Origin of the sequence: Mucilaginibacter aquatilis, assembly GCF_009755275.1 — a bacterium.
In the GTDB taxonomy this organism is placed as follows: Bacteria; Bacteroidota; Bacteroidia; order Sphingobacteriales; family Sphingobacteriaceae; genus Mucilaginibacter; species Mucilaginibacter aquatilis.
Window position 1 is genome coordinate 115,343 of record NZ_WQLA01000004.1, and the last position, 57,671, is coordinate 173,013.

At 41.3% G+C, this 57,671-nt stretch carries 34 protein-coding genes (2 of these 34 running past the window's edge); 21 read left to right on the forward strand and 13 right to left on the reverse strand.

Features of this window, described 5'->3' with window-relative positions; genetic code table 11:
• The 10 genes from GO816_RS11445 to GO816_RS11490 form a co-directional block, all read right to left on the reverse strand.
• Positions 1-716 carry the 5' portion of a SusC/RagA family TonB-linked outer membrane protein gene (locus GO816_RS11445; RefSeq protein ID WP_198171500.1) on the reverse strand. 2,305 nt of this gene lie to the left of the window's left edge, so only the first 716 of its 3,021 coding nucleotides appear in the window; its start codon is at positions 714-716; its stop codon lies off the left edge, out of view.
• Positions 717-1,232: 516 nt separating this feature from the next.
• Positions 1,233-3,389 (reverse strand): alpha-galactosidase, encoded by a 2,157-nt coding sequence (locus GO816_RS11450; protein ID WP_157542069.1) that lies wholly within the window; start codon positions 3,387-3,389, stop codon positions 1,233-1,235.
• Positions 3,390-3,406: 17 nt separating this feature from the next.
• A complete protein-coding gene (locus GO816_RS11455) occupies positions 3,407-5,752 on the reverse strand; it encodes a glycoside hydrolase family 2 TIM barrel-domain containing protein (RefSeq protein WP_157542070.1) in 2,346 nt (781 codons plus the stop codon).
• An 11-nt stretch (positions 5,753-5,763) separates the two neighbouring features.
• The gene (locus GO816_RS11460) at positions 5,764-7,986 is read right to left on the reverse strand and encodes a glycoside hydrolase family 3 N-terminal domain-containing protein (protein WP_157542071.1); all 2,223 of its coding nucleotides are present in this window, start codon (positions 7,984-7,986) and stop codon (positions 5,764-5,766) included.
• A gap of 11 nt (positions 7,987-7,997) precedes the next feature.
• Positions 7,998-9,785, reverse strand: a complete 1,788-nt coding sequence (locus GO816_RS11465) for a glycoside hydrolase family 2 protein (RefSeq protein ID WP_157542072.1) — start codon at positions 9,783-9,785, stop codon at positions 7,998-8,000.
• Positions 9,786-9,788: 3 nt separating this feature from the next.
• Positions 9,789-12,086 carry a glycoside hydrolase family 3 N-terminal domain-containing protein gene (locus GO816_RS11470; protein ID WP_157542073.1) on the reverse strand — a complete coding sequence of 766 codons (2,298 nt, stop codon included), beginning with the start codon at positions 12,084-12,086 and terminating at the stop codon, positions 9,789-9,791.
• Between the two features lie 9 nt (positions 12,087-12,095).
• Positions 12,096-13,754: a RagB/SusD family nutrient uptake outer membrane protein gene (locus GO816_RS11475; RefSeq protein ID WP_157542074.1), complete on the reverse strand. Its 1,659-nt coding sequence runs from the start codon at positions 13,752-13,754 to the stop codon at positions 12,096-12,098.
• 20 nt (positions 13,755-13,774) lie between these two features.
• The gene (locus tag GO816_RS11480) at positions 13,775-16,825 is read right to left on the reverse strand and encodes a SusC/RagA family TonB-linked outer membrane protein (protein WP_157542075.1); all 3,051 of its coding nucleotides are present in this window, start codon (positions 16,823-16,825) and stop codon (positions 13,775-13,777) included.
• A 32-nt stretch (positions 16,826-16,857) separates the two neighbouring features.
• Positions 16,858-18,531: a RagB/SusD family nutrient uptake outer membrane protein gene (locus tag GO816_RS11485; protein ID WP_157542076.1), complete on the reverse strand. Its 1,674-nt coding sequence runs from the start codon at positions 18,529-18,531 to the stop codon at positions 16,858-16,860.
• Positions 18,532-18,548: 17 nt separating this feature from the next.
• Positions 18,549-21,746 carry a SusC/RagA family TonB-linked outer membrane protein gene (locus tag GO816_RS11490; RefSeq protein WP_157542077.1) on the reverse strand — a complete coding sequence of 1,066 codons (3,198 nt, stop codon included), beginning with the start codon at positions 21,744-21,746 and terminating at the stop codon, positions 18,549-18,551.
• 615 nt (positions 21,747-22,361) lie between these two features.
• On the opposite strand from GO816_RS11490, the gene GO816_RS11495 reads away from it, so the two are divergent.
• Genes GO816_RS11495 through GO816_RS11505 form a run of 3 tightly spaced genes read left to right on the forward strand, consistent with a single transcriptional unit; the run spans position 22,362 to position 25,530 of the window.
• Positions 22,362-23,528: a glycoside hydrolase family 43 protein gene (locus tag GO816_RS11495; protein WP_157542078.1), complete on the forward strand. Its 1,167-nt coding sequence runs from the start codon at positions 22,362-22,364 to the stop codon at positions 23,526-23,528.
• Positions 23,528-24,376: a glycoside hydrolase family 16 protein gene (locus GO816_RS11500; protein WP_157542079.1), complete on the forward strand. Its 849-nt coding sequence runs from the start codon at positions 23,528-23,530 to the stop codon at positions 24,374-24,376. Before GO816_RS11495 ends, GO816_RS11500 begins: the two co-directional genes overlap by 1 nt.
• A 35-nt stretch (positions 24,377-24,411) precedes the next feature.
• Positions 24,412-25,530 carry a glycoside hydrolase family 88/105 protein gene (locus GO816_RS11505; protein ID WP_157542080.1) on the forward strand — a complete coding sequence of 373 codons (1,119 nt, stop codon included), beginning with the start codon at positions 24,412-24,414 and terminating at the stop codon, positions 25,528-25,530.
• Between the two features lie 78 nt (positions 25,531-25,608).
• On the opposite strand, the gene GO816_RS11510 is transcribed toward GO816_RS11505, so the two are convergent.
• Both GO816_RS11510 and GO816_RS11515 read right to left on the reverse strand, forming a co-directional pair.
• Entirely contained in the window at positions 25,609-29,634 is a 4,026-nt protein-coding gene (locus GO816_RS11510) for a hybrid sensor histidine kinase/response regulator (RefSeq protein WP_198171501.1), read from the reverse strand.
• 243 nt (positions 29,635-29,877) lie between these two features.
• Positions 29,878-30,990: an alginate lyase family protein gene (locus tag GO816_RS11515; RefSeq protein WP_157542082.1), complete on the reverse strand. Its 1,113-nt coding sequence runs from the start codon at positions 30,988-30,990 to the stop codon at positions 29,878-29,880.
• Positions 30,991-31,373: 383 nt separating this feature from the next.
• On the opposite strand from GO816_RS11515, the gene GO816_RS11520 reads away from it, so the two are divergent.
• From GO816_RS11520 to GO816_RS11565, 10 genes are all read left to right on the forward strand, one after another.
• Positions 31,374-32,099, forward strand: a complete 726-nt coding sequence (locus GO816_RS11520; RefSeq protein WP_157542083.1) for a hypothetical protein — start codon at positions 31,374-31,376, stop codon at positions 32,097-32,099.
• Positions 32,100-32,607: 508 nt separating this feature from the next.
• The gene (locus GO816_RS11525; protein ID WP_157542084.1) at positions 32,608-33,333 is read left to right on the forward strand and encodes a hypothetical protein; all 726 of its coding nucleotides are present in this window, start codon (positions 32,608-32,610) and stop codon (positions 33,331-33,333) included.
• Positions 33,334-33,456: 123 nt separating this feature from the next.
• On the forward strand, positions 33,457-34,224 hold the full coding sequence (locus GO816_RS11530; RefSeq protein ID WP_198171502.1) for an XAC2610-related protein: 768 nt from the start codon (positions 33,457-33,459) through the stop codon (positions 34,222-34,224).
• A 47-nt stretch (positions 34,225-34,271) separates the two neighbouring features.
• The gene (locus GO816_RS11535) at positions 34,272-35,168 is read left to right on the forward strand and encodes a peptidase associated/transthyretin-like domain-containing protein (protein ID WP_157542086.1); all 897 of its coding nucleotides are present in this window, start codon (positions 34,272-34,274) and stop codon (positions 35,166-35,168) included.
• A gap of 126 nt (positions 35,169-35,294) precedes the next feature.
• Entirely contained in the window at positions 35,295-35,726 is a 432-nt protein-coding gene (locus GO816_RS11540) for a hypothetical protein (RefSeq protein WP_157542087.1), read from the forward strand.
• Positions 35,727-35,957: 231 nt separating this feature from the next.
• Complete coding sequence (locus tag GO816_RS11545; protein ID WP_157542088.1) at positions 35,958-36,656, forward strand: RNA polymerase sigma factor; 699 nt, start codon at positions 35,958-35,960, stop codon at positions 36,654-36,656.
• Positions 36,657-36,707: 51 nt separating this feature from the next.
• Entirely contained in the window at positions 36,708-37,883 is a 1,176-nt protein-coding gene (locus tag GO816_RS11550; protein ID WP_157542089.1) for a FecR family protein, read from the forward strand.
• Between the two features lie 214 nt (positions 37,884-38,097).
• A complete protein-coding gene (locus GO816_RS11555; protein WP_232336559.1) occupies positions 38,098-41,619 on the forward strand; it encodes a SusC/RagA family TonB-linked outer membrane protein in 3,522 nt (1,173 codons plus the stop codon).
• A 16-nt stretch (positions 41,620-41,635) separates the two neighbouring features.
• Positions 41,636-42,994 carry a RagB/SusD family nutrient uptake outer membrane protein gene (locus GO816_RS11560; RefSeq protein ID WP_157542091.1) on the forward strand — a complete coding sequence of 453 codons (1,359 nt, stop codon included), beginning with the start codon at positions 41,636-41,638 and terminating at the stop codon, positions 42,992-42,994.
• Positions 42,995-43,003: 9 nt separating this feature from the next.
• On the forward strand, positions 43,004-45,541 hold the full coding sequence (locus GO816_RS11565) for a zinc-dependent metalloprotease (protein ID WP_198171503.1): 2,538 nt from the start codon (positions 43,004-43,006) through the stop codon (positions 45,539-45,541).
• A 125-nt stretch (positions 45,542-45,666) separates the two neighbouring features.
• Here the strand turns inward: GO816_RS11565 and GO816_RS11570 are convergent, their stop codons facing one another.
• Complete coding sequence (locus tag GO816_RS11570) at positions 45,667-46,032, reverse strand: response regulator (RefSeq protein WP_157542092.1); 366 nt, start codon at positions 46,030-46,032, stop codon at positions 45,667-45,669.
• A gap of 320 nt (positions 46,033-46,352) precedes the next feature.
• Between GO816_RS11570 and GO816_RS11575 the strand changes: the two genes are divergently transcribed.
• The 8 genes from GO816_RS11575 to GO816_RS11610 form a co-directional block, all read left to right on the forward strand.
• A complete protein-coding gene (locus GO816_RS11575; protein WP_157542093.1) occupies positions 46,353-47,456 on the forward strand; it encodes a GAF domain-containing protein in 1,104 nt (367 codons plus the stop codon).
• Between the two features lie 117 nt (positions 47,457-47,573).
• Positions 47,574-48,602 (forward strand): sensor histidine kinase, encoded by a 1,029-nt coding sequence (locus GO816_RS11580; RefSeq protein ID WP_157542094.1) that lies wholly within the window; start codon positions 47,574-47,576, stop codon positions 48,600-48,602.
• Positions 48,583-49,332: a LytR/AlgR family response regulator transcription factor gene (locus GO816_RS11585; RefSeq protein ID WP_157542095.1), complete on the forward strand. Its 750-nt coding sequence runs from the start codon at positions 48,583-48,585 to the stop codon at positions 49,330-49,332. The genes GO816_RS11580 and GO816_RS11585 overlap by 20 nt, the downstream gene beginning before the upstream one ends.
• 159 nt (positions 49,333-49,491) lie before the next feature.
• Positions 49,492-50,823: a TolC family protein gene (locus tag GO816_RS11590; protein ID WP_157542096.1), complete on the forward strand. Its 1,332-nt coding sequence runs from the start codon at positions 49,492-49,494 to the stop codon at positions 50,821-50,823.
• 8 nt (positions 50,824-50,831) lie between these two features.
• A complete protein-coding gene (locus GO816_RS11595; protein WP_157542097.1) occupies positions 50,832-51,890 on the forward strand; it encodes an efflux RND transporter periplasmic adaptor subunit in 1,059 nt (352 codons plus the stop codon).
• Between the two features lie 151 nt (positions 51,891-52,041).
• Complete coding sequence (locus tag GO816_RS11600) at positions 52,042-55,155, forward strand: efflux RND transporter permease subunit (RefSeq protein WP_157542098.1); 3,114 nt, start codon at positions 52,042-52,044, stop codon at positions 55,153-55,155.
• Positions 55,156-55,297: 142 nt separating this feature from the next.
• The gene (locus GO816_RS11605; protein ID WP_157542099.1) at positions 55,298-56,305 is read left to right on the forward strand and encodes a DUF6268 family outer membrane beta-barrel protein; all 1,008 of its coding nucleotides are present in this window, start codon (positions 55,298-55,300) and stop codon (positions 56,303-56,305) included.
• Between the two features lie 124 nt (positions 56,306-56,429).
• Positions 56,430-57,671, forward strand: partial view of an amidohydrolase family protein gene (locus tag GO816_RS11610; RefSeq protein ID WP_157542100.1) — the 5' portion only. It continues 501 nt past the right edge of the window; 1,242 of the gene's 1,743 nt are visible here — the first part of the coding sequence; the start codon lies at positions 56,430-56,432; the stop codon falls past the right edge of the window.

The following is a 57,671-nucleotide window of genomic DNA, read 5'->3' on the forward strand; positions in this document are numbered from 1 at the left end:
TTACCAACCATACCACGTTTAGTTTGAATGAGGATTACCCCGTTTGAGCCGCGAGAGCCATAGATGGCTACTGCTGAGGCGTCTTTTAACACCGTTATGTTTTCTACGTTGTTCGGATCAATATCCACCAATGAGCCGCTGTATGGAATATTGTCTAATACAATTAAGGGTGAATTATTGGCAGAAAGCGAGTTTTCACCGCGTATAAGTAACGACTGATCCTGACCCGGAGCTGCATTTGTAGTGGTAATGTTAAAACCTGCAACCTGACCAACTAACCTATCCATTAGGTTTGGAGTAGATACCAGGCTTAACTGCTCTTTACCTACCACAGCTAAACCGCCGGTAAGGTCTTTCTTTTTGGCCGAGCCATAGCCTACAACAACCATTTGGTCGAGCACTTTATCACCGGCCATAGTTACATTTACTACACCCGACGATCCTACTTTTACCTCCTGGGCATCGAAACCAACATAGGTAAAAACTAATGTGGCACCCGCAGGAGCTTGTAGAGTGTAGTGGCCATCGGCATCTGTTTGGGTACCGTTATTGCTTCCCTTAACAATAACTGATACGCCAATTAACGCTGCTTTGCCCGAATCAGTAACCTTACCTGTAACTTTGATGTTATTTTGTGCAAAGCCATAACCGGCCGCCAGCATTAGCATAATGAGCATAAGCCAGCTTTTAAGTTCTTTGTATAATTCTTTTCTCATTAAGGAGTTTTTTGGGATTTGTGTGATTATTTTGTGTTTGCCTCACAGAAGTGAGGAATTGTAACTATCCGTAATCGGGTGGTTTTTTTAACATTTGGAATACTAAAATTTGAACAATAGAATTGCTTACCGCCTGAAAAGCAGTGAAAAGCACTACCCCGCATTACGGCCGGGTGATTCAATACATAGCAGTGATTAGGGTTTTGCAGCCCTCGGGATCAAGAAGGTTTTTGATTGCAGCAACAATGTTCATGTGACGTTGCCCGCAAATAATCCAGATGAGATGGTTTAAAAAAACCTTCGGAGTGATGACGTAAAAAAATTTCTGTCATAATTTAAAATGGTTGTTTGGTTTACAATTATTAACTGGTGAAGCAAATTTGTTGAGTATAAGCTCACCATAAGCCCCATAAATCAACCATTTAGGGGGTACTTTTTCGCCAAATGGCAAAAAAGTACCTTGTTTTAATGTTTTTAAGTTAGATATAATTCCATGCTAACATTTTGTTATACAAATCATTGAGCAGTAATTTCAACAATTGAACTTGTTAACGCCTTTAAATGCCAACTATTTAAGTCGAGTCCTACTTTCATTAAAAAATCACCGGTGTATACACGGCCGTTATCAGGCAAGATAGGCTTGGCTCCTGTCATTACATTTATTTCTTCCACCTTGTACTTTTTGGCAGTGTCAAGTCCTTGTAGTTTCACACGGTTAACTGTTTCTCGCTCGCGGATGTTGAGATTGTAGTTAAATACAACAGCTTTGGCTTTAGCACTATCAACATACATTAATACAGCGCGGCTTTCTTCATAAGGTGATATAAGGCGATATAAATCTCCGTACCATATTACGTTGCTTAAGCGTTTATAGTTTTTGATAGCCTGCTTGCTAAATGCCAGTTCATCGGGTGTCATTTTTTTGACATCGATGTCATACCCCAACTTGCCCATCATAGCTACATCGGTACGAAATTTGAGTGGCTGCTTTCCCCACGATGTAACATGACTTGCAACCACGTTGGCCGGGTAAAAATTGCTGTAACCCCATTGCATATAAACCCGCTCTAACGGATCGGTGTTATCACTGGCCCAAAACTCGGTAAAGTATTTAAGTGCTTCGTAATCTATACGGCTTCCTCCGCCCGAGCATAACATGATTGGTAAATGTGGGTGCTTAGCACGTAAACGCTCAAAAACCTTGTATAAATTTAGTACATAATCAACGTACAGGTTTGATTGCTTATCTTTTAAATACGGCGACCAGGTATTGGTCATTAAGCGGTTACAATCCCACTTAATAAATCCTAAACCAGGATTTTTACTAATCAGGTCATCCATGGTTTGGTACACAAAATTTGCCACCGTTGGGTTAGCTAAATCAAGCACCATTTGGTTGCGTTGCTCGTTTACAGCGCGGTTTGGTAACCGTAGTACCCAATCAGGGTGCTTTTCGTAGAGTTCACTTTTGGGGTTCACCATTTCGGGCTCAATCCATATTCCAAACTTGGTGCCTTTGGCTTCGGCTTGTTTAATGAGATTGCCAATGCCGTTTGGTAGTTTAGATTTGGTAGGCTGCCAGTCTCCCAAACCAGCTTTATCATTACTACGTGGATATTTGTTACCAAACCAGCCATCGTCAAGCAAAAACAAGTCAACGCCAAGGTTTGCGGCATCATCAAACAAGCCACTAAGCTTTTGCTCGTCAAAGTTGAAAAAGGTGGTTTCCCAATTATTTAATAACACAAGACGAGGTTTGTTACCGTCCATAACATCATAATTACGCGCCCATTTGTGCAAATTACGACTGGCCTGCCCTCTGCCGTTTGCCGAGTAAGTAAAAATAAACACTGGCGTTGTAAAAGTTTTACCCGCTGCCAAACGATAGGCTGATGCATAAGGGTTAATGCCCGATATTACCCGCAACGCGTTATTCTGATCTGTTTCGAAATGAAACTTGAAATTACCTGTCCAGGCAAGAGTTGCAGCAATTACTTCGCCGCTGGTTTCGTCAGACTGCTTACCCAACGATAGCATAAACAACGGACTTTGGTACATAGCCGCACGCGTACCCAACTTGCTGTCAATTTCCTTAATTCCACTGGTTAGCTTTGATTCCTGCATCTTCATCTCGGCAGCCCAATCGCCATGATATTGAGTTAGCCAGTACTCACGGGCATCAAAATTTAACATGGAAGAAGCATAATCATTTAAGGTAATCTCACCCTTCTCTCCGTTGATAATTTCTGTCCAGCTTTTTATGACATCCTCTTTGGCAAATGCTTGGTAGTGCAGCTTAACCGTTAGCGGGTATTTTGGATCTTTAAGCGTTACAATTGTTTCGGTGCAGCCCGCTACTGGTTGTTGAGTATTTTGTTCGGTATACAACAACTCAAGTGATGGGTTTACATCTGTATGTGTTACACGGATGGCCGGTTGAAATGAATCTTCCATTCCACCACATACGTATACTTCCTTGCCTTGTGGAAGCGTTGCGTTATCGGCCGGGTTTAACAGCTTTGCCCCCAAATAATTTTGGTATACCCTGCCGTTTTTGCCGACACTCAAAACCATTGAAACGTGGTCTGTTTCTATTGTTATACGTTTATTATTTTGCGCTTTTGTGACAGCGCAGATAGAAAGCAGTGCTACAATTGATATATACTTCTTCATTAGGTATTTACTTAAATTTATTTGGCTGTAAGACTTAATGATGCATCCTTAAGGCCGGCTGCCGAGGCAGTAAGTTTTACCTTGCCACCCTTACGTGTGCTGCGCAATACTACCAAACATTTGCCATCATTTACCTTCCTGTGGTTAGCTACAAAATGCTCATCGCTCATACGATCGTTATTTGCTACTCCTGCTAACGTAGCTTCGCCCGAAAGTTTGAAATTTATGCTGTTGGTAGCTTCAGGTACAACCAATCCATTTTTATCAACCACGGTTACCATTATATAAGCAAGATCGAGCCCGTTGGCATTAAAATGAGCAGAATCAGTTTCAAGAACAATACGCTCAGCCTTACCGGTGGTTTTGGCTTCGTCGGTTGCAATTTGTTTACCGTTTTTTCGGGCCACGGCTTTTATAGTGCCTGGCTCGTAATTAACTTCCCAGCTTATTTTATGCTTCGGAAAGTCTTTCATGTATTTCACACCTACCGACTTGTTGTTTACAAACAACTCCACCTCGTCACCGGTGGTAAAGGTGTAGAGGGTAAGTTTTTGGCCGGGCTTCCAGTTCCAGCTATCACTCATTTTAATAGTATTCATAAACACATCGTTCCACACACGCGACTCGCTTGCCGACGCATCAAACACAGCTACCTTTACCATTGGCTGCTCGCTATAAAGGCTTTGGATGTAGTATGTGATAGGTTTCCAGAAGTCACACCAGTCAATTAAGCCGTTCCACCCTTTTGACGGCCATTTGAATGATTCGCCAATATAATCTGTACCGCCCCAGTAAAACTGGCCGCAAGCATAACTATGATCATAATTGAAAAAGTTTTCGCCTCCGTTATCAGTGGTCATTTCGCTTTCGATGAATATAAGTTGTGGAAATTTCGGATGATCACGTTTGTAAAATCTTGACATGTAGTTGTCGCTCATTACGTCCATATGAAAAGCCATCGGCGCCGGGCTATCTTCATCACGCGAAGGGTAAAGCCCCGAGGTTACCTTGCGTGATGGGTCAGCCTGATGCGCAAATTCAACCATCTTGTTGAGCTGTAACACAAATGCCGAATCTTTGTATTCCTGCTTAACTGCAACTTCATTGCCCACGCTCCAAATAAACACACTTGGATGATTGCGGTCGCGCTTAATAAACCAGCCTAAATCGGGCTGCCAATGTTGTTTAAAGTCTTCACCTGGTCCGTAGTATTCACTGCTCCACTTATCAAAAGCCTCGTTAAATACCAATAAGCCCATTTCATCGCACATATCAAGCACCGATTTCGTATACGGATTATGTGCCAGCCTTATAGCATTAACACCCATTTTTTTGAGCCCAAGCAGGCGACGTTTATAACCCTTATCAAATGCAGCTGCACCTAGCGGACCTAAATCATGGTGAATATTTACACCGTTTAAAAACACCTTTCTTCCATTAAGTAAAAAGCCCTGCTCTGGTGTGAAATCAATTGTACGGATACCAAAACGACTGGTATACTCATCGCTTTCATTACCGCCAATACTCACGTAGCTTTTCACAATGTAAATATTGGGCTTAAGTATATCCCAAATTTCGGGGTTTTGAATAGTAGTATGCTGCTGAAATCTATATGTCTCGCGCGCACGTAACGGAACTGTACTTAAAATTGATTGCACCTCTTTACCGCCAGGAGAAAGAATAACCGTTTTTAAGGTAGCGGTAATAGCACTATTAGCTGTGTTGCTTACCTCGGTTTGTACCGATACTTTTGCTTTACCATCTCCAATAAAGGGTGTTGTTATGTAGGTACCATTTTCGGCTATGTGCAAAGGGTTTCTTATGTGCAGCCAAACATTACGATAGATGCCCTCACCCGTGTACCAGCGTGAACTTTGCTTGTAAGTGTTATCATACCTTACCGCTATAACGTTGTTTTGGCCTGGTATTACGTATTTAGTAACATCAAGGGTAAAGCCGGTGTAGCCGTTTAAATGTTTAATTAAATGCGTACCGTTAACCCAAACCTCGGCAGCGCGGTATACTCCCTCAAATTCAATGCTGATGATTTTGCCTTTAGCATTTGCAGGCATAAAAAGCAACTTACGGTACCAGCCGATATGCCGCGGACGGAAACCATTTTGCCGGGTACCGCTTACTGTGTCGAAACCACCTGCAATGCTGCCATCATGAGGTAGGTGTACGGTTTGCCACTTTTTATCGTCAAATACTTTTTCTTTTGCTGCAGAGTTGTCGCCTATGTAAAACTTCCAATCGAAATTGATAAGACTATCCTTGTGACTGGTTGTTTGAGCTGAAAGAATATGAACACCAACCGCAAATACAAGCGCCAGCGTAACTATAAATTTTGTATAAAATGTCATATAGGGCTGCACTATTTAAGTTCCATATCTGCTTGAAGCTCGAGTTTATCAGACGAGCCACCAATCATGATTTTAAATTTACCCGGCTCCGAATCCCATTTTAATTGTTGGTTGTAAAAAGCCAGCGTTTCATTACTTATGGTAAAGCTGATTGTTTTGGATTCGCCAGGGCTGAGGGCTACCTTTTGGAAGCCTTTAAGTTTTTTGGTTGGTTGCACAACTGATGCAACAGGGTCATGAACATATAACTGCACTACTTCTTCGCCCGCAGTTGTACCCGTATTAGTCAGGTTAAAAGAAGCGGTGATTACTCCTTTTTTATCCATTGTAGTATTGCTAAGTTTTAGGTCGGCATACTTGTAAGTTGTATAGCTAAGTCCGTAACCAAATGCATAAAGCGGAGAATTTGGAACATCGATGTAGCCAGTTTGATATTGAAATACATTAGCATTATACGGATGACCGGTTTTGTAATCATTATAGGTTAGTGGAATTTGGCCAACCGAACGCGGGAAGGTAACCGGCAGCTTTCCGGATGGATTCATTTTGCCGGTAAGCACATCCGCAATGGCATTGCCAGCCTGGTCACCCAGGAACCATGCATAAACCACTGCTTTTGCTTTATCAGCAATTTGGTTGAATGTAAGTGGCCTGCCTGCCATTAAAACAGCAACTACAGGTTTTCCGGTGGCTTGTACTGCGTTAAAAAGTTCGTTTTGTTTACCAGGCAAGCCTATGTCGGCCCTTGATCTTGATTCGCCGCTCATGTCATAGGCTTCACCTAAAGCCATAATAACCAGATCGGCATCTTTGGCAATTTTTACTGCCTCAGCAATTCCGGTTGTATCATTGGTTTTGATGCTTGCACCTTTTACAAAGTTTATACGAACATTATTACCCAATTTTTGCTGTAAACCTTTCAATAATGTAACTACCCTGTCAGCATCATTTGCCCCGGCCCACGCACCCTGCATATCACGTTTTGAATCGCCCAGAGGGCCTATGAGCGCAATAGTTTTTACGCTTTGCTTAATTGGAAGAACAGCATCCTGATTTTTAAGAAGTACTATTGATTTTTGAGCAACCTTAAGCGTTGCGTTAACATGTTCAGGGTTATTCAGTTCCGCCTTCTCGCGTTCCTCGCTGCAAAACCGGTAAGGATCATCAAACAAACCAAGCTCAAACTTTTTGGCAAGAATGCGTTTCACTGCATCATCAATTATTTTGACGCTTACTTTCTTCGAGCTGACCAAATCTTTTAAATGCTCAAGGTAGCTATAGCTCATCATGTCCATGTCGCAGCCCGAAAGAATCGCTTTCAAAGCAGCCTCCTTTTTATCGGCTACGTAACCCCATTTAATCATCTGATCTATAGACCCCCAGTCGCTAACAACAAACCCACTGTAATTCCATTTTCCTTTGAGTATATCACGTTGGAGATAGTCACTCGCCGCAGCGGGCACGCCATTTAAGGTATTGAATGAGCTCATAAATGTTGCAGCACCGGCATCAACAGCTGCCTTAAATGGCGGCAGATAGGTTTCCCAAAGCTGATGATCGCTCATTTCAACATCATTATAGTCGCGCCCTGATGATACTGCACCATAGGCAGCAAAATGTTTAGCGCAAGCCATAACTGCATCTAACCCACCCAGTTTTTTACCTTGAAAGCCAATGATACGCGCCTTAGCTATTTCGTTACCCAAATAGGTGTCTTCACCTGCGCCTTCCATTATACGCCCCCAGCGCGGGTCACGGGCTATATCAACCATTGGTGCAAACGTCCAGTGTAAGCCCACAGCCGCAGCTTCTTTGGCTGCTATGTGTGCCGAAAGACCAATAAGATCCATATCCCAAGTTGCAGACTCGGCTAACGGAACAGGAAAAATAGTTTTGTAGCCATGTATAACGTCCATACCAAACAGCAATGGAATTTTAAGACGCGATTGCATAGCTACCTCCTGCACCTGCCGGGTATTTTTAACACCTTGAACGTTAAGCATTGAACCTACGCGGCCTAGCTTAATATCATTTAACATATTGGCGTTTTGCTTAACCAAAGGGCCTGTTACTTCCCTGCCCGAGTATTGGTTTAGCTGACCTATTTTTTCGTCAAGCGTCATCAAACGCATAACTGAATCAACCCGCTGATTAACAGATTTTCGTTGTGCAACTGCGCTTAGCTGTATACCGGCAAGCGCAAGGCTCAAAACGCCTATACCTAATTTGTGCATTAATAGTAAATTTATTTGTTTTTCACTTGCAGCGGTTTGGCTTCAAGTTGTTTGTAATAATCATTCATAATATACCAAGCCCTCTTTTTAAAGCCTTTGTCAGAAAGCAAACCTTTACGGTTCCACCCTTCCTGGCATTGTGCGTGCATACGCGCAGGACTTTTAAAATCGGCAAGTATCCACGGGCAAACGCCGCGTAAAAAAGAAATTTTATTGAACATATTAATGTTGTCTTTATAAAGCTGTTCCTGGTATTCTTCAGTCCATAAACCTGCCGTGTCTTTTGACCCGTGGTTGCCGTAGAGTGCTTCCGCACCAAACTCTGATATGATAAGAGGTTTGTTAAAATTACTTTTCCATTCAACGTTACCCGGTTCTGACGGCCATTTGGCATACCATCCCATGTACTTATTTGCTGCTAAAACATCTAAGCTTTCGCTTAAAGGGTCATCAATAAGTATTTGATTTCCATTGTATTTGAAATGGTCAAATGCAGAAGAAATTAACCTTGTTGGATCAGCTTTGCGGGCATCAGATGCCATTTGCTTCAACACGCTGTTACGGTGCGGCGATGGAGCCGTTTCGTTTGATAAACTCCAGATGACAATACCGCATCTATTTTTATCGCGAGCAATCATTTCTGCAAGCATGTGATTTGCCTTTTGCAAAATTTGAGGATTAGTGAATTGAATTCCTTGCCAAACCGGTATTTCTTCCCACATCATCAAGCCCATTTTTTCGGCTAGCCTAACGGTTTCTTCGCTTTGAGGGTAATGTGCCAGGCGAACAAAATTGCAGCCCAGTTCTTTTGCCCAGGTTAGCAACGTGCGTGCGTCAGCTTCTCCATAAGCGCGGCCGGAGCGTTGTGGCATCTCCTCATGAAAACTTATGCCACGTAAAAAGACCGGCTTTTTATTTAGCAAAATATCGGTACCCTGTACTTCAATTGACCGAAAGCCAATTTCATCGGTAAGGGTATCTGCAGCATTGTAAACTTTAACTGTATAAAGCTTTGGGTTTTCTGGCGACCATAGTTTCAAGCTAACACTTGCAGTCAACGCTACTTTTCCGCTAGTATCAGTTGTGTAAGACTTTTTGAAGCCAGCTTCGGGTATCGCAACAATTACCTGTTGCTTTTTATGTTCAGAAGTTTGTACAAAGCCTTGTAATTCTTTGAGTGATCCCTTTTTTAATTGAATAAAAAAATCACTGATGTGATTAGCCGGTTTTTCATCAATCCATACGCCTCGTGTTATGCCGCCGTAATTCCACCAATCAAATTTACGGGCGGGGATAGCATCCTCCTTCCGTTCGTTGTTTACTTTAACCACTAAAACATTATGCCCGGTTTTAATGGCTCTTGCGGCGTTTAAAGTAAAGGATGTAAAACCTCCTTCATGCTCGCCTAACTTAATGCCGTTCAAAAATATCTCCGATCGGTAACTAACTGCACCAAAACGAAGGAAAGTCTGTGCATTGGTTTGGGGTTTAAAGTCAAACTCACGTTTGTACCAAACAGTGCCTTCGTAGTACTTCAACTCCGGCCGTTGAGAGTTCCAATCACCGGGTACATAAAGTGTTTGGCTGTTATCAAAAGAAAACTCTACGAAATCTGTTTTTGTCACGGGTCGTTTTTGCGTTGCTATATCATGAGCGTTTCCGCTACCATACCAGTCAACAATCACATTCCATTTCCCGTTTAAATTGAACGACTTACGTAATGTAGCCTGTGCTAAAACTTCAGAACTATTTACAAGTAATAAAGCAAGCGCAATGGTAAAAAAAATCTTTTTAGTCATTCTTTATTTAGGTTTTATAACCTCAATGGGTGTTTGAGGATGTAAAACAGAATTTACCTTTTGGGTCAATATTGTTTTTGGGATCGTAACTTCCACTGTTTGCTTTATTTGCCTTGATGAACTACCGGCTTTTAAAGTATGTGCACCGGCTTCTGCCACCCATGCATTTTGATTGTTGTCAAAAGAAGCAAAGACATTTACCGGCAGATTGAAAGTCACAACCTGCGACTGGCCCGGCTGCAGTAAATTGGTTTTGCAAAACGCCTTTAACTCCTGTACCGGCTTGTTAATAATTTCACCAGGGGCAGAAAGATATAATTGTACAACTTCCTTACCGGCAACATTACCTGTGTTGGTGACAGTTAAGCTTACCTTCAAATTATCTTTCACTACTGATGATGATACTTTGAGTGGCGAGAAACCAAAAGTTGTGTATGACAATCCATAGCCAAACTCATAAGCGGGCTTAACTTTCCAGGTGTCAAAATAACGGTAACCTACGTAAATGTCTTCCTGATGTATAACATCGGAAGGGTTATCATAAGGCAAACCCGGAAAGTTTGCAGATGAAGCAATATCATTATAGTTATCGGCAAAGGTATCGGGCAGTTTACCCGATGGAGTTACCTTTCCACTCAATAAATCGGCAATTGCATCACCGGCTTCCATGCCCGGTTGCCAGGCTAACAAAATAGCATCAGCCTTTTCGCGCCATCCTTTGGTATCAATAGGTCCGCAAAGGTTAAGAACAACAACCAGTTTTTTATTTTTACGATGAAAGGCCTCGGCAGTACGTTCAATTAACGACAGCTCGGTAGGCTTCAGGTAGTAATCGTAGTCAAGGTCGCGGTCTTTTGTTTCGCCACTATTGCGGCCTATGGTTAGTATAGCTACATCACACTCAGCTGCTTTCTTTTCAATCAACTCGTCTGTTATCAAAAGCTCTTTATTCCAGTTACGGTAATTTGAATTGTATTGCTGATAAGGGTCTGATAACTCTTTATCGAGCGTATAACCTGCATTGTTCAAGCCTTTAGCCAATGATATAGTGTAAGCCTTGTTCACATCACCACTACCCCAACCACCGGCAATAAGTGCATAACTTATGTTACCAAACAAGGCAACTTTAGCTTGTTTATTTTTTATTGGTAGTGATTCTTTTTCATTCTTAAGCAACACCATGCCCTCTGTAGCCGCCTCACGCGAAACCTTGGCATGCGCTTTTAAATCAGGGTTGTTGCTAAACTTATAAGCGCTAAAACTTGGCGAACGCATTATTATATTAAGTACGCTTTCAACGCTTGTGTTCAATGTTTTAACATCAAGTGAATCATGTTTTACTGCAGATATAATACGCTGTATTTGCTTGTTGTTACCCGGCATAATCATATCATTACCGGCTTTGACCTGCTCAACCCAATTTGTGGCCTTTCCGCCCCAATCACTCATTACGTACCCTTTAAAGTTCCACTCATTCCGAAGTATGGTGGTCAATAAATCCTTACGTTCAGAAGTATGGGTGCCGTTCAGCAAATTGTAAGACGACATCACCGTCCACGGCGAAGATTTTTTGATAGCAATCTCAAATCCTTTTAAATAAATTTCTCTTAAAGCACGCTCGGAAATGTGCGCATTTACTCCTGCGCGGTTTGCCTCCTGGTTATTTGCTGCAAAATGTTTGATTGAGGTACCTACACCATTGCTTTGTATTCCGTTGATGATAGCCGCAGCAATTTCACCTGTAAGTACAGGATCCTCAGAGTAGTATTCAAAATTTCGTCCGCCCAAAGGGTTGCGGTGAATGTTTACTCCAGGTGCTAAAATGATATCAGCACCAAACTCTTTCACCTCATTACCAAAAGCTTCACCAATGCGTTTCACCACATCCGGGTTCCAGGTTGATGCCAGCGTATTACCGGCCGGAAAAGCGGTTGCAAAGTATTTGTGATCATCATTTTTGCGCCTTACGTCCATACGTACACCTGCAGGACCATCGGCCAGCACCATTGCAGGAATACCTAATCTTGGTATGGCGTTGGTAACACCTGCTGCACCCGGTATACGAAAGCTTGTGTTCCCCACCATCGATCCATCAGTAAAGGCTGAGGGCGCAGCATCGCGCCCTCCTCCTATTACCATCATAGCTTTTTCTTCAAGTGTCATTGCGGCAATTACCTCTTTCACCGTGCTTTTACCTAACTGCGGAACATTTGTCTGCCCAAGGGCAACCGTTGTATTCAGCAACCAGGCAAATACAAGTGCACTGCCCGCAACAGAAATTTTATTATAAGTCAGAATCATTAAAATATATTAATTGTAGCCGGGATTTTGTTTAAGCTTGTCAGCCTTGTCTATTTCAGTCTGAGGTATTGGGTACAGATAGTTTTTAGCACTGAAAACCCTGTTTTCTATCACAAAAGGCGAATAATTTAAAGTCGTGCCGTTTTTAGTGATACGCATGCCGCGCACAGGTGCATTAAAATAGGTTTCACCCAGTTTCCAGCGGCGAACGTCAAAAAATCGTTGCTCTTCAAAACACAGCTCAACACGGCGCTCGTTACGAATACGATCGCGCATGGCTGATTGGCTTAAACCTGCCGGTAACGAAGGCATATTGGCGCGGTTACGAATTGCGTTAACCGCTTCATAAACAGCGCTTGTTGGGCCTGATACCTCATTCAAAGCCTCAGCATAGTTAAGCAAAACTTCGGCGTAGCGGAAAAGTACCCACGGGCGGCGTACGTTTGTTATACTATTTACATTGTAAGTAGCATTTCCACTTAAAAACTTACGCATGTAGTAACCAGATTTGGTGCTGTTTACGTTGGTAAGAACGTTGTCTAATCCGTTTTCAAAAGTTTCAACCGCCCTGGTTAAACTGCCTGTTTTAAAGGTAGCGCCATTGGTGATGATAAATTGATTCAAGCGCGGATCGCGTCCGGCATATGGGTTTTGCGGATTATAGCCCGATGTTGGATCAGTAATTGATTTGCCGTTAGTCATTTCAAATGCATCAACCAAATCTTGAGTTGGATTAGCTCTGCCCAGGCCACCTGTAAAACCAATAGGCGCGTTGAACGACTCAATGGTATTTACAGAGCCCGCCGGTGTTGCAAAAATTACTTCACGGTTGTAAGACGTTGCTGTATTGGTATAATCCCAAAGGTTTTGATAATCGGTTGCCGATAGTAAACCATGCTTATTTAAGGCTATAAGTGCGTTGGCAGCATTAGCTGCATTTTGCCAGCGGGTTAAATCATTAGCAGTGTTATAAAGCGGGCTTGCGTAAATCAAAAGCGTTTTTGCTTTAAGTGCCATACCGGCGGCTTTAGTAGCGCGGCCGTAATTAGCAGCATCCCAATCACGTGTTGAGGCCGCTGCAATTTGATTAACGGCCGAGTCGCAATCTGTTGTAATGGCTTTAACTACCTCATCTACCGAATTACGCGGCAGGTTAAGGTTCTCACCCACTTCAAAAGGACGGGTAGCCAACACAATTTCTCCATATCGCTTAAATAACTCAAAATGATACATTGCCCGCAAAAAGAAAGCTTCGCCACGTAAACCGGTTAAATCACTTACAGGGTAAATAGTACTGGTAGGCGATTTTTGCAGAAACACGTTTGCTACTCTCAAACCGGTATACATATTGGTATACTGTTCATCAAAAGTGCGCAGCGGCCCCCAGGTTCCGTTATTGAAATAATTAATGTTACTATTGAGGTTAGAGTTAACGGCTTCGTCGCTACCGCTTGACAGCATGGCACCAGCTGCATCAAGGTTGTAACGGCTTAATAAATAATTATAGCCCTGGTTTAGGTACTCCCTAACCCTGCGGTCGGTAATCCAGATGGACTCTTCAGTAATAGGGCCTTCGGTATAAGATGGCTCGAAAAAGTCTTTACTGCAGCCCGAAAGAGCCATAAGCAGCAAAGCAGCGCCGTATATATATTGTAAATGCTTTTTCATGATTTTATGAACTTAATGCGTTAAAATTTCACGTTAACACCCAACGTATAAGTTTTAAGATAAGGATAGTTGTTCCCGCGTCCGGCAAACGGAGTTTCGGGATCCATATTCAAATCTTTTAATTTTGAGAATGATAACAGGTTATATCCACCTATAAAAAAGCGGGCCTTTTGCATATGCAGTTTATAAGTAAGGCGCTGAGGCAGGGTTAAACCCAACTCTACAGTACGTAGCTTAATGAAATCGCCTGAACGTAACCAAAAATCTGAACTTGCATTGTTGTTACCATTGTCAGTCAACGCTATGCGCGGAAAACGTGCAGTTGATGCAGTAGCCGGAGTCCAGCTGTCAAGAGATAACGCATTCAGGTTGTTAGGCCCTGAATATACAAGTGAACGAATGTCAATTGTACGGCCGTAAACCCCTTGGAACTGTGTGCTGATATCAAATAACTTATAGCTGATGTTAAATCCAAATCCGTAGTACGCTTTAGGAACGTCGGTATAGTTAGTTGATACCGCATCGCGGCTGTCAATAATGTTATCGCCGTTTACATCTTTATAACGAATATCTCCCGGAACTACTAGCCCTGATAAAGACTGTTTAGGGCTTGCGTTAATCTCCTCTTGCGATTGAAATAACCCATCAGATATATAATAGCGCTTGTTGCCTGCTCCGTTAACATTACCAATATTATATCCTAGTGGTGATTGGTATGAAAGTGTTCCGCTTGGCAATGATTGCTCTAACAGCTTATTTGCTGCATAAGTAAAATTACCATTCAAGCTTAAGTTTACACCGTTAAGGTTTTTTTGGTAAAGCACGCTCATATCAAAGCCTTTACTGTTCACCTTACCCGAATTTACTGCACTTACCGCCACACCTAATATGCCAGGCAGGTTAGCGCTACTCAAAATATCGGTACGTGTTTCGTTAAAGTAGTCGGCCGTTAAATAAAGCGAGTTATTAAGGAAACTAATGTCGGCTCCAATGTTTAGCCTGTCAATTTTTTCCCAGGTTGTTAAGGGGTTACCAGTTGGACTTACCTCATATGCGGTGGTGGTGCTTGAGAACGAAGAGCCCAGTATTGGCCCGGCACCGCGCGTAAATAATGCCCTGTAAGGCAACCTTACCAAATTGCCATTGCTATCGTAAGTTGGGCCAATGTTACCGCTACGTCCATATGATGCACGCAGTTTCAAATAGCTTAACGCATTAGTTGGCTTAAGGAAATCCTCGTCACTTACTACCCAGCCAATGGTACCTGCCGGAAAGAAGCCGAATCTGCGACCGGGCGCGTAATTTTCAGATCCTGAGTAGCTTCCGGTGAATCCCAGAAAATACCGGTTTTTGAATCCGTAATCAACACGGCCAACAAACAAGCGCTCGTTATAATCAATCCTGTCTACAGCGGCGCTGGTAGCTTGTTGAGCACGCGCAGATGCATTAATTTTATGATCGCCAATGGTGCGGTCATAATCAAATCCAGCCCAAACCTCATTGTTTTTTGTACTTGTGCCAAAACCGGCAAACTGGTAAGCCAATACCGCAGGCGTACGGAAGGTTTGTGATGGTGTTAAAGTTTGATTTACTACTGAGTAGTTTTGAGTGAAACCGTGCGTATAGTTTCCGTATCCGTCATAAGAAAAGAAAATATTTGCAGATAAACCCGGTGTCACAAAATCCAGACGCTGTTTGGCTGAAATTGACGCCAGCAATACGTTGGTAATAGCCTTGTAAACACCGCTATTTTGCAATTGCCCCAACGGGTTGGTTTGATAAACCGAAGTACCGCCATAGGTACCATCCTGGTTTAAAATTGGGAACGCATTAGGTGGAAGTGTAAACAAGCTGGAAAGAACTGCTGCTGTACCGCCGCCGCCGCCACCAATTGGATCGGTACGACGCTCGCTGCGCACACCCGCAAGCAATGAAAAGCTCAGGGTTTTGGTTACATCATAATCAAGGTTAACCCTAAAATTATAGCGCTTGTAATTAAAGTTTGAGTTATAATCATCGGTTTGTGTGTTTTTAAATAAACCGTTTTGATCATAATAACTTACGTTAGTAAAGTAGCGTATTTTATCGCTGCCGCCACCTAATGATACTGCATAACGTTGTACAGGCGCTGTCTTGTTCAAAAACCGGTCTATGTAGTTATTATCCGGAAACAGATAAGGATTTGACTGATTTTGGTACGCATCAAGCGCTGCCTGGTTATACGCAGGAGCCTGCCCCGCATTGGTAAGGCCCTGATTGTATAAAGTGGCAAAGTTGTAAGAGTTTAATGGCCCAACCAGGTTTTCCACCTTTTGAAATCCGCCTTGAATGTCAAAATTAATAAAGTCCTGTCTGGCTTTACCGTGGCGTGTATTTACTAAAATAACACCATTGCCGCCCAGTAAGCCATACCAGTTGAGTGCAGCAGCATCTTTTAAAACGGTTATGCTTTCTACCTCATTGATATCCATGTCACTAAAGTCGCGTTCAACACCGTCAACCAATAGTTTAGGAGCTGAACCTTGAGCATATGACGACTTGCCTCTAACCTGGAAAGCGATATTTTCGGTACCCGGCTGGTTGCCAGTTTGCTGAACCAGCAAACCACTAAACCGGCCTGCAAGCATACTTGATAGATTACTTACCGGTATTTTTGGGAAGTCATCAGTCTTTAATGCACTTACAGCATAATTAAGTTCGCGACGTGTGCGTTTGGCAAACGGAATGTCAACCAGTTCATTAAAGTAATCGGCACCGTTACTTTTTGCTAAAACAACGCTAATGTCGGCCCTGTCTTTCCCGGCAACCCTTAGTTCCTTATATCCTGCTTTGCTGAATGATAAAGAATCTTCGGACATACCTTTGATTGCAAAGCCGCCGTTTTTATCAGAGCCGGCTCTTACCCTGCTACCTATTACGGTAACTTCAACGCCGTCAATAGCGGCGCCTTTTTCATCGGTAATTTTACCGCTGAAGGTTTTTATGTTGAGTGTTTGGGCTTGTAGCGCAAGGCCGGTAAACGATACCGACAAGCTCATAAACATCCCAAAACACTTTATATATTTAGTCATGTTGTGTTACTTGTTAATTTAAATCGAATTGATTACCAGCCTGGGTTTTGTTTAAGAGCGCCTGATGATTTGTTCATCTCGTTACGCGGAATTGGATACAGATGCATGTAATCTTCAAACACTTTCCTGAAGGTTGGAAGCTCCACTACATTATAAGTGTAAGTATTATTTGCATTCCTGATTACTTTCATGCCCTTCATAGGTTGTGCTACCAATTCAGGCCCTTTTTTCCATCGCAAAATATCCCACCAGCGCATATCTTCAAATGCAAATTCAACAGCACGCTCATTGCGTATGCGTGCACGCATTTGTTCCTGGTTTAAGCCGGTTGGCAATTTTGGCATACCCGCACGCTGTCTGATGGCATCAACCGCGTCATAAACAGCCTGGGTTGGTCCCTCAGCTTCGTTAAGTGCCTCGGCGTAATTAATAAGTACCTCCGCATAACGGTAGTAAACAAAATTTAACAGTGCACTAGCGGTAGAGCCTGAACGCGATGTTTCGGGCCATAGACGCTTCAAGTAATAGCTGGTTTTAGTTATTGAAATAGCTGCACTTATGTCTGTACCGTAAGTTATGGCGCCAGATGCATTTGGCTCTGTTTGCCAGGTTTGCACTGCCCTGCCCTGCCAGGTTGCACCGTTGTAAAGTATATTTACATAGAAGCGCGGATCGCGGTTGGTATAAGGCGCCTGAGGGTTATAGCCCGAAGTTGGATCAGTAATGGCTTTACCATTGTTCATTTCATATAAATCAACATGGTTTTGTGTTGGAGATAAGTTAGACTGCGCACCTCCATAACTAAGGGGCACCAGAAAATCGCTGATGTAGGTACCGATATAAGAACGCCCACCGCGCGGCCATATCCGTATATACTCACGTGATGATGATACCTGTAAAACGCTTGCATAATTGGTCTCAAGCGCAAACTTGTTAAGGTTGATGATTGCCAAAGCGGCATCAGCGGCCTTCTTCCACTTGGTAACATCATTTGCTGAGTTATTAAGCGGACTTGCGGCAAACAAAAGCACGCGTGCTTTTAGCGCCATAGCAGCTGCACCTGTTGCACGGTTAGCCTGTGCAGCAGGGTTAGGCCAATCGGCGTTGGTTTGCGGCAACAGAGTTATTGCCTGATCTAAATCTGCAAGTATTTGGTTCAATGTTTCGTCAAATGACGCACGCGCTTTATCGTCAGCCGCTTCTGTAAAATCTTGCGGCTGCGTTAAAAGCACAACACCACCATAACGCTTAATAAGTTCCGAATAAAAGTAAGCGCGCAGGTATAGCTGCTCTCCTTTAATGTAATTAGCGTTTAAATCAGGCGTCCATGGAGTTTTATCCATGTTGGCCAGGGTAACGTTCACATTACGTATACCACGGTACATTTGGGTATAAATAGTATTTACGTCTGAAGCACCTGCATCCAAAAACAAACCCCGGTTTATTACAGCAACCTCAGTTTGCGCGTTGTTGGCAATTGATTCATCGCTAAACTGCGAGGTCATGCCTTTGTAGCCGCTTAAACGACCGTAATCGTTGATGCTAAATGTATAACTGTTATCGGCATAGCGAGAAGCCAGGATAGGATCCTGAAATACTTTCTGTATATCAGTTTGAATACCAATATCGCGCTGTAAGAAGTCTTTTTTACAAGCGGTGGATGAAAGTATGAATATAGCGAGCAATGATAGCTTTAAAGTTTTCATGTTCAATGTTTTAGGAATTAAAAGGACATATTTAATCCGAAATTGACAATCTTGGTGGTTGGGATAACCGTAGCGGCATAATTGTACGTACCACCTACTATGTTATTCTCAGGGTCTACACCGTAAAATTTGGTCCAGGTGAGAAGATTTTGTCCGCTCACAATTAGTGTAAGATTGGTAAGCTTTAAACGATTTAATACCTTTTTGGGGAATGTATAAGCTAGTTGTATGTTACGCAGCTTTATATATGATGCATCCTGCAAAAAGTAGTCGTTCAGTGTTTCGTTCGGGTTTGGTGCCAGTCCGGGTCTCATGGCCGGCCATGTTGGATTTGGATTTGTAGGCGTCCAGCGGCCCAACATAGGTTTGTAGTACTGATTTAAACCACCACCGTAGAAAATAACGTTTGAGCTTACATTGTCAACAGCATTAAACTGTACCGATAGCTGAAACCCTTTATATCCTGCCTGCAGGTTTAAACCGGCGTTGTATTCAGGAATGTTAGGATGCCCTATTGGTAACTGATCTAAACTTGTTATTTGTCCGTCACCGTTAATGTCCGCATATTTTAAGTCGCCGGGAATTGATTTAACACTGGTTAAGTTATTAACCGGACTGTTGTCAATATCTGCCTGGTTAGCATAATAGCCCAATACATGATAGCCAAAGTAAGTACCAATTGGCGTTCCTGTGCTTCTTAAGTTTGGTATTTGGCCCGGTGCCTCATCCAAAACCTTACGGGTGTTGCGGGCAAACATTAAGTTACCTGATACTGAGTAGGTGAATTTATGATCGCGGTTTTGATACATGGCCGAAAGCTCATAACCATGGTTCTTATTTACACCATAGTTGGTGTTTGGAACTGTTGCTCCGTAGGTGCCAAAACTGGTATTGTTACGGCTTATAAGTATGTCAGACCTACGATCGTCAAATACATCGGCAGTAAAGTTTATCTTATCTTTCAGCAACGATATATCCAAACCAAGATTTCTTTTTACAGAAATTTCAAAGCTAACCATAGGGTTGCCGTATTGGGTTTGGGTATAAGTTGGCGCACTGAAAACGCTGCTTGGGTTACCAAATGGCACAGATGTTCCGGCCCCAAAGTTATCCTGGTAATAGAAGCGACCAGTGCCCGGGCTTGGGATACCTACCCTACCTACCGAACCGCGTACTTTCAGCAACGTTAACCAATCAAACTTTTTCATGAATTCTTCATTGGCAATGTTATAACCAATAGTTGCAGCCGGGAAGAAACCATAACGGTAACCCGCGGCATAGTTTTCTGAACCGTTGTAAGTAGCGTTAGCCGTTAAGAAATATTTACTGGCGTAGTTGTAAGTAACCTGAGAAATTATACCCTGGTTAGCAAACGGAGCGCTTGCGTTTACAGAGCTTTGTAACTCGCGCTGTCCAATTACGTTTGCGCTTACTGCATGTTCGCCAAACGAGCGGTTGTAGTTTAAAAACAATTGCAGGTTAGTTTTGGTAAAACCGGTACGCGTGTAAGCCGGTGCACCTAAAAAGTCATTGTATGACGTTGAATAAGGTGTAATTGCCAATGTATTACGGTTCAACTCGTAATAACCCACGCTACCGCGCTGCAACTTTCCGGTATTAAAAGTGGCATCGTAGCCAAACTGGGCCTTGAATGATAGGCCCTTTGTTACAAAGTCAAGCTTTTGATTAAAAGTAAATATACTTTCCGAAACGTTGATATCGGTAAATGCATAACCATTGTAAGTAAGGAATGCATAAGGGTTAACGCTATTTGTACCCAGCAAACTCATGTTTACAATATGGTTGTAAGTGTTATCAAGCGTTATAATACGCGGGTCGGATGAGTTTGTGTACTGCGGGAAAAATGGCAATCCCCATGACGCAATTTTTAAAGATCTGCCAACCAAACCCTCAATACCATTACTAACAACACCCGATGGATCATTAAACTCACTCATACCGGCAGGGCTGTAACGGTGCTCATTACGCCCGGCAAGGTTAACCTCGAAGTTTGTTGAGCTGGTAATATCAAAGTTTACACGCGCCCTGAAATTATAACGGGTATAGCTTGGAGTGGTGCTGTAATTAAGCGGTGTTTTAAATTTTTTGAAGTTACCATCCTCAAACTGATGTCCGAATGAGGTGAAGTATTTGATTTTTTGAGTACCACCCGATACAGTAAGGTTTTGCTGGTTTTGAGACCAAGAATTACGTACCAGCTCCGAGTACCAGTCAACATCAGGGTAAAGTAACGGATCGCCTGTTTTGTCTTTAAATTTTTGCAAGTCGGCGTCGCTAAAGGTGCGGGTTTCACCCACATTTATTTGTCCTTCGGTATAAACCAATGCACTTTCATAAGCCCTCAATATTTCAGGGCGTGCCGTTGGACTAACAATGCCTGTGTTAGCTGTAAATGTAACTTTTGCAGGCCCTTCCTTGCCACGTTTTGTTGTTATTACAAATACGCCGTTGGCGCCTTTCAAACCATACAGAGCTGTTGAAGCTGCATCTTTAAGTACGTTGATGCTTTCAATTTCGTTGGGGTCAATATCGCCAAAGCTTGTACGCTCAACACCATCAACAATAATAAGAGCTGTAGCTGTTGGAGATACACGGCCACGTATGTACAAGTTCGCTGAGTTAAAACCCGGACGGCCCTGTGATTGTTGCACAATTAGCCCCGGAACCACACCTGCTAAGGATTGGGTTACGTTGGTTACCGGCGATTTCAATATTTCTTTACCTGATACCGTACTAATCGCGGCCGTAACATCACTTCTTCGTTGCGATGTATAACCGTTCACAACTACTTCGGTAAGTGAGTTTTGCTTTGATGTAAGTGTAATGCTTAACTGCAGAGTGTTGCCTACGGTAACCTGCTTATCATCAAAACCAATACTGGTTATCAATAACACAGTCCCTTTGCCCGCATTAATGCTAAACTGACCGGTTGCATCAGTTTGGGTACCTGTGTTTGTTCCTCTTATTTTCACATTGGCTCCTACTATGGGCTGTCCGCTTTCATCCTTTACAGTGCCCTTAATAGGTGCTGCGGCCTGAAAAAATGCGGTGGAATTAAAGGCAGTTTTACTTGACGGCAAGTTTCCTGCCATCACTTGTTCGTTAGCGCAAAGCAGCAAAGCTATGGCCGATGTGATAGCCGATGCCCGCATGGTTAGCAAGTTGCGTGTACGCTTAAATTGATTTGGGTACATTTTCTTATCATAAGTTTAAATTGGTTAATAGACTAACCGGTTGCGCTACGCGCAACTCAGGTTTGCTGCGTAACGTTAGTAAACACAGCAGCGGTAAATAATTTTTGCTTTACCTAACCGTTAAGCCTCATTATATGCTTTACAAAGCGTCAGGCTTTAAAAGAAAAGTGTGGGATAAGCAAGGACTCGTATCCCTGAGAGTTCGATGTAAAGATTTTACCATAATTAAAGGTTGTTTGGTTTTTAAATGATTAATTGGTGAAGCAAATTTGTTAAGTAATTGCTCATTCGTAGCCCCATAAATCAACCATTTAGGGGGTACTTTTTCGTCAAACCATACAAAAACGCTTTTTTTTGCCGCCTTTGTAACGTTATCACTCTCCAGCTGTATGTTGCTTCAACTTGCATTTTATTAAAGGCTATTACACGTCAGCTCGCGAACTTAAAACAGGCAACAGCATATTACCAAATGAAATTTCAGTTAAAGCTGATGCCGTATTGATTATCAGCACAGTTTTAATACTTGCTCAAATTATAGCACTTATATGATGGATTTACCCCCCCTGTAATTGGCTTAATGATGACAAATTGCTGCTCTCAAATTAATCTGTTTTTATGAACCTATCGAAGAGGACAAAACGACAATCTATTTTCATTTTATTTACAGCAGGCCTGCTACTGGGCAGTATAAAAAGTTCTTACGCTCAAGCAAACACTTTTAAGCCCGGAGCCATATGGCCCGATGATAAGGGTACTCATATAAACGCTCACGGCGGTGGCGTACTGTACCAAAACGGAACCTATTATTGGTTTGGAGAACATAAAATTGAGGGTGATGCCGGCAATGTTGCCCATGTAGGGGTGCATGCATACTCTTCAAAAGATTTGTACAATTGGAAAGACGAAGGGATAGCACTTAAAGTATCTGACGACAAAACGAGTGATATTGCTAAAGGCTGTATTTTGGAACGCCCGAAAGTGGTATACAACCCTAAAACCAAAAAGTATGTGATGTGGTTCCATCTTGAGCTGCTTGGCAAAGGTTATGAAGCTGCCCGCACCGGTGTTGCCGTTGCCGATAGGGTTACTGGCCCGTTTAAATTTGTACGCAGCTACCGCCCAAATGCTGGTTATATGCCTTACTATCCGGCAGGCACTTTACAATCTGCTCAGATAAACAAACTTAACCCGGCTAACAGGAGTGATAGTATTTTTATGCGCGACTTTCCTGGCGGACAAATGGCGCGTGATATGACCATTTTTGTAGATGACGATGGAAAAGCTTATCATATTTTTTCATCTGAGGAAAATAACACTTTACATTTAGCCGAACTAAGTGATGACTTTACGGCACATACCGGCAAATTTATACGCATTTATATAGGACAGCAAACTGAAGCTCCTGCCCTCTTCAAAAACAACGGTAAATACTACATGATAGGTTCGGGTTGTACAGGTTGGGCTCCTAACCCGGCTCGTTGGTTCTCGGCCAATTCAATATGGGGTCCGTGGAAGTTTGAAGGTAATCCATGTGTGGGTGCCGGAGCACAGAAAACCTTTGGCGGTCAAAGCACGCATGTTTTGCCTGTTGAAGGTAAAAAAAATGCTTTTATCTTCATGGCCGATAAATGGGCGCCTAAAAATGCTATAGATGGTCGTCATTTATGGTTACCTATCACATTTAAAGGCAACAATATTGAAATTAAATGGCTTGATGAATGGGGCCTTGATTACTTTGACAAACAAGCCGCACAAAACCAATCAAACGATAAGAGTAAGTAATGCTTAAATACATTATTCCTGTTTTATTTACAGCCTTTTACGGTGTGACGCAATCCTCGGCGCAAATCGTTAAGCCAGACACTCTTGGTGGATACAAATTAGTTTGGGCCGATGAATTTAATTACAAGGGAGCACCCGATAGCAGCAACTGGAGTTATGAGCGGGGCTTTGAACGTAATGAAGAGGCCCAATGGTACCAGCCGGAAAATGCCTGGTGCGAAAATGGCTTGCTTATAATTGAAGCAAGACGCGAAACGAAAACTAACCCTAACTATACACCAGGTAGTGATGAGTGGCGCAAAAACAGGGAGCAAGCTTACTACACCTCGTCAAGCATAAAAACACGCCGCAAACAATCATGGCAATATGGGCGCTTTGTAATGCGTGGCAAAATTGACATCAGTAATGGTATGTGGCCTGCATGGTGGACGCTTGGCAATAAGGGTCGCTGGCCCGCGACAGGCGAAATTGACATTATGGAATTCTACCGTAAAAAATTGCTGGCTAACATGGTTTGTTTAGGCGAAAACAACAAAGATGAATGGGCCAGCCAAACCCGTAATATTGATTCACTGGGTGGTAAAAACTGGGCATCCCGCTTCCATATATGGAGAATGGACTGGGATGAGAAAACCATTGCCTTATATGTTGATGATATGCTGATGCTCAATGTTGATGTTGACAAGATGGTTAATAAAGACGGCACAGGTATTAATCCCTTTAGGCAACCGCACTATATGCTGCTAAATTTGGCCATTGGTGGTCAGCAGGGAGGAGATCCTTCAAACACAACGTTTCCAAAACGCTTTGAGGTAGACTATGTAAGGATTTATCAAAAATCGAAGTAAGAAATTAATTATAAACACAACTTAATACACCCTACATGAAATTTTCAAAAACGGGACTTATTCTAACATTATTCACCGTTACAGGATTGCAGGCCTTTTCGCAAAAAACTACCTCTGGAAAGAGCAAGGCAGAACAGGTAGTAAAAGATATGCAACGCGTTGCCGACTGGCAAATTAATAAATGGAACACTGACGGTTATAAATATCCAAAAGTTGACTGGACTTTGGGCGCTTGCTATACCGGCATATTTGCACTAGGTAACTTACCTGGTAATGAAAGATATTTGGACGTATTGATAAAAATTGGGGAGGATAATAAATGGAACACAGGAAAACGGCGCTTTTATGCCGATGATTATTGCGTTGCTCAAACGTATTCACAATTATACCTGCGGTATAAAGAGCCTAAAATGATTGCTCCTTTCAGGGCTCTTGCTGATAGTATTGCCGCGCAACCACACACCGAGCCACTTAACTGGAAAAACAACATCGCCATGCGTGAGTGGGCTTGGTGCGACGCTTTATTTATGGGCCCGCCGGCGCTAAGCTACCTAACGTTAGCCACAGGTGATCAAAAATACACCAATACGGCTATAAAACTATGGTGGAAAACTACTGAGTTTTTGTATGATCCTGCTGAGAAGCTGTACTTCCGTGATGAAACTTATTTAAATAAAAAGGAACAGAACGGACAGAAAGTATTTTGGTCTAGAGGAAATGGCTGGGTTTTGGCTGGTTTGGTACGCTTGCTGGAGGGTACGCCTGCTAAACATCCTGACCGTAAAAAGCTTGAGAAGCTTTACAAAGACATGGCAGGCCGTATTGTATCATTACAACAGCCTGATGGAAGTTGGCACGCCTCGTTGCTTGACCCTGCAAGCTATCCAATTAAAGAAATGAGCGGTACAGGCTTTTACTGCTATGCTTTGGCTTGGGGTGTTAATCATGGCTTGCTAAACAAAAAAGCTTATTGGCCGGCTGTTGAAAAGGCATGGGCTGCACTTACATCATCTGTTCATGAAAACGGAATGCTGGGATACGTTCAACCCATTGGTGCAAGCCCAGATAAAGTTGATGCAAGCAGCACAGAAGTATATGGCGTAGGTGCCTTTTTACTAAGCGGAAGCGAGATATATAAATACAACACTAAATAATATCACACAACCTATCACTTACACAATTAAGCCCCTTGGTTACTAAACAAGGGGCTTTTACATTGCTGTATATTTTGTTTAAAGGTTTACTTTAACCTTCTTTTTAAATACTTTACGATTGCGCTTTGCAAAGTCTGACGGTGTCATTTCAAACAGCTTAACAAACTGTAGCCTAAAGTATTTAGCGTTATTAAAGCCTGTCTCAAAGGCTACCTCATTAATATTATACTCCGTATTGATGAGCAGTTCTGCCGCCTTACGCAGCTTTATGAGGCGTATAAAACCATTGATAGTATAGCCAGACATTGACTTCACTTTACGATACAGATTTGAATGGCTCATACCTATTTCAGATGCAAGTACTTTGATGCTGAAGTTAGGGTTAGTGATGTGCTTTTCAACAATAGTTATGCACTTCTGTAAAAAGTCTTTGTACTCTTCTGATATGGCAATATTATTTGATTGCAAGGTAACCTCGTTATAGAAGTAGCTGCGCAGGTTATTACGCGTATTTAACAAATTGGCAACACGTGCTAACAGAAGCTCCTTCTCAAATGGCTTGCTTATGTAATCATCAGCACCGCAATCCAAGCCCTTCAGTTTATTTTCCGAAGATGAGCTTGCCGTTAATAGGATTACCGGTATGTAGCTGAGTGCTACGTCTTGTCGCAACCAGTCGCACCATTCAATACCTGTCATACCTGACATCATCACGTCACAAAGTACAAGGTCTGGCAATTTATCTTTCACCATAATCATGGCTTCCTCGCCGCTTGCAGCCTCGTAAACGATGTACTGGGGACTAAATACCGATTTTATATAGCTACGTATCTCTGCATCATCGTCAATGGTAAGTATAGCTTTTCGGTCTGTAAAAATATTTTCAGCTTTAAATTCCTCTCCCGTCAGAGATTCAGCTTCCACTATCGGTTCCTCCCCTACTAATTCATTTATGAATGTGGCTTCTTGTTGGTGTGGTGTTACTATGAGTTCAGGAGAAAAATGATTTTTGCCTTTGAGTAAGGAAAGCGTAAAAGTAGTGCCCTGGTCAATTCTACTTGTATATGTCAGGTTACCATGATGTTCATCAGCAAATTGCCTGGCGAGATACAAACCAATACCAAAACCTGCTTTCACGGGGCGCCCGTCAGTACGCGACTGGTAATACTTCTCAAACAAGCGTTCGCCTTCCCTTTCAGGAATACCGCAGCCCGTATCAGCAACCTTTACTTCTATGCCTTCAGTATTCTCAAAAATACCTATTGATACATTTCCGGCAGGCGGTGTAAATTTAATGGCATTTGATATAAGGTTAAATAATATTATCTCCAGCTTTTCACTATCCGCGTAGATCATTAATTCCGTGTCTTCACTAGCCAAAAACTCATATTCTAACCCTGCAGATTTTGCTTGTTGCTTAAAGCATAAAAATACCTCGTGACATAAACGATAAATGTTTACAGGTGCAACCCTTAATTGTACAGTACCTGAATCGGCCTTACGGAAAAGCAGTAACTGGTCAACTAAACTAAGTAAGCGTCTGGCATTGCGATAGACAATGTTTAAACCCTTATCATTGGCATCAAGCCGCAGCATATCACGAATAGGATTTATAATCAACGATATTGGGGTACGAAATTCATGCGATATACTGGTAAAAAACTCCAGTCGCTTTTCGTTAATTTCCCGCTCCTTCTCCTGCAATATCTTTTGTTTTTTAGCATCGGCTACGGCAAGCTTAACTTCATATTTTAACCGCGTTTGCTTTATACGGTATGAAATAAATATGTAAACTAACGATGCAAAAATTGCAGCATACAATAAATACGCCCACCAGGTGAGGTACCAAGGCGGTAAAACAATCAGATGAATGGAGACTTGTTTTTTTACCCAACGCCCGTCGCGGTTTGTACAATTAACTTTAAAGGTATATGTACCAGGAGCTAAGTTTGTATAGGTGGCACTGCGCACATTTCCGGCGTTTATCCAGCCACGGTCCCAGCCTTCCATTTTATACCGATAATTGATACGTTCGGCATAAGGATAGTCAATTGCGGTAAAATCAAAGGTAAAAATAGCCTTGTCATAAGGCACTTTCAATTCTGTTGCTTCGTTACTGGTGCGCTTGGTTATATACTGCGGCGATTGTGCAATAGGCTGATTATTTACCTTTAACCCCGCGAGTACAATATTAGGATCAGAACGAGTTTGGGATATATTTTCGGGATGGAACACTGACAACCCTTTTATACTCCCAAAAGCAAGCTCACCTGAGCTAAGCGCTAAAGAAGCGTTAAAATTAAACTCATTAGTTGGCAAGCCATCAGCCTGCGAATAAGTACTAAACTTTTGCTTTATAACGTTGAAGCTCGACAACCCGTTATAAGTACTTATCCAAAGATTTCCATTCTTATCTTCCTGAATGTTTAGCACATGATTATTTCCCAAGCCATCATCAGTCGTATATTTTCTTACTATTTGTTTGTTTTTCCTGTCAAACTGAATCAAACCCGCCTCAGTTCCTACCCATAAATTACCTTTACCATCTTCAAAAATTGAGCGCACAGGTTTACCTATTTTATAACGCTCGTACTTTTTATTCAGTAAATCAACTTTTATCAAATCAGTCCAGTCTCCTGCCCAGTATTGCCCCGCTTTGTCAGCTTTTAAAACCAGTAAATCGCGCAGGTTTTCATCGTATAAATCAAACCGGTTAGCTTGAGCGTTAAAAAGGTATAATCCATTTTGTATCGAACCCGCCCATAGTCGACCCTGCTTGTCACTCTCCAATAGCCAAAAGGTTGAAGAGCGCTTATTGTGCGGGTTAGTACCATAATATTTTTGAAAGCGGCCGGTGCTGCTTATGTACTTGCCAATTCCGCCATCGTAAGACGCTACCCATATGTTGCCGTTAACATCTTTTTTAATGCTTGTTATAAAGTTACCAGGTAAAGAGCTTTCATCATTTGCATTATGCGTGTAATTGGTAAAATGGTTAGAGGAGCGGTCCCATATGCTCAATCCACCACCATCAGTTCCAATCCATAACCTTTGAGGTGTTTCCTCAAGTAGCGACAGCACAAAATTGTTAACCAGACTGTTTGATTGGAATGCTATATTTGAAACGTTTTTGAAATTTGCGATGTGCGGGTCGAGAATATTAATACCGCCCCGTAACGTTCCTATCCACTTACGCATTTCTTTATCGCAGTATAAAGCGGCAACCGCGTTACTGGTTAACGAGTGCGAGCCGTTACCACTGGTAAGATAAGTGAAATGAGCCGTTTGCGTGTTTAGAATATTGATGCCTCCACCATCTGTTGATACCCACAACTCGTTAGGTCCGCTCTTAATGATTGCGGTGAAGCGTTGGGAAGTTAGCTGACCGGAGCCAACGCGGTATTGCTGATCAAGTTTATTAATGCTTGTGTTAAAACGGCTTAATCCGGCAGAATTTGCAATCCAAAGCAACTTACCATCAAACAGCATACAGTAGGCAGAACGTATGCTTGCATTCACTAACGTGAGTTTTTGCTTTTTGATGTCAAATGTACAAAGACCCAAATTTTCAATAATAAGCCACAGCTTCTGATCACTCCCTATAGTTAGCGATGATATGTTGTACCTGGTTGTAGATGGCAACTTAATCAAGCGCCCGGGATTCTTGCCATTGTTTGAGAATAAAACAAGTCCCTTATGCTCGGCCGAGACGAATACGTTGCCCAAGGCATCGGCTTTAATCTCTTTTATATTGCCTGTAACCGGCGCTAAAGTTTCCCCATCAATATACTTCGCAGTCCCAAACCTCCCTGATGCAGGGTTATAAATACTTAAACCTTGCTGAGTACCAATCCAAAGGTGGTACTGTGCATCCTCGGCAATGGTATTAACCCAGTTATGTATTAGTGTGCTTGCATCTCCGGCGCGGCTTCTGAAAACTTTAAATTCATAACCGTCGTAACGATTTAAACCATCATAGGTTCCAAACCACATAAAACCATTATGATCTTGAAATATGCTGCGTACCGCACTGTTTGATAGGCCATTTTCAATACCGAGGTAATTTATAACCGGCTTTTGTTGCGCAATGGCACTAAAAATCAAAAAATAAAAGCTGCTTATTAAAAACGCGCATCTCAAAACATTCAATAGCCTCATACACAAAACCCGAAAGTATTATAATTGGTTGGCGCAGTGTTAACAGCAAACCGCCATGATTGCTCATGACGGTGCGTATTTTAATAATTAAGCTTGGTTTACAACACTGAACGTAATGCCAATATATGAAATTGTTTGCCGTCGAATGCACATTAAATGCATTTTTTGAATGATGCTGCAGGCTGCCAGTTAATTATAACCATTAAGCTTTACGGGCATCAATGTTGGGAATGTCCAGGCGTAATCATGCTTGGAATACATGATTGGACGGTGCGGCGCAATATAGGCTTCAAAATTATCATTAGGATAAATATAGTGCATGGCTTCAAGCAGGTTAACCGGCCAAAATCCTACCGAAGTATAGGTATTACTGGTAACCGGGTTTTTAAACCATATCCACTCTTCAGGATGTTGATTGTAGTATAGCAATCTTTCTAAAGCCTTTTTTACCGATGAGCCATCTTTTTCAAGCGTGAACAAATTGTCTCCCGTGGTATTATATATTACCCACATAGAAGCGGTAAGCGGAGCGAGTGAAAAGTAGGTATACCATATGCCGTTACCCTGACGTTTAACCTCTTCAACCATATGACCATCCGGCGCTATTTTATTAAACAAATCGGCTTTAATCATCTCAGTAGTTTTTTTAATGTCGGCCACATCGCCAATAAAACAATCACCTAAAACGGTTGCCAGTCTTGACCAATCTCCCGAATTATTATTGCGATACCTGATGCTGTGTGCGGCTTTTATAAAAACATTTTTTACCCAGTTAGTAAACAATGCCTTATCATCTGCTTTCCACCCTGAATATGGCTTAAGTAGTTCTGCTGCCATAAGCATAGCCGAACCTGAATAGCTCATCACCAATGATCCGTCAAGTTCTGAGTAAGCCTTATTGGTAGTTGCCCAGCTACTGAGAAAATATAGTGCCTTTTCGGCATATACCTTTTTATTGGTAAACTGCCAGGCTAACGCACAACTGTACGCGCTGAAAGCATCAACCTGTAAAGCCAAAGACTTTGATTGGTGCTCTGCTTTCTGCTGATAATAGCCCGGAACTCTAAAATCTTCAACTGCATGGTTATTAACCAGCAAGGCACTATCAGCTTTTTGAATAAGTTGTTTGAAAGCCGAAAGATAAGGCTCCTTTTTAGCCTTAATTTGCTTTCTTACAAAATCGAGCTGTGCCTTAGGATGCATACCTGAAGGTTGCTCCGTAGCAAAACTCTGCATGGCAAAAACGATGAGCGTTAACATCAAAGTCCTTTTAATTAGACCGCGTAAAAAATTAATCTTCATAATGAGGAATGGTATAAATGAAAGCCTTTGTAAGGGCTTTTATAATAGGTTCTCAAAACTAAACAACGTAAAAGCATTTGCCTAACCCGTCACTGCTTTTGCCGAATTTGTAGGCCCTAGTTGATGAGTTTGCACACCATAGGGCTTTGCAGGAGATACTAAATGCTATCGGATGGGTCATATTATCCTATTTGAATACTTGAGCTAACAACGCACAGTGCTTTTCATAAAAGTATAATACGCTTTAAAATATTTCAACAGCAACATCAAGGCTAATTTATTCAAACTATATCACTGAGGTGTGGTTTACTATGAACGTTTAATTTGTTTACTGCATTAATGCCTTTATATCTTAACGGCAAGTAAATGTAAAACTCAAATATATGCTCAACCTAAAAACAATTACCGTTATTATAGCACTTGCTATGATTCAAGCATGCTCTACCAAGCCTCCCAAAAGCGCAAAGCCCGAAATCAAACCAGCAGTTCGTGATACCAGCCTAACCAATAAAGAAATTGTAAAAAAGCGCCATGAGGGCGATTTTGCATTTGTTAAATATATTGACGACGGCGACTATTCTCAATTGATAGCAAGTGAGGATAAGTCGTCACGGAGCTTCATTAATGACGCAGACACCACCCGTAGCCTAAACCGTGGCGACTTAGTTAAAATTACCTGGAAAGATGGAACCATTACCATGGCGGGCGATGATGATGCTGAGGTGCCTGCTAAGTTGCTTATTGCAGTAGCGAAGACAGGAGATGGTCCCGTATCAAAGTTCAGAAAGTTGTATCCAAAAAAAATAAAGTATACCTGGGCTACAACAGAAGATTACACCTCGTCTTACCTTGACCGGCTTTACTTATCAGCAGAATATTATTTAGCAACTACACAAAATCCATTACTAAGGCAGGCTATTAGCAATAAGCAGGATATAACCTACTCTATCGAGCCGCAGGAAAAAAATGGAAAAAGCTATACCATGCTAGGCATTGCACCTGTTGGGCCAAACGGTAGCAACGTTGTGCAGTGGCTTTACATTGGAGATGAAGATGATAAACTTTATGAATATGATTTAGCAAATGACCATCTGGTTGAATACAAATAGTGTCATTCTATACCTATCATCCATATAAAACACCAATAAGATGAATAGAGTTATTAGTTTATATTGGTTACTGAGCTTAGTTACAAGTTTATTAATTTTTATAGTATACAGGTTTTCTATTTCTAATATAAATACGCACGGTGAAGGGTTTCTATCATCCGTTTTAGACATTTTGGACATAGTTCTGAACCTTGGTTATTCGGCAGTTTTATTGACTGTAATGTTGCTTTCTTCATTTGTTATTCTACTTAATAAACTCAACTCAATCAGGGAAAACCGCAAACTCTCATTGCTTACTTTTTGTGGTGCACCCCTCATATTGGTTATTATATTAATTGCTGTTTATTTTAAAGATTTTCGTGATCATAACAGTGGCATTCTGATGCGTCTTTTATGCTTTTCAGTCATCAACTTAATAACGTCTTTTTTGCTCTTTGTATCCTTTAAAAGATCAATTATGAAGAAGTCGAGATATACAAATCTTTAAATGCTACCTAAACTAATAGAAATGTTTAATATCAATCATCAGTCATCCCCAGGCAAGAAGAAAAGCCAAAGTCACAATCTGCAATGCAAAACTTTTGAATTGACCACTACATGCCTTATTGTTATTTGCCTGGTTTTTACATCTTGCAACAACAACGGCAAACCCTCCGCTCCAAAACAAACCGGCAATATAAAAAACATTAACAAGGCTACAGATACCGTAGTGTCTGAACCAAAATCAAATGCCAACAATAAAGACTCCGTTGAAGTTGTGGACGAAAAAGACATTTTATTAAATGGGAAACTGAAAAGGTACTTTTCAGTAATGGATTTTAAGGCAAATTTTGGAGAGCCAGACAGTTCAAAACTTTTAAGCGATGTAGAGCCCTGCACTTCCATATTTGAAGAGGCAGATGGCTCGGTTAATCCGCAAGCAAAATACTTGTATAAGAATGGTTCGAGATTCGAAAATTCAGGCAATAAGGTTGCCATTGATGAAATAAGCTTCGATGGTGGAGATCATATATTATATAAAGGACATTTACTCAACAAGTCAACAACCATGGGCGATATAAAAAGACTGTTTCCTAACGCCATAAAACATATTAGTGAAATGGACGTGTTTGGCGAGGGGAAATTACAGGTTATACAATTGCGTGAAGATTACAACAATGTATCTGACGGACATGTGAAGATATTTTTCAAGAACGGTAAACTACATCTCTTGCACTGGTGGTTTCCCTGCTAAAATCAAATGTATGTCCACTATTTAAAATTGAAAATTGTGAAGATTCATAAAATTAACATAACCAAATTGCTTTTAATTGTAACACTGCTTTTCAGCGTAGGTTATGCGAAGACATTTAAGCTGATGTCTAAGAATGAAACCAAGCCATTTGAATTAAGCATCCACTGTTCAAATGATGGTAAAGCTGCATTTGTTCAATACAATAAGCAAGCTGGGTACTTAGCGTTAAGACTGGAAAAATTCACCAAAAGCGTTTTAACAAATTCAAACAAGCAACCCGAAGGCTATTATTACGAGTGGAGTGAATTGGCAGGAGACAAAACAACAGGAACATATGGAGTGGTTGAACAATCAGGTCGGGTAAGCAGCGCCTGGTATTTGCGAGGTAAAGACGGCAAAAAATTTGAATTGCTGGCTGACCAGCAAACGGAAGGTGATAACGAGCCTCAAAAACTCCTATTACATGGTATTATTATTTCCTTTACTACCAACAGTTTAGACGAGACATTTCAATTTAAATATCCTACCGGTAAGTTAATTACAACCGGCTTTGGATCATTAGACTCTCCCAATGCTATCCGATCTGCATACGTTAAAGATTACAATTTCGACGGTTATGATGATATCGCATTTTCGTTACCTGATGCAGGCATGGGGGTTTATCATACTTTTAACATATTCCTTTACAACCCGTCAACAAAAAACTTTAAACCACTGAAGGAACCAACTGATGCGCGTGCTAAATGTAATTGTTTATGCGATGTAACCTTAAATGAAAAACAAAAATTACTCTATACGTCTTGCCGTGGTGGTGCACGTTGGTGGCAGGATGTTTATCGTATAAGCAAAGACAACAAATTGACGTACCTAAGGTCAGCCGAGAAGCGCTAGACATCTGTCCTTTCAATCACTACTTACACCTCAACTACTTGTCAATAATGAAAATTACCTCAAAATTTACATTACACACCGTCGCAATTTGCTTGATGTTTTTGTTTTCATGCAGCAAAAACGAGCATACCGGTTATGTATATGAAAAAGAAACAAAACGCCCATTGCAGGGTGTGACTGTGAGCTACAATAACAAACAGGTGCAAACTGACGCTAAAGGATACTTCAGTTTAATTGCCGAGGGTGATGTAAACGGCACTTTATACTTTTATAAAAATGGATATACAGCAGATACCATTGGAACAATAACTCCCCACTCGGGTAAAGTAATGGAAAGTACATTCAAAAATAGCAGCGATACGATATATTTATCAAAAGCACCTGTTATAAAAAAGACTATCGATGCAAAAATTGAATGGCCAATTACATCCGGCCGCTTTACTAAGTTCTACAAAAAAGACAACGATACGCATGACTACAGTTTGGTTGTTCCGGAAGGCTTTACTCTTACTCCAAACACGAGCAACGAGCTGCAAGTAAAAGAAAGCCCATATGGTTATCAAATGAAAAATGACACCCGGTACATAACAGCATCTCAATTTCAAATGGCTGGTGTAAATTATAAAATGGTGATTTATTCGGTAAAGGGTGAAAACGATACGGAGATTATTAATATACAGTTGAATAGCTATGATAAAATGGGAAACCAGTTAGATGCTTTATTATTGGATAGCAGGTTCACTTTTGAAGTCATTTTTTACAGAGACTTCGTGATTGAACAAAACGGTAGGGTTACTATTAATTCACATAGCCAAGATCAGTTTACGTATAATGAGCAGGGCGATATTACGGGTTCTCTAACTAACGCCCCTGTCGAAACGTCTACTGTTATTTACCAACTTAAACCCAATGGCATATTTACAAAGACTACGGGTAATGATTAACGGTTCATACATATCATATAATCAACATGGCATTAGGCCTGGATATCAATTTTGTGAGCGTTAGCTACAAATCATTGTTCACAAACTTAATCACGAAGTAAGTGTTCCCTAACAAATTGACAGTCGATGAAATTTTTATTATATATATTACTGATAACTGCTGTATTTACCGGCTTTGGTTGCAAAAAGAAAAACAAAGAAGAACCAGCTCCTATTGCCAACACAACTCCCGAAAAAACTATCAAGATAACTTATGAAGTAAATAGTTCGGTAGCCGCTTTCGATAATGAGGCGTACAATAAACTAATGTTTACTGCAGCTGAAGGCAGCTACCTTTTTGATACCTTTAAAGGAACCACCTGGAAAAAAGAAGTAAACATTATTGATAACGGCAAGAGTTCAATAGGCCTGCATGTTGACATGCTCCTTAACGGCGACAAAGCAACGGCTATAGGAAAGATATATATTAATGATGAGCTTAAAGTGACTTCAAACAGCACATCACCTTATTACTCAAACGGCCGTACACAAACGCTGCTTGATGTAAAGTATAGATAAATAAATCACTGTTACAACAGCTACCTCTTTTTGTACAACACATTGAAAACTCCTATACTGCCAACGTAAAATTTGGCTTAGTAAGTAACTAGATAGATGTTTATACATCAAATTCACTCCTTTATCTTATTAAATTCACTTTTTTAATATAAACATCTTAAATTAGGTGTTTCTATTTATCTACCAAACGAAAACATGCCGGGCTGCTAAAAGTTAAAAGAGAAAGTGTCGATGATAGTTTTAAAAGGTCCTTCGTGGTGGATATTCGCAAGGTCAGTTTTCGAAAATTTAAATTGGATACAACAAGCCAGCCATGATAGTGCTGCTGTAGACTTGATTACATCCTTTAAGCAGGGAGATGAGAATGCCTTTAAAATGGTTTTCGAGCAAAACGTTGGCAAAATGTATGCGTTTGCCTTCAAAATGTTAAAAAGCAGGGAGCAAGCCGAAGAAATAGTACATGATGCTTTTTTAAACGCCTGGAATAATCGTGATAAGATTAATGCCTCACTTCCTATAACACCTTATATATATACTATTACTAAACGTCTTGCGCTGAATTCGCTACGTCAAACCGCCAGTTCACAAAAAGCAGTTGACGAATTGTGGAAACAGGTTGATGATAGCACAAATCTTACTGAGGAAGCTATACTTTTTAATGATCTTCAAAGAATTACTGAAACTAAAGTTGCGTTGCTTCCTGCGCAGCAGCAACAAATATTCAGAATGAGCCGTGAAGACGGTTTAAGCCACGACGAAATCGCTACAAAATTAAACTTGTCAAAAAATACTGTACGAAATCACTTATTTCTTGCCCTAAAATCGCTTCGAGAGCATTTAAACGAACCATATATTGTGTTTTTACTCGGTTTTTTAAAAAACATTGAAAAGTTTTCAAGTTTTTTTCACTTTCCATTGGTACATCATTAGGTTTGATGTGTAATGTCATTATTAAGGGTGTGTTAACATCCTGTAATTATAATGACAAGCAAACAAATAAATTCTCTTTTACGCAGCTATGCTGATGGTACTATATCAAAGGAAGACTTTGATATACTTATAAGTCATTTCAAGCTAACTGGCAATGATGCCGAAATTTTGGCTGCGATGGATGATATATGGCATAGCCTGAATGCTTATGAGTTTTCAGCACCGGAAGATGTTAAGAAAAGTATTTTCAAACGTTTAACACAGCAAACATCCGGGAAGAACAACCTTAAAATAAAACAGCTAAAACCATGGTATCGTTATGCAGCTGCTGTGTTAGTTGTTGCGGCGGGTGCGGCAATATACCTCGCAACTCAGTCGCCGGCAAATCAATCAATAGCCAAACGCTATAAGAACGATGTAAAGCCAGGCTTTGAGCAGGCAACTTTGACTTTGGCAAACGGCAAGGTGGTAAATCTATCACAGGCAAACAACCAAGGCACCATACAAGAGCACGGCGTAATTATAAAGAAAGGTGCAGACGGCACCCTGTTATACCATTATAAAGCAGACCCAGCATCTTCAAATACCGACACATCACACAACACCATAAAAACGCCGCGTGGCGGCCAGTTTCAGGTAGTTCTGTCTGATGGGAGCCACGTATGGCTGAACACAGCATCATCATTAACATTTCCGGTGAAATTCAATGAGCAAAATCGTACGGTTAAGCTTACGGGTGAGGCTTATTTTGAAGTTGCCAAAAACGCCAAAAGTCCGTTTTTAGTAATTACTGATAAACAACAGGTCAAAGTACTTGGAACTCATTTTGACATCAACGCATACGCAGATGAACCGGTTACTAAAACCACTTTACTTGAGGGAAAAGTAAGTGTAGTTACCGCTCAAAAATCAACAACTATAAGTCCGGGTGAGCAAGCCGTTTTTGCCAATGGCAACGTTAGCGTAAAGACTGCCGATTTGGAAGAAGCCATGGCCTGGAAAAACGGCTTATTTTTATACAACCAGCAAAGCCTTGAAAATATAATGCGCCAGGTATCAAGGTGGTACAACGTTGATGTGGTGTATGAAGACCAGGACGTAAGAAAACAACTTTTTAGCGGTGCATTATCACGCTTTAAAAATATCTCAGAAATGCTTGAGGTACTCGAAACAACAGGATCTGTACACTTTAAAATTGAGGGAAGGAGAGTTACTGTTATGCAATAGTTTTTATCTAGCCAATAAACACTATAAAAAATAACCGGGAATGCGCCAACATCCCCGGTCAATTAAATATCAGTGTTTAGCCAAGACGTATTCACACATTCAACTAAAACGCTAATAAACAAATGTAATGAAATTTCAAGATCTTATTAGATCAGGGCATTCAGCCTGCAATAATCTCTCAGTCATTCGCATAGTGAAACTCACCATATTTTTGATGACAACCTTTTTCATCCAAGTCAGCGCGGCTGGCTTTGCTCAAAAGGTCACATTCGTTAAGCAAAACGCTTCGTTTAAAGAATTGTTTACAGAAATTAGAAAACAAACCGGATATAATGTTTTCTGGCAGGACAGCAAGGTTAACGAACAGCAAAAAATTAACGTTGCTTTTAAAGGAGAAACACTGCAAAAGGTACTCGATCAAACGCTTCCACCCTATTCACTTACTTATAAAATTGTAAATAAAACTGTTGTTATTCAACAGCAGCAAAAAACCTTGATTGATAAGGTGGTTAGCTATTTTAGCAGCGTTAACGTTACCGGCAAGGTGCTTGACGCAGAAAGTGGCAAACCGGTGCCAAACGTTACCGTAAACCTGAAAAACACAACGCAACGCGTTTACACGAACGAAAACGGCACATTTAACTTCAGAAACTTGCCCGACGATGCTATACTCGTATTCTCTTACATAGGCTATACTACACAAGAGGTTGCAGCGTCAGACGTAATGGTTGTGCGACTCATGTTGACCACGCAAAAACTTGATGACGTCATTGTTTCAAACGGATATCAGCAGGTAAGAAAGGGTAGCACTACAGGCTCAAGCGCTGTTTTAACTGCTAAAGACATTGAAACCACACCAAGCATAAGCTTAATTGAACGACTTGAAGGTAAAGTACCGGGTGTTAGATTTGACGTACGTAACAACACTATACAAATAAGAGGAACAAACGGCATAAGCATGACCGAAAACTTATCGCCATTATTAATTATTGACGGTTTTCCTGCAACTAATCAAAACTTGGTTAACGTATCAAACAACGTTATTGAAGGTAATCCTAGAAACGTAAACCAGCCCGCTACAGCCGGGAATGCTATCTTAAATAACATCAATCCAAATGATATAGAGAGCATTACCTTTCTTAAGGATGCTGCGGCAGCTTCAATATGGGGTTCTAAGGCAGCTAATGGCGTAATTGTTATTACAACTAAAAGAGGCAAGCAAGGTGCACCAAGCATTGATTATAGCATGACGCTAAGCACAGCACAATCACCTGACTTGTCAAAGTTGAATGCCATGAACAGTCAGCAATACATTGACCTGGAACGCGAGATGTTTGACAAAGGCTTTTTTACCGATCCAACACTGAGTTACCGTTACGGCCCTATCAGTGAGGCTCAGGAGTGGATGTTTAGGGTGAAGAGAGGCAAAGCAACCGCTGCGCAGCGTGACTCGGCGTTAAGTGTTCTCGGTAATCGCTCAAATGCTGATCAACTAAAAAAATATTTACTGCAAAAAGCCGCAACTCAGCAACACAACTTATCTATATCTGGTGGTGGCGCAAATAACACCTACTACCTGGCGGCAAATTACTCCAAAGATGTGCCAATTTTTAAGAGCAACTACGGTGAAACATTTTCACTCACCTCTAACCTTACTAACGATTTTTGGAACAAGAGGATATTAGTTGCTACCAACATCAATTTTATCAGCACCAAAAGCCAGGTTAATAACGCTTCTTCAGCCGCATTAAGCCAGGGACCATTTGGTTTTGCGCCTTACGAAATGATAGTTGATGCCAATGGAAATCCAATAAGCAAACCTATTATGTTTACTCAGCGTGTATCAGACAGTCTTGCACGTATAGGCTACATGCCATGGACTTATAATCCTATTGATGAGCTTAACTACAATAACACCATTTTGTTGAAAAACTCTCTCAGAGTCAGCAATTCAATCAGAGGTATCATAACATCATGGTTAAATGTGAATGTATCAGGCCAATTTCAACGTCAGTTTGCAAACCAGGATTACTTGCAAAATCAAAACAGTTACTTAACACGCAACCTGATTAACACAGGCACTGTACTTAACGCTACCACCCGCTTACCAAGCTACGGTGTACCTGTAGGCGGCGTTTATAAAACCAGCAACGGTACTACTGATGAATACAGCTTACGCGCACAGTTCAACATTAACAAAAACTGGACTGACCATCACTTTGATATGCTGGGCGGCGCCGAGATAAGGCAAACCAAATATAAAGGCGGTACGCAAACACGCTATGGTTATAATGAAGATACCGGTACGTCTGTTGTTGTAAACCCAACAATTAATTATCCAACTATTTTTGGCTATTCAACCAATCTGGGCTATTTGGATGGAACCATCTTTGCAAATAGGGTAAGATACCTGTCTTACTTCTCCCTGGCTACTTATTCATATAAAAACAAGTATTATGCCAGTGGTAGCGTACGCTTTGATGATTATACTAATCAAGGACTTTCCCGCAAACTACGCGCCACTCCGCTTTATTCAGCCGGGTTACGCTGGAATGTAAAGCGCGAAAATTTTTTATCAAATATTAGCTGGCTTAGCGGGTTAACTCTTCGCGCAACAATAGGTACAGGTGGAAGCATTCCTAACAGCGGTTATTCTTTTGCTACTGTAACACTGTACCCTAACGATTCCTATACGCTTTTACCAACAGCAGGTATCTCCGGTCCGGCTAACTCGCGGTTAACATGGGAAACAACCCGCACTTTTAATGAAGGCATCGATGCTGATTTCTTCAACGGCAGATTAGCGTTATCTATGGATATCTATCAGAAAAGGAATTATAACCTCTTTGTTTCTCTACCCTACAATTCAACTTACGGTTTTTCAAATTTGACATACAATGCGGGCGACGCTAAGGGCCGCGGTATTGAGTTTAACTTAACCGGGCAACCCATTATGACTAATAAGTGGAACTGGACGTCATCTTTCAATTTTTCATACACAGAAAATACAGTAACTGATTCGCGATTTAAACCAACTTTCGCCACCGCAGGCGGAAAAGTATCAACGCAAGGTTTTCCAACAGATAACATTTTTGTGTACAAATGGGCAGGCCTTGACAATAAAGGACAATCAAGAATTTACGGAGCCGATGGTACTATATTGAATGTATCAGGTTCACGCAGTCCAAACATTAATGACCTTACTTATGGTGGTCGCACAACACCCCCGTATTTTGGTGGGTGGACAAACACTGTAAGATATCAAAACCTAAGCCTTATCGTAAGAGCTACTTATAATTTAGGGCATAAAGTTATGCTTACTGATATAACCGGTGCTACTTATCCAACCGGCACAAGCACCAGCGGCTACCTGCCCAATACCATCAGGCTGTTAGACAGATGGCGCAATCCGGGAGATGAAAACTTCACCAATATTCCAGGCTTAGCCGGTAATAACTTTACAAATGTTGATTATTTTGTTAACTCTGATTACAACCTGATTGACGCAGGAAATATAAGGCTGCAACAGCTATCATTGAACTACTCGCTACCGCAGACAATTCTTCGCAAGGCGCCGTTTATTAAAGCAATTAATGTTGGTGCTACAGTTAGTAATCTTGGTCTTATTTGGCGCGCCAACAAGTTAGGTGTCGATCCGGACTATCAGCGTACCGGAAACATATCAAACCTGCCACCTGCGCGTACCTATTTATTTAACCTTAACATTTCTTTATAAGATGTTTACAAAAATCATGTCTAAAGCAAGTTTAGCTATCATTGCTTGCCTGCTACTAATGGTTAGCGCATGCCGTAAGTATGTAGAGATTCCGCCAAGTCAGGTAAGGGCTTTGAAATACACAACAGATTATAGTGCGTTACTTAACTATGCATCTACCATTGAACTGGGTTATACTTACCCGGTTTATGCAGCTGATGATTTTGGCGTGGATGACCCAAGCTGGTATCCCCGTTTCTCCTATCAGCCACCAGTAAATGCATACACCTGGGCCGAACGTATTTGGGGCCCAACTGAAGAAGATGCGGATTGGAGTACGCTTTATAAAATTATGAACACCTACAATACAGTAATTACAGGTGTTGATAAAAGTGAAGGCGGCACCGATGCCCAAAAAGCTGCAATAAAAGCAAGTGCACTTGTTCATAGGGCATATGCATACTTCACTCTGGTAAATCTGTACGGCAAACAGTATGATGCAGCCACAGCTAACAGTGATTTGGGTGTGCCTTTGCTACTCACCCCTGATTTGTATGCCAGTTTAACCCGCGCAACAGTACAACGCGTTTATGAGCAGGTGAAATCTGACCTAACTGAGGCTTTGCCATTGCTGCCTGAAGTTGCCACTTTTAACGTTAACCCTTCAAAGTTGGCTGTGTACTCTTTGCTTGCACGGTATTATTTAAACACCCGTGAGTTTGGCGAAGCTAAACGTTATGCGGAGATGGCGTTAGCCTTGAGGAATACTTTGCTTGATTATAACGCTTACACAACAACATGGCCACTTAAACTTCAGAACCCTGAAGAAATGTTCTTTAAACGTACCGCTCAAACCGTTACTGTCGTTCCGCTTCAACAATCCGCTTTAAATTTATATGATACTAAAGATTTAAGGTACAGTATTTTTACAGCTCCGGCAGCAATGGTTAGAGGGTCTAATTTTGCTGTGGGCCGTGGTCTTACCAGATCGCAATATTTTTTAGAGGGCACTTACATTGGCCCGGGCGTACCCGAAATGATGCTGGTTAAAGCAGAGTGTGAAGCCCGTGCAGGAAATGCAAGTGCGGCCATGGAAATGGTTAACAACCTTCGCAAAAAGCGTTTTAAACCAACTGAATATTATGACCTTGCTGCAACTGATGCAAACAATGCACTTCGTATTGTAATTGACGAACGCGGCCGTGAATTTATGGGACGAGGTTACCGCTGGTTTGATCAGCGCCGTTTAAGTAAAGATAATGGCTTAATACAAACAGTTACGCGCAAGTTTAAAGATGCGACTTATACGCTGGCACCGGGCAGCAACCGCTACACCTTCCCTATTGCAGAAAAGTATATAGCCTTGAATCCAGAAATTACACAAAACCCGAGATAATAATATACCATGAATTTTAGAAAGAGTAACTTTCTTATTGCTTGTGCTGCAAGCGCTGCCATGCTTACACCCGCATGTAAACTGTTGCACAAAAAGAAAACTCCGGTTAAGCCGGCAGTGGCGGTAGACCCGGCACAACGACGGGCAGACAGCTTGAAAAAAGCCAACGCGCTTAAACCGTATGCTTCCATAGTAACTAAAAACACCAAATCGAGCCAGGGCTTTATCACCGTTCACAAAACGGATAACAAGTACTACTTTGAGATACCTAAAAGCATATTTGGCAGGGATATTTTAACCGTGAGCCGTATTTCAAAGGCATCATCAGATATGCGCAATGGCAGCATGGGTTACGCGGGCGATCAAATTGGCGAAAGCGTTTACGCTTTCGAAAGAGCACCTGACAACAAGTTACTATTGCGCCGCCGCTCATTCAGAGAGAATGCTAAAGACAGTACAGCAACTATGTACGCAAGCGTTGTTAAAAACAATGTAAGCACCATTGTGGCCTCATTCCCATTGGTATCGTACAAGCCCGATTCATCTGCCATACTTGTTGAAGTAACCGAGCTTTTAAACTCTGACAATGATGTGCTGTACTTTCAAAGAAAACAGTACAAAGATAAAGCAGGCATGGGTGGTCAGCAAAATGACAAAAGCTACATAGATTATATCCACACCTTCCCTACCAATGTTGAAATTCATACGGTAAAAACATATTCGGCCGGAATGAATCCAACCAACTCAAGTTATACTGTTGAGTTAAATACATCAATGGTTCTATTGCCGGTTCAGCCTATGAGGCCACGCCTGCAGGATGAACGCGTTGGTTATTTTACCACATCAACACGTGATTTTGATGTTAAGCCACAAGGGGTAGCCAATACTACCTACATTAACAGGTGGCGCTTGAACCCAAAAGCCGGTGATGAAGAAAAATACAAACGCGGAGAACTTGTTGAACCGGAAAAGCCTATTGTATTTTACATTGACCCAGTTACACCACGCAAATGGGTTCCATATTTAATTCAAGGCGTAAATGACTGGCAAAAAGCGTTTGAAGCAGCAGGTTTCAAAAATGCAATTATGGCTAAAGAAGCGCCAACAAAAGCTCAGGACAGCACCTGGAGTATTGATGATGCTAATCACTCAGCTATAATTTACAGGCCTTCAGTAGTTGCTAATGCCATGGGTCCAAGCATTGCCGATCCACGGAGCGGAGAGATAATTGAAAGTCACATCTTCTGGTATCACAATGTAATGTCGGTATTGGAGCAATGGTACCGAACACAAGCCGGTGCAATTGACCCACGGGCGCGCAAACCTGAGTTAGATGAAAAGCTAATGGGTTCACTAATCCGTTTTGTATCATCTCATGAGGTTGGTCACGCACTTGGTTTACTTCACAACTTTGGCTCGAGCTCAACCGTTCCTGTTGAAAATCTTCGCAAGAAAGAATGGGTTGAGGCGCATGGCCATACGCCATCTATTATGGATTATGCAAGGTTCAACTACGTTGCGCAACCTGAGGATCATATTGGCGAAAAGGGAATCTTTCCGCGCATAGGCGATTATGATAAATGGGCTGTTAAATTCGGTTACACCTGGCGACCTGAGTTTGCTAACGAAATAGCAGAAAATAAGGCAATGGTTAAAGTAGTAACCGATTCTTTAGCCAAAAATCACCGCCTATGGTTTGGCAATGAAATGGAACCATTTGATCCCCGTGCTCAAAACGAAGATTTGGGTGACAATTCAGTTTTAGCAAGTGAGTATGGCATCAAAAACCTTAAGCGTATTATGCCGCAGTTGGGTAATTGGGTTAACAAACCATACGAAGATCAATCAGACCGCTTAAACGCGTACTCTGGTATATGGAGTCAAATGGGTATGTATGCCGGACACGTATTAAAAAATGTAGGCGGCACTTACCATACAATTCGTTTAAACAGTGAACATTTGCCAAGCTACCAACCGGTACCACGTTGGCGGCAAAAGCAGGCTGTTGCGTTTTTAAACAAACAAGTTTTTAAAACCCCTACATGGCTTAACGCTTCTGACTTTCAATCATCGTTTTCTGAAACATTCCCAATAGAGCTAAGTAAGCTTCAGGAAAGTGTATTATATCCGTTAATAACACGTATGCGACTCAGCAATATGTACACTAATGAAATAGAAGGCAAGGGTAAAACTTATACAATCAACGAACTTTTCACCGATTTAAAAAGGGGCATTTTTGAGGAGGTTTATGCTAATCGCAACGTTGATGTTTACCGTCGTACCATACAGAAGCTTTTTGTATACAGGGTGTGCGAGCAGGCATTTTTGCCAAATGAAATGAGTACTATATTTCCGAGTAATACCTATCATTTCACCATTACTGATATAAATGCAATTTTAAAGGATGAACTAAAGCAACTAAACAGCTTGTTTAAACAAAAATTGAAGAGTAACTCACTCAATAAGTTGACACGTTTTCATTTAGAGGAAATGAGCTCAATGATTGACAAACGCTTTGCTGCTGATAAGACAGGCATGATTAAATAGTAGTTTTCAAAAAAAATGCTCAAAAAAATCTACATCGTTAGATTTAAATTAATTGCAGTAAAATAAAAGCGGACATAGTCCGCTTTTATTGTTTTATATACCTTGCAGTAAGTGTTGACTATGATTTATGCTGCAACCAACAATCTATTAACTACATCTATTAAATCGTAAATATCAAATGGCTTTGTTATAAATTCATTTGCACCTGCCTCCATCGCTATGTTACGCCCATCAGGACTTGCAGATATGGCCACAATGGGGATTTTTGACGTTTCATTATTAGCTTTTATAGCTTTAATGGCATCATAACCTGATATGGTTGGCATCCAAAGGTCAATTATAATTATATCAGGTAGTCGTTGCTCAAGTACACCGTTTATCTCCGAACTGTCGTCAACAGCTACTACATCGTATCCTTCGTAATCAAGCATTACATTGAGCATATTCAAAATGCCGGCATCGTCGTCACAAATCAATATTACGTTTGACATATAGGTAATTTACTAGTAGCAATGTTTTTAATAAATTTAAGATGATAAGTTTTTCTCCTCAACAGATCGAGGATTTTGCCTGCAATTTTCTTACCACAATTATTAACTCAAATGAAAAATCAATTAAATATTTTTTAACATAATAACCACTAGTCTTAAAATCAAGCTCAAACCAAGCACAAGTTATCCCGTAATTAAAATTACATATCTTAATAGTTTACAATAAACTGTGCAAAATAAAAAAAAGTGTAGTCTTATTAGTATGCTGCTGCAACCTTCGGCCGTGCTTTTTCGTAAGTGATTTTTATAATATAATAAAGATGCCTTTAAGGGAATTGGAGAGAATCAAGGCAGTTAACCGTTTCTTGAAACTTGAAATCAGTAAGGATGCTGAGTTACAGGAGATAGTTGAACTTGCTGCCAGAGTTTGTGGTACCAACGCAGCACTCATAACTTTTTTAGATGCCGATATACAAAATGTAATGTTCAAAACCGGCATCCAACTAGACAACACCAAAAGGGTTGACGCCTTTTGTGATCATGTTGTACGTTCAGAATCATTTTTTGAAGTTGAAAATGCCCTTACGGATGAACGATTTAACCGCAATCCATTAGTTACAGGTAAGCCTGATATTCGTTACTATGCCGGTGCACCGCTGACAACCCAAGACGGTATGAGTTTGGGCAGCTTGTGTGTTATTGATACGGCAATGAACAAGCTGTCTGAATTACAAAAGCAGATGCTCGTGGCGTTGGCCAAACAAGTAATTCAATTACTTGAGTTTGATATGAGTTTACAAATATTACGATCACAATATATTAGTGCTAAGCAATCTGAAATTGAATTAAGGGCCTTTTTTGAGAGCACCATTGATCATCATTTACTTTTAGGGCTTAACTTTCAGGTACTTGCTTTCAACCGCGCATGGGAAAGCCATGTACTTGCAGCGTATGGTAAAAACCTTACCAGGGGGGCATCAATGACTGATTATGTGCATCCCGCAAATTTAAGCCGCTTTTACCAGGATTATTTGCACGCTTTAAAAGGCACTGCAATTTATGATGAGCGTAACCTAGGCAACGAAGGAGAAGAAGCCTGGCGTATAGTGAAATTTGAACCTGCGTTTGATATGGATGGAAAAGTAATTGGCGTTGCCATCAATACCACTGATGTTAACAGGCGTGTTAAGCAGGAAATTCTTGTTCAGGAACAACACAAATCACTTGAACATATCGCTTTTTTGCAGGCTCATGAATTACGCAGACCTGTAGCTACCATTTTAGGCTTAATGGATTTAATAAAAGAAAATGAGTATAAAAATTCTCAATCGGAATTTGAGTATCTTGAAAAAACTGTTGAAGAACTTGACTCAAAAATTAAATTGGTTATAGAGCAGGTTTCGGTTGCAAGCTACGTCAAGTAGCTTTTGGGGATGAAAGCTTTGTAAGGGCTTAAAGTATATCTTGTACATTTCAGGTTCATTATTGTACATGTGGCTCAAATAATTGTCAGTACAGTTGTAATCTGCTTACCTTTATATATGTTTCGTGCATACCATTTAAAGTGGTGTTTTACCATGATAGGCATACTGGCCATAGGCACTCTGCTTATGCGACCCGGCTTTTTTTCCACCCATAATTGGATTCAGTACTTTGTACACCTTCTTTCCATTTCAACCTCGATACTGAGTTGCTGGTTTATTCAAGGGTATTTTAAAAAACGAACATTTGCTGGTTACACAACTTACGCAACATCAATCATTAGTATTATTTGTGGTATTGTAGCATCATTTGCTGTAGGCTCAACGTTAACTTTTTTTATTCCTGAACGCTACTTTTTTCCCGAAAATCATTTGGGTTACGGTTACGTTGATTTGGTACGCAGGCTTATAGGTTCATTCTTTTTAAGTATGGCCTGCTACATATCTTACAACAATCTCGATACCAACGATAAGCTGCAGCAAACTAAATTGGAGAATGAGCAGTTTAAGCAGGCTCATCTGCGGGCGCAGTTAATTTCTTTGCAACAGCAAATTAGTCCGCACTTCCTATTTAATTCACTCAGTACTTTAAAAACCATTGCTACTGATGCCGACACCAAGAACTTTGTTGTGCAACTGGCACACGTGTACCGTTACCTGCTTAACTTTAACGACAGACAAGTTTCGCGCCTTTCTGAAGAACTGGCTTTTATACGCTCTTATTTATATATCCTGCACCAAAGGTTTGAAAGCGCATTAGACATCCACATCAATGTGCCTGAGCAGTATTTAAACTATCAAATTCCCCCTCTGTCATTGCAATTGCTGGTTGAAAACGCAATTAAGCATAACGCCCTATCGCCTGACAGGCCTTTGACGATCAGCATAAAAGTAGATTACCAGTTACAACTAGTAGTAAGCAATAATTTTCGTCCTAAAAAGGTTCCGGTTGAAAGTACCGGACTTGGCTTGCAAAACATAAATGACCGTTTCAGACTTTTGTTTAACAAGGAGATCAGAGTAGAAAAAAATAATGAGGCATTTACCGTAATTCTACCGCTTGTAGCTAATGAACGTGATCATAATTGAGGACGAACCCCGTACCGCAAACGATTTAAAGGCCACCTTAGTAAGTCTTGATAATTCAATTAACGTGCTGGCTATTCTGCCATCAGTTAGTACTGCAGTTGCCTGGCTGCAAAGCAATCCGGCACCGGAACTCATTTTTTCTGACATTCAACTGGGTGATGGCTTGAGCTTTGAAATATTCAAAGAAGTTCAAATTAACGCACCCGTTATTTTTTGCACCGCATTTGATGAATATGCTATAAACGCCTTTGAGTCTAACAGTATTGATTACCTACTGAAGCCTATTGAAGAAGACCGGGTTGAAAAAAGCCTGCAAAAGTTTCATCGTATCAAGGGGCACTACAGTAGTGCAGGTAATTTAGACAGGGTTATAAGCCAACTTACCAAGCAGTACAAACAGTCGCTACTGGTTCACTACCGTGAAAAGATTATTCCGGTAAAGGTTGCTGATATATGCCTGGTGTATGCAGCGAACGGGTTAGTTAACCTACACATGACCGACAAACAAGAGTATACCGTTCAATATACCATAGAGCAGCTCGAAAACATGCTTGACCCGAAGCACTTTTTCAGAGCTAACCGCCAATTCATCATCAACCGTGACACGGTACAAAACATTGAGCATTACTTTAACCGCAGGCTGGTTGTTCATACCGCCTGCCCAACGCCCGAAACCATTATTGTAAGCCGCCTTAAAGCCAACGATTTTTTGCGCTGGATTGAGCAATAAGCTTGGCTTTACACACACCATTGCTGTAAAACATGCGTGACATTTCAGCTTGGCATTGGTACATTTCGCTATCAATTTTGCACGGTTCAGGTATTTTATGGCTAAAAGCCACCGCAAGCATTATAGTTTTGTATCATCGGTTTTAACAGCCGTTGTGTTATGAACAGGAAATTAATAACTGCTATTATTTTTTTAATGCCGCTAAATCTTATGGCCCAGCAAACCTGGAACCTGAGAACGTGCATTGAATATGGTTTAAAAAATCATCGCAGCAATGCGGTGTACGCTAATCAAAAACGCATTGCTGATGCTCAGGCTAAAGAAGCACTGGCAGACTATTTACCTAAAATAAGCCTTAACGGAACAGTTGATGACAATTTAAAAGTACAGCAAACAGTAATTCCTGGCGGTATTTTTGGCCCGGATGATATCAGGGTTGCGTTTACCAAAAAGTTCAACACTAACGGTGTTGCACAGCTTGATCAAACTCTGTATGATCAATCGCTAATTAACGGTTTAAAGGCAAACAAGTACAATGTTGAACAGGCAGGACTCAATCAACAGCAAAATGATGAAGCAATTATATATAACATCAGTACGGCCTATTATCAAATTATGGTTTACCGTGAACAACTTGCTTTACTTCAAATAAACCGGAAAACTTATCAAAAACAGATAGACATATCGGTGCTTAAAGTAAAAAAGGGAGTTTCCCTGCAAAAAGACCTTGATAAGGTAACTGTTGACTTAAACAATGCAGAATCGCAAATGCGCGTTGCCGAGAGTAACTTAACTCTTTCTGAAAATCAGCTGAAGTATGAAATGGGATACCCTATTACTGATGCGCTAACTGTTGAAAGCATGAGTGCTGAAAAAACACCCGCGCCTACGCTGGCGGCAAATAACTCACAATTTGCCTTAAACAACCGTACAGACTATCGCATTTCTGAAATTAACGCCAAATTATTAGAAATAGATGAAAGCCGTATCAAAGCCGGCGGCTTACCAAAGCTGACCGCCTATGCAAGGTATGGCACCATTGGGTTTGGCGATAACCTTAGTCAATCGTTTTCATCCATGACACCGTATTCAGCAGTTGGTTTAAAGCTAAGCTTTCCCATTTTTGATTTTTTTAAACGTAGTGCACAGTACAATCAGGCCAAATTCAAACGACTCAACGCACAGGAAAATCTGAAGCTTGACGAAGGCAAATATCAGCTTCAATATGAAAATGCCCGCACCAAAATGCTGAAAGAACAAACCAATGTTGATAATAATAAACGCAATATTGAATTGGCACGTTCCGTATTCAGCACAACAGATTTGCAGTTCCAAAAAGGTACCACTGACCTTACTGACTGGCTGAATGCCCAAAACTCTCTTAAAGAAGCTCAAAACAATTATCTCAAATCATTATACCAGTTCTACCTTGCCAAAGTAGAGCTTGAAAAAGCAGGCGGCACCTTAAAAACCTTTTACTCGGCCCTATAACTCAGCAAATGAAAACTAAATACATTATTATACTCGTTGGTATTGCCATTGTTGGCTTAATAGTTTACAAACTGGCATCTAACAAAAAGAAACTTGACGAGAAAAACAAGCCTGTACAGGTTACCAGCGTACGTATACCGGTTAAAGCAGCCCCTGCCAAGGAGCAGTTGCAGGAAATAAACATTATGAAAACTGGTAGCCTTGCGCCGTTTAAAGAGGCCAAAGCGCTTGCTGTAACCGGAGGTAATTTACTACAGGTGCGGTTTGAATTGGGCGACCGTGTAAGCAAAGGCCAGGTATTAGCCGTTACTGATAATCAAAGTGCCCGGCTGGACCTGCAAAAAGCTGAAAGCAACGCCGCCAAACTGCGTAACGACTTAAACACCTATACAGAATTACTGCAAGGCAAAGCAGCCACCCAAGAGAAGGTGAACGATATACGCCAAAACTATATGGATGCTGTAACGCAGGTTAACCTGAGCCGTAAAAACCTGGCCGATGCTGCCATTAAAGCACCTACGAGCGGCATAATTTCATCAAAGCCCGTTGAGCAAGGCGTTTTTGTAAATGCAGGTAGCGAGGTAGCCACAATAGTTGACCTTTCAAGGGCCAAAGTACAGGTTTATTTGACCGAAGCTGAGGTTTATAAAGTTGAACAAGGCCAAAAAGTAAAAATTACCACTGAAGTTTATCCGGGTAAAGTGTTTGCTGGTACTGTAAGCTTTATTAGCCCACAAGCTGATGCCACGCATAATTATCTTGTAGAAATACTGGTTTATAACACACAGCGTGCTATTCTGCGTTCGGGCACCTTTGTATATGCCGATTTTAGTAAAAAGACCCGCCAGCAAGTACTGGTGATTCCGCGCGAGGCACTTACTGAGAGTATAAAAGATGCTGCCGTATACGTAATACAAAATGGCACAGTTAAACGCAGAACTATACAAACCGGTGCCGAAATGGGCACTATGGTGCAGGTAACCTCAGGGTTAAGCGCCGGCGAACAGGTGGTAACGTCCGGCCAGATCAATTTGAAAGATGGCACCCAGGTAAGTATATCTAATTAAGCTTAATTAAAACTACACTGATGCACGGCAGCATGCAACGAAACCGGCTAAACGTTATGATTGTGTTCATGATTGTACTGATACTTTTAGTTCAGGCAGGCTTTAAGGTTAAAGTAACACATGCCGTGCTTACAAATAAAAATACGCAACCATGTCAATTGCTGAAGTAGCCGTTAAGCGGCCATTACTGATCATTGTTATATTTACGGTGCTTATACTGTTTGGTGCACTTAGCTATACCAAACTCAATTACAAACTCCTTCCTACTATTGAGGTTCCAACGGTATCGGTAAGTACCGTATATCCGGGGGCTTCGGCAGCCGAAGTGGAAACATCTGTTACAAAAAAGCTGGAGGATGCTTTTGCATCTGTTGAAGGTTTGGATAAGCTAAGCTCTACCTCACAAGAAGGTGTATCGCAGGTAGTGGTACAGCTTAAAAGCGGCGTTGATATTGATAAAGCCGAACGCGACATACAGCGCAAGGCTGACCAGGCTCAAAACGATTTACCGGATGATATTGACCGCCCTGTAGTTAATAAAATTAACCTCGAAGAGGTACCGGTTATAAGAGCTGGCGTAACCTCAAACCTAGCGCCTAAAGCGTTGTATGATATGGTTGACCTTCAACTACGGCCAATATTACAAAACGTAAGCGGTGTGGGCCAGGTAAATATTATTGGCGGCGATGAACGCGAAATACAAGTAAACATTGACCAAAGTAAACTCAAAGCTTATGGACTAACTATTACCCAGGTAACAGAAGCTGTCAGAAACGCGAACCAGTCATTCCCGGCAGGCAGCATTGAAACGCGCGAGCAGCAGGTTTCTATACAATATGATGCCAACGTTGCGTCGGTAGATCAGATACGTAATTTAATTGTGCAGCAACGCCCCGGCAGCGGCAGCATATACCTGCGCAACATTGCCGAGGTAGTTGATGCAACCGCTAAAGAAACAGCCATTAACCATATTAACGGTATACCATCAATTGGTATACAGGTTATTAAGCAAACAGATGCCAACGCTGTAAACGTAAGTAAAGGCATAAAGGAAAGCTTTGCCCGCATTGAGCAGCAGTACAAAAGCCAAAATTTGAAGTTCACCGTATCAAGTGATCAGTCTACTTACACATTGCGATCGGCCGATGCCGTAATGGAAGACCTTGTGCTGGCTGTAATAATAGTTGGTGTGGTTATGCTGGCCTTCCTGCATAGCTTCCGCAGCTCAATGTTTGTTATGGTAGCCCTGCCCTCTTCTATCATACCAACTTTTATTGCTATGATGCTCATGGGCTTCTCGCTCAACCTAATGACTTTGATGGCTATGTCATTAGTAGTAGGTATTTTAGTTGATGATTCTATTGTAGTGCTCGAAAACATTTATCGTCACTTGGAAATGGGATCAGACCGGCGTACGGCTGCTATTGAAGGCCGTAGCGAAATTGGATTTACTGCCATGGCTATTACCCTGGTAGATGTGGTGGTATTTTTACCGCTTGCCTTATCGGGCGGAATAATAGGTGCTATCTTACGTGAGTTCTCGTTGGTGGTGGTATTTTCTACCTTGATGAGCTTGTTCGTATCTTTTACAATTACGCCTATGTTAGCCAGCCGTTTTGGCCGCGTGGAGCATTTAAGTAAAGACACACTCTGGGGCAAAATAAACTTAGGTTTTGAACATATTATTGACGTAATTAAAGAGCAGTATGGCAAAATGCTGGCAACAGCGCTGCACAAAAAACGATGGTTACTGTCGGGCGTTATTGTACTAATTATTGGCTCATTAATGCTGGTTGGTAAAGGTTTCATCGGAGCATCATTTATTCCGGCAGGCGATCAGGGTGAGTTACTCATCAATCTTGAGCTTGAGCCGGCAGCATCAATATACCAAACCAATATGCTAACGCAGCAGGTAGAAAAGAAGATAATGGCCCGCGCCGAGGTTGATAAGGTATTTTCGAGCATTGGCTTTGTGAGCGGTGGTGTGGTTGGCGCAGGTAATAACGCTAACCGGGCCGAACTTACGGTGAGCCTAAAAGATGCCAAAGAGCGCAGTATGACCTCAGAGGAATTTGGCATTAAGATGCAGCGTGAGTTAAGCGAGGCAATACCTGGTGCCAAAATCACGGCCTCGCCAACGTCAATTACCGGTAACGCCAGCCAGGCGCCTATTCAAATTGCTATCAAAGGTGTTAACCTAGATGCAGTACGCTCAGTAGCCGAGCAATATATGCAATTGGTATCAACCGTACCCGGAACTCAGTTTGTGCAACTTTCGGTAAAAGACCGTAAGCCGCAAGTTGAGGTGAAACTTAACCGCGAAAAGATGACCTTGCTTGGCATAAATGCGGGCCAGGTAGGTGCAGCTTTACAAAACGCCTTTAGCGGTAATGATCAAAGTAAGTTTAAACAATCGGGCAATGAGTACGATATTTTGATTGGCCTTGACCGTTACAATCGTTCCAATATTAATGATGTGCGAAATCTGAATTTTGTTAACAGTGATGGTAAAAGCTTTGTATTAAGCCAGTTTGCCGAAGTAAAAGAAGGTTTGGGTGAAAGCGTACTGCAACGCAGCGACAGGATGGGTTCGATAACGGTAAATTCTAACGTAGCCGGTCGGCCTACCGGTACGGTGGCTAACGACATTAAAGCAAAAGCCGGAAAAATAAAAATACCCGAAGGCATAACTGTTGAGTACCTGGGTGATGTAAAAAATCAGGCCGATGCTTTCGGCAGTTTAGCCTTAGCATTGATTATAGCCATACTACTGGTTTATCTCATTATGGTGGCTTTATATGAAAGTGTTATCTACCCGTTTGTAGTACTTTTCTCTATCCCGGTTGCGCTTATCGGGGCATTGCTTGCCTTAGCATTGTCAATGGAAACACTTAACATATTTTCTATTATTGGTGTAATTATGCTCTTGGGCTTAGTATCAAAAAATGCCATCCTCATCGTCGACTTTACCAATCAGCTCAAAGCCGAGGGCCGTAGCGTAGTCGATGCCTTGATTGAAGCAGGTAAAGAACGCTTACGCCCTATTTTAATGACTACCCTAGCCATGATATTAGGTATGTTGCCCATAGCCATTGCAAGTGGTGCGGGCTCAGAAGTTAAAAACGGTATGGCATGGGTAATTATTGGTGGCTTAACCAGCTCCATGATTTTAACCTTATTTGTAGTGCCGGCCATGTACCTCATAATTGAGAAGTTGAAAGTCCGTTTTTCTAAAAAACAAAACACCGTTCAACCGGCAATTTAAAAATCCCTTTACTTAATACTTAAATAAACACAGACCGGCTAAAGGCAGGCGGGTAACAATAGGCTTACCTGCCCGCCCTGAGGGCCACAGGGGCTTGCCATGCCTGCTTTTTCCGGTCTTACTTCAACCCTACCTTCACCACATGAAAATTTATAACAACTACATTCTCCTGTTTTTTATTTTGACCAATAGCGCGTTTGCACAAAGCCAAGCCGATGCATACCGTAAACGTATGATGGATTCAATTAAGAACGTTTATCTTATAGAAGCCGCCATACGCAACCCTGCTTTGAGGCAAGCCTCCATCACTACCGATGTTACCTCCGGAAGCAATATTGAAAACTTTGTGCACGGCAATAAAATATTTGATGGCACAATGCAGGTATTGCGAACTAGCGCCTTATTTAACGTACCTGTGCATCAATGGGGCAAAAACAGCATTAGTGCTACATTCAGCGCTTTTCAGCAGCGTTTTCACTTAAGCAATATCACGCCTTATCAACCTAATTTGCCTGATTTGGAGGGCAAAGTATTCAACAAGTTTACGGTTGGGTTTACTGGTACCTTCCTACGTGTCGATTCACTGTTCGGGCATCAGGTTGTTTATTCAGCCAGCATATCGGGCGTTACCAGCAGGGCCAGTTCAATACAAAAGCTCAGTTACCTGGGCGCTGTAATATTTTCGCTTAAGCAAACGCCTAAAGTGCGCACAAGCGTAGGCCTTTTTATAAATATTGATCCATCTATCAATGTACCCGTTGTACCGTTTTTTACTTACTGGCGTAAGTTAAACAATGACTTAGAGCTTAACGTAAACTTGCCACAGCAATTAACATTGCGCAAAGGCATTTCGCCGAAATTATGGGCAACATTAGGTACATCACTATCAGGCTCCATTGCCTTTTTCAGGCACAACCAGCCTGGTATTCCACAAGACGGAAACTTTAGTACCATTGACCTTAAAACCGGCCCTGGCATTGAATATCGTTTTGCGAAAAAGTTTATTTTTGGACTGAACGCTGGATTTTTAACCAATCTTCAATCGCGCGAGTTTGAAGTAAACTCAAAAGCTAATGACTACTTTTTGCGCAATAAGGTAAATCCATCGTTCTTCGGTAGCTTCTCAGTCTCTGTATTACCATTTTTATAGTAATGTGTTTAATTATGTGGAACAACCTGCTTTTGCGACAAACTTCGCAAGCATTGTTGCACATTTTTCAATGCGGCTTTTAGGAGTTTGACTCTTTTACTTATTATTGAAGTAATTAATCAGGATGAAGAATAAATTATTGGCCCTCAGATTTACTACAGCGTTAATCATTTCGTTTCTTACAACAACCGCCCAATCAATAAAACAGTATAACGTTTACAAGCTTGAAAAGAGCATTGGTAAAGAAGTTGTCCGCTTCAGTACTCCAGGCGACTTGACTGATCTCTCCACTCAGATTGAGACTAAAGATCGGGGTACAGTAATGAAGCTAAGCGCAAGTATATCGTTCACAACTGGCGGTATCAAATACTCTTCTAAAGGTAACACATCTCGGTTTAAAACGGAAAGTATAGATACTACCGTTACTATCAAAAATGGCTTTCCTTTAACCAACAATGGCTCCATTGCATTGAGGAAATCACTGATTGATTTTTGGAAACAACAAGGCAAGCCGCAATTTATTATCAACGCTTTAACAGGTGCCAAAATTAGTATTGAGTTACTTGATTTTGAGAATAATCAACTTGAAGGAAGTAAACTAAACGTATATAAAATTAATAGCGGATTAGATGAACTACTTTGGCTGGATGCTCAAAACAACGCTGTTTTTTTGAGCTACTGCGACTCTGAAGGAGATAAAAGAGAAGTTATCGACGCAAAGTACGAACGCTTCTTCTCTGATCTTAATCAAAAATCCAACAGCGTTCTGCTCAATACAGTTTTAAGCAATAAAAGCTTGAAGGGTCAGCAACATAAGGTTATAGCTATCACAGGAGGAAACATTATTGATGTGGTTGATAATGGGAACGTGATTACCAATAGCTTACTGGTATTAAAAGATGGTAAAATAAGCTACGTTGGCGTGTATGATAAATCGGCTATTCCTGCCAACGCTAAACTTATAGACGCAACAGGTAAATACATTATACCCGGGTTATGGAATATGCATGCACATCTCTTTCACCCCGAATATTTGAAAAAGGAGCTACTATCGGGCGTTACTTCGGTTAGAGATATGGGTAACGAATTTGACAATTCTGTTTTGCTCCTTAAGCAAGCAAATTCGCCAGATAGTTTTATACCGCATGTTTATAGCGCCGGGCTAATAGACGGAAAATCGGAAAACAGCTTAGGAACTGTTTTCGCCAGCAGTAAACAAGAGATTGAAAAGAATATAAAACGATATTATGACGCCGGTTTTAATCAGATTAAGGTGTATACATACGTTAAAAAAAATGATTTTAATACGATTGTTAAAGAGGCTTCTAAGTATAACATGCCGGTAGTTGGTCACTTACCTTTCGGC

Coding starts and splice junctions, on each gene's coding strand:
- GO816_RS11450 (WP_157542069.1), bottom strand. CDS start 3,389: ATGAAGAAGTATATATCAATTGTAGCACTGCTTTCTATCTGCGCTGTC.
- GO816_RS11455 (WP_157542070.1), bottom strand. CDS start 5,752: ATGACATTTTATACAAAATTTATAGTTACGCTGGCGCTTGTATTTGCG.
- GO816_RS11460 (WP_157542071.1), bottom strand. CDS start 7,986: ATGCACAAATTAGGTATAGGCGTTTTGAGCCTTGCGCTTGCCGGTATA.
- GO816_RS11465 (WP_157542072.1), bottom strand. CDS start 9,785: ATGACTAAAAAGATTTTTTTTACCATTGCGCTTGCTTTATTACTTGTA.
- GO816_RS11470 (WP_157542073.1), bottom strand. CDS start 12,086: ATGATTCTGACTTATAATAAAATTTCTGTTGCGGGCAGTGCACTTGTA.
- GO816_RS11475 (WP_157542074.1), bottom strand. CDS start 13,754: ATGAAAAAGCATTTACAATATATATACGGCGCTGCTTTGCTGCTTATG.
- GO816_RS11480 (WP_157542075.1), bottom strand. CDS start 16,825: ATGACTAAATATATAAAGTGTTTTGGGATGTTTATGAGCTTGTCGGTA.
- GO816_RS11485 (WP_157542076.1), bottom strand. CDS start 18,531: ATGAAAACTTTAAAGCTATCATTGCTCGCTATATTCATACTTTCATCC.
- GO816_RS11490 (WP_157542077.1), bottom strand. CDS start 21,746: ATGTACCCAAATCAATTTAAGCGTACACGCAACTTGCTAACCATGCGG.
- GO816_RS11495 (WP_157542078.1), top strand. CDS start 22,362: ATGAACCTATCGAAGAGGACAAAACGACAATCTATTTTCATTTTATTT.
- GO816_RS11500 (WP_157542079.1), top strand. CDS start 23,528: ATGCTTAAATACATTATTCCTGTTTTATTTACAGCCTTTTACGGTGTG.
- GO816_RS11505 (WP_157542080.1), top strand. CDS start 24,412: ATGAAATTTTCAAAAACGGGACTTATTCTAACATTATTCACCGTTACA.
- GO816_RS11515 (WP_157542082.1), bottom strand. CDS start 30,990: ATGAAGATTAATTTTTTACGCGGTCTAATTAAAAGGACTTTGATGTTA.
- GO816_RS11520 (WP_157542083.1), top strand. CDS start 31,374: ATGCTCAACCTAAAAACAATTACCGTTATTATAGCACTTGCTATGATT.
- GO816_RS11525 (WP_157542084.1), top strand. CDS start 32,608: ATGTTTAATATCAATCATCAGTCATCCCCAGGCAAGAAGAAAAGCCAA.
- GO816_RS11530 (WP_198171502.1), top strand. CDS start 33,457: ATGTCTAAGAATGAAACCAAGCCATTTGAATTAAGCATCCACTGTTCA.
- GO816_RS11535 (WP_157542086.1), top strand. CDS start 34,272: ATGAAAATTACCTCAAAATTTACATTACACACCGTCGCAATTTGCTTG.
- GO816_RS11540 (WP_157542087.1), top strand. CDS start 35,295: ATGAAATTTTTATTATATATATTACTGATAACTGCTGTATTTACCGGC.
- GO816_RS11545 (WP_157542088.1), top strand. CDS start 35,958: ATGATAGTTTTAAAAGGTCCTTCGTGGTGGATATTCGCAAGGTCAGTT.
- GO816_RS11550 (WP_157542089.1), top strand. CDS start 36,708: ATGACAAGCAAACAAATAAATTCTCTTTTACGCAGCTATGCTGATGGT.
- GO816_RS11555 (WP_232336559.1), top strand. CDS start 38,098: ATGACAACCTTTTTCATCCAAGTCAGCGCGGCTGGCTTTGCTCAAAAG.
- GO816_RS11560 (WP_157542091.1), top strand. CDS start 41,636: ATGTCTAAAGCAAGTTTAGCTATCATTGCTTGCCTGCTACTAATGGTT.
- GO816_RS11565 (WP_198171503.1), top strand. CDS start 43,004: ATGAATTTTAGAAAGAGTAACTTTCTTATTGCTTGTGCTGCAAGCGCT.
- GO816_RS11570 (WP_157542092.1), bottom strand. CDS start 46,032: ATGTCAAACGTAATATTGATTTGTGACGACGATGCCGGCATTTTGAAT.
- GO816_RS11575 (WP_157542093.1), top strand. CDS start 46,353: ATGCCTTTAAGGGAATTGGAGAGAATCAAGGCAGTTAACCGTTTCTTG.
- GO816_RS11580 (WP_157542094.1), top strand. CDS start 47,574: ATGTTTCGTGCATACCATTTAAAGTGGTGTTTTACCATGATAGGCATA.
- GO816_RS11585 (WP_157542095.1), top strand. CDS start 48,583: ATGAACGTGATCATAATTGAGGACGAACCCCGTACCGCAAACGATTTA.
- GO816_RS11590 (WP_157542096.1), top strand. CDS start 49,492: ATGAACAGGAAATTAATAACTGCTATTATTTTTTTAATGCCGCTAAAT.
- GO816_RS11595 (WP_157542097.1), top strand. CDS start 50,832: ATGAAAACTAAATACATTATTATACTCGTTGGTATTGCCATTGTTGGC.
- GO816_RS11600 (WP_157542098.1), top strand. CDS start 52,042: ATGTCAATTGCTGAAGTAGCCGTTAAGCGGCCATTACTGATCATTGTT.
- GO816_RS11605 (WP_157542099.1), top strand. CDS start 55,298: ATGAAAATTTATAACAACTACATTCTCCTGTTTTTTATTTTGACCAAT.